Here is a 57,671-nt window from a genome sequence, read left to right as displayed (position 1 = left end):
GCTATTGAGCAACCTGTCATGGGGTTTATTGAATTTAATAAAGTGATCTATCATCACTTCTTTGAGGGTAACTTGCTCGTTGGTGTCTTGTCGTATGCCTTCATAGCTGATTATGCCATGAGCTTCACTGTGTGATGTTACCTTTAACGACCAGCCTTCATGGCTAGGAACAAGGTCACCTTGATTAAAGATAACACGAGTTAAAGGGGCATTCTCTTTAGCATATTGGCGAGACTCGCCCGTCGCAGTATAAATAATATTAACAAAGCGGTGTTCAACCCCGGTTACTGTACCTAATCCTTGATCTGATTCACTATCACTGATCCAACGCTGACCTACCTGAAATGGCATAAACTTATTTCTCCAACGGTGCTTAGTTATTACTTCATATTCGAATAAGAACGAGACTAAGCATTAAAAATTAGGGGGTAAAAAAGGGCGCTATAGTACTCCTAATCATAGACGGAATCATTAAAAAATTATGCTTGTTTGACGATAATTAAGATATTACGGTGGAGGAGCTATACTTTAGTAGGTATAGATTAAAGTATTGCTCTTTTATATTTGTTTTGTCAGTGAATCACGGAGATTGCCCATGACTAAAGAGAATATGAATAATGAGAATATATTAACTGAAGAATCAGGCAATTTATCTCAAAATCAAGAGACTAAAAACCAACCAATCGTCTATATTTTAGATACCAATATCCTTTTGCATGAACCGTTCGCTTTTTTATCGTTTAAAGAGCACGATGTGGTTGTCCCTATGACGGTACTAGAGGAACTCGATTCGATTAAAGACCGGCGTAAAGATGTCAGCCGAGATGCTAGAGTAGCAATTAGAGCACTAGAAGATACTTTGCGAGATGCTAGTCCCGAGCAAGTGCTTGCGGGGGTTAAGTTACCGCAAAACGATGAGCAACACCCCAGTGGCTGTCTGGCCATTATTAATGATTATGCTTTAGAGCAAACCGCGCATACCTTATCTTTTAATGAAAATGATAACCGTATCATTAATGCTGCTTTACATATCCAAAAGAAAATGCCAAACAAGAAAATCGTCTTAGTCACTAAAGATATCAATATGCGCTTGAAAGCCAAAGGAGCAGGATTAGCACATGTTGAAGATTACCGAACTGACCAACTTATTGATGATATTCAATTCCTCACTAAAGGTTACCATCAATTCGATGGCGATTTTTGGGAACAAATTCAGTCGGTTAATAGTGAAACTGAAGGGCGTAACACCACACATTATGTTGCTCGAGATACCGTCCCTTTAGCTTATATCAATGAATACTTATTAGATGATGGCGAGAGCTTTGCTGGCAAAGTTACCGGCTGGGATGACGATAAAATGTCCATATTAGATCTAGGTCGAGAGCGGTTGTTGGCCAAAAATGCTTGGGGTATTCATCCGAAAAACATTTATCAAGGCATGGCGATGGACGCTTTACTCGATCCTAATATTGATTTAGTCATTCTTACTGGCCCTGCAGGTTGTGGTAAAACCTTACTTGCCTTGGCCACTGCTTTAGAGCAAGTGATAGAGCGGGGTTTATATGACAAAATAATTGTCACGCGCAGTACTCCGGAAATAGCTGAGTCTATTGGTTTTTTACCTGGTACGGAGGAGGAGAAAATGGCGCCTTGGCTCGCCGCAATAACCGATTCACTTGAGGTATTGCATAAACAAGATGAAAGTATGCATGGCAGCTTGAATTACATTATGGAAAAAGCCAACATTCAATTTAAGTCGGTAAACTTTATGCGCGGGCGAAGTATTCAAAACGCGCTAGTACTACTTGATGAATGTCAAAATTTAACCGCGGCTCAGCTAAAAACCATTATCACCCGCTGTGGTGAAGGCACTAAATTAGTGTGTTCGGGTAATTTGGCGCAAATTGATAGTAACTATTTAACCGCGGTAACTTCAGGGCTAACTTATATTGTTGAACGTTTTAAGGACTTTCCTGGCTCTGCTACCATTAATCTAAATGGCGTGGTAAGAAGTCGACTAGCCTCTTTTGCCGAGGAGAACTTATAGTCTGCTACGTGTTTGGTAAGATAGCTTGATTGGATCGAGTGAAAAATTCAATTCCTAGTCATCACTGTAATGATTGAAGTTTAATCAAACACCGCTAAATGCTAATTTAGCGGTGTTTTTTTTATTACCATAATGATTAATTACCGGTGAAATTGGTGTTAGTCGGTAAGCTAAATGCTTTAGCAATACCGGCCCAAGAAACATATTTAAAGTTGGTACTTTCTCTTTGGCTGCCTGATACAGCACCTGATATATTAGCCCTTTTATTATCACCATCTGGCATTGTAAAAACCATCACTGAGCTTTATGACGGTAAAGTGCTGCTAACATCGTTATCACTAGGGGTAGCCATTTGCCTTGCGTTGCCTCAGACGTAACGAGTAATAAATAAAATAATATGCGGATTACACTGACTTTCTTTGCAAAAGTAGCACTGCCAAATCAGTTGTTTTTCCTTGTTTAGATCTTGTTTAACGCTTGTTTAGCTCTTGTTTAGCTCTTGTTTAGCTCTTGTTTAAATGACGTGACTGCTTTAACTTATGAGTTACTAGATTATCCAACCAAAAAGTTAAGGCATTTTAGTGTATTACCAAGCGGGCATAAATACAGTCTTTAGGCGTTATAATATCACGGTGGTGGTGGCCTTTATTGTTATTATTCTTGTTGCGCTTTCTGTCGCCTCAATACGATACTTCAATCAAATAGCTAAGCATAAACAGCAAAGTTCACTTGAGCTTAAACAAGAAGCTCAACAGTTAAATATTATGCTTGAGCGCAGTGTTCAAGCGGTAACTGGCATACAAGAGTTAGCTCAATATATTTTAAAACACCCAGATGAAATAAATATTCCGATGCCTTCGTTATCTCAGCAAGGCGAGATGTTTTACCTTAATAAACCTCTGCACGACGTTATTAAGCAAGGTAAGCGTTTGAGTAGTAACATTACCGGAATAGGAGAAGTTAATCAGTTTAGCGAGCTTAAAAAGCAAGAAATTGCGATGGCTAATGCGTTAACGCCGGCATTTATTGCCGCACAAAATATCATCGAAGAAGCGACATGGTTTTATTATATTTCTTTTGATAATTTTGTGAATATTTACCCTTGGGTTGATCGTGAAATATGGCAGTTCAATGAGAAAACGCTGGCTAGCCCACATAACAAGGTTATGAGTGGGTTAACCCAAAAAAACAATCGTGTTGTTTGGTCTTCTCCTTACATTGATGCCGCTGGCGGTGGCATGAATGCTTCAGTGGGAACGGGGGTTTTTCATTATGATAAATTGATCGGCTCAGTGGTAATGGATATTAATTTAACCCGCCTACATGCGAGCTTATCTGAGCTCAAATCAGACGATCAAGGGCTTATCTTATATAACTCAAACCATGAAATTTTACTGGCTAAAAGGTTGGGCAAGCAATCACTGAGCTATCGTGCTTCTTGGCAAGATTTATTGCCGGAATCATTACAAGGTTTAAATGCTGAATTGTTAGCTGGCATATCAACATCCACCCGCTTTGGTGACTGGTTTATTGAGCAGCAATCGTTGGATGTAAATGGTTGGACATTACTGAGGTATCAACACTATGAAAAATTTTCATCACCACAGTACAGTGATTTCATTTTTGTTTTCTCTATTCTTTTCGTCGGTTTGTTGGCTTTTCTGGTACTAGTAAATACCATGACTAAACGTACCTTCATTAAGCCCACTACTGAATTTATTCGTCATATCCAATACTGCGCTGAAGGTGATCCCGGTAAAATTACTCCTAGCCCTGATTGGCTGCATTGGTTTCAAGTGGTGGAGGATATTTTTGTACAAAACCGTAGTCTACTACTACAGCTTACCGAGCAAAATGATGTCTTAGATAGCCGAGTTATCGAGAAAACTAAAGCGCTACAAGAGACTAGTGCAAAACATCAACGCGACTATGCGCTGCTACGATCAGTGATGAATGCTATTCCCGAATTGATTGTTTTTAATGACCCAAATGGCTTACTTATGGGCTGTAACCAAGCGTTTGAACGTTTAACTAATCATTCAGTTAAGCAAATGCTAGGATTTAAGTCGGTGACTTTTATGCCTGAGCCTTTAGCACAAGAAGTTAATCGCTTAAATTTACTGAAGAATAATGTTTATCCTCAGCAAGCACTTATTAGGGCAGGGGACTTTATTTATCAAGGTTTTTGTAATGAGTTTACCGATGAACGAGGTCATATTCTTGGCTCAATTAGTATCTTCCATGACGTGACTTTACAGCAAGCCACCCAATCGGCACTGGAAAAGGCCAAAAACCAAGCGGAATACGCTAACCAAGTAAAAATCCAGTTTCTGGCCAATATGAGCCATGAAGTGAGAACGCCAATTAATGCAATGCAGGGCATGATGGATTTATTGGCGTATACCTCGTTAGATACCCGCCAACAGCATTATTTAGATAATGCGCAAAGTGCCTCGTCAACCCTGCTGCACCTTGTCGATGAGTTATTGGATCTATCCAAAATAGAAGCCGGTAAAATGATTGTCAGTAATAACGCCGTTAATTTGCCTGTCATTATTGATAAAGCGTTAAAGCTTAATATTGCCAATGTCGATCACCAACGAGTTAAGGTGATTGTTGAGATGAATTCAGCAGTACCGAGCAATGTTTTCAGCGATGAGATGCGTTTAGTGCAAGTGCTGGCTAATTTATTAAATAATGCGATCAAATTTACTGAGCAAGGACAAATAAAGTTAACTATCGACCTAGTAAAGGAAAGTGATAGCGAGGTTCAAGTACGCTTTGAGGTGAGCGATACTGGGATAGGCATTGCCAGTGAAAAGCAAAAACACTTGTTTAAGGCCTTTAGTCAAGCGGATGAGTCCATGACACGAAAGTATGGTGGTTCAGGTCTAGGGTTATCTATCTGTCAGCAAATCATTAAATTGATGGGGGGAGAAATCAGTTTGACTAGTCAATTAGGTCAAGGAAGTGAGCTTAGCTTTGTTTTACCATTGCAGCGTGTACCACGGGCAAGCATAAATAGACCAAGTGTTAACGTTGTTAATCACTCAGAGCAACACACTCAAGACGAGTTAATCATTGAATTGCCTGCAGAATTAAGCATTCCGTTAGTAAAGGGGGTAACAATGTATGTGTTGAATCAAAAATTATCAGCGAGCTTCATCGACACTATTACTCAAATGCATTGGTTATTGCAGCAAGTGAACTGTGTTGATGATTTATCTCAATACGAAGTACTCGACAATAGTGTCTTGCTGATAAATGAAATTGACTTCCTTACCCTAAACGATAGCCCCGCTTATATGGCCTTTATAGCAAAAATTGGTTTGTTATGTCTGTGTCAGCCAGCACTAAAACCGTTAAGTCGTCATACCGGATTGTATCTAGAACACTTGTTGGTGCCTTATTTATTAGTGGATATACCGCTGTTTCGTTATTCGCTTGATCAAATATCAAAGGCATTATTTAGTCAGGAAAATCATAGCCACTCGCCAAAGAGTGATAATGGCCCGTTAGTGAGTGAAAGTAGCGCTCGCTCTGACTGTTACTTTGATAGGGAAGTCATTACAGCAGTGCCATCAAAGGCTCATAAACCACGGATGACTAGTGCAGATAAAAACTTACAGGGCTTGTCAATATTATTGGTGGAAGATAACTTGGTGAACCAATTAGTGGCAAAAGAGTTGCTATTAACTATGAATGCTAAGGTAACTATTGCGGATAATGGTCAACGCGCTTTAGATGTTTTAGCTGAGCATAGTTTAAATGGCAGTAGTTTTGATGTGGTGTTGATGGATATTCAAATGCCTATTATGGATGGCCTTACTGCGGCTAAGTTTATTAGAGCACAGGCTAAATATAGAGATTTGCCCATCATCGCTATGACAGCTCACGCAAGAGAAGAAGATAAAGCGCAGAGTCTAGCAGCAGGGATGAATGTGCATATGTCAAAGCCAGTGACCGGGCCGGCGTTGTTTAATTGTATAAAGAAATTATGCAATGTTTCGTTAAGCTAGCGCTTATAAATAAAGGCTTAAGTTGTTCACTTAGATTTTGCTTTAAATGCTAACTTATATAATTAACCTCAACTCTAGATAAGCAAAGTTACTCAATAAGTTATTTTAGCGCCTATCTTCGTTAGTTCTGCTACCAATAGCCAGCTATTGGGTACACAGAACCGCCTTGATATACACCAAACTATCAATATTGAGTGATATAAACAGACCAATGTTTTTTATTGGCATTGCAACCAATTGATATTAATAGTTACTTTGCAAGTATCAAACATTCATTAACCAGAGTTGAGGTTAATTAACCTGAGTTCTGGATAAGCAAAGTTACTCAATAAGTTATTTTAGCGCCTATCTTCGTTAGTTCTGCTACCAATAGCCAGCTATTGGGTACGTAAAAATGCCTTGATAACGACTAAACTAACATCATTGTATATAAAGTGTAATTTACTATCTAAATTTCATAGTGTTATGAAATTCATTAACCGAAGTTCAGCTTAATTAGGCTATTTTCTAGGTTGGGTTTTTAGAGAATAGCTGTTCGAGTTTTTTGATGGTTTCTTCAATTTTACTGACATTTGTCGGAGCAATAAAAATAGTATCATCGCCAGCAATGGTGCCAAGTACGCCATCACTCTTACTTAAGCTATCAAGTAATCGTGCAATTAACTGAGCTGCGCCAGGGCTAGTTTGCAAGATAATCATCACCCCATTATGCTCAATTTCTAATACCAGTTGCTTCAGCGGACTTTGTGCTGTCGGCATGCCTAACTCTGCAGGTAAGCAGTAAACCATTTCTTGGCGAGCATTACGGGTTCGCACAGCACCATACTTACTAAGCATACGAGAAATTTTTGATTGGCTGATATTTTCGAAGCCATTAGCTTTTAATGCCTCAACAATCTCACCTTGAGAGCCAAATTGCTCCTGCTTTAATAAATCCTTGAATGCTTGAACTAATGCTTCTTGTTTTTGTAAACCGCTCATAATGCGTCATCAACCTTGTAGTAGACTAAAGTGGCGTTTTTTATCCGTTTAAACAACGCTAGTATATACCTAAACCATATGAAAATTCAGGTTTCAGCGGGCATTGGCAACATCTTTAGCCAAGGCAGTGATTGAGGAGGAAAGTTGCCTATTCTCGAAATCAATCACACAGGGTAAAGCGTTTCTAAACCGGTACTTGGGGGGAAACTTGGGCAATTTAGGCTCTTCGTTTCCTCCTGTTTTAAGGGAAAAACCCTTAATGTAATGAGGCGTATTGAGCCTTAATCGCTCTGGTATCCTGAAATACCCATCCTCAAACAGCTTGGGTATGCGTTATCGTATCATCATACTGGAAGTTAATGCTGAGTATAAGGTTATAACAATTGTTTTTTATCGGCTTATACTATATCTTCTGGTCAGCAAAAAATTAACGTATTTACTCGAATAATATTTCGATAACTTAATTTATTACAAAAAAACCCACTTAATTTCGGAGAAATCACATGAAAGTAGCTGTTTTAGGCGCCGCAGGCGGTATTGGTCAAGCATTATCATTGTTATTAAAAACTCAATTACCAGCAGGCTCTGAGTTATCTTTATATGATGTAGCGCCAGTTGTTCCGGGTGTTGCCGTAGATTTATCACACATCCCAACTGACGTTAAAGTTGCTGGTTTTGGTCGTGACGACCTTAGCGGTGCGTTAACGGGTGCTGATATTGTTTTAATCCCAGCAGGTATGCCACGTAAGCCAGGTATGGACCGTGCTGATTTATTCAACGTAAATGCTGGCATTATTAAAGTATTGGCTGAAGGCATTGCGGCAAACTGTCCAAAAGCGCTAGTTGGTGTAATTACTAACCCAGTTAACGGCACTGTGCCAATTGTTGCAGAAGTGTTCAAAAAAGCCGGTACTTATGATGCTGCTCGTCTTTTCGGGATAACTACGTTAGATGTTATTCGCTCTGAAGCTTTCGTTGCTGAACTTAAAGGCTTAGATGTAGCTACCGTTAAAGTACCAGTAATCGGTGGTCACTCAGGCACAACTATTTTACCATTACTTTCACAAGTTGAAGGTGCTACTTTCTCAGATGAAGAAGTTGCTACACTTACGTCTCGTATCCAAAATGCAGGTACTGAAGTAGTTGAAGCTAAAGCGGGTGGCGGTTCTGCTACACTTTCTATGGGCGCTGCAGCTGCACGTTTTTGTATGTCTTTAGTTAAAGGCTTACAAGGTGAAGAAGTTGTTGATTACGCTTATGTTGAAGGTAAGGGTGAAGATGCATTGTTTTTCGCACAACAAGTTCGTCTTGGCGTAAACGGTGTTAGCGAAATCTTATCTTACGGCAAGTTAAGCGCTTTTGAGCAAAAAGCAAAAGAAGAGATGCTTGCTACTTTGAAAAAAGACATCAAAGAAGGTGTTGATTTTATGGCTAGCTAAGCTGCCGTAAAATTTATACCCAAACCGCTAAAGCGTCTTGAAAAACGCGCCTTCAAGTGGTTTGGGTATATACCTTATAAAAAACGCTGTTATCGATTGGTTTTTAATTATTGGTAATAGTGTTTTTTTTATGCCTGAATTTTAGGTGTTATACCAAGTTGATTAAGTTCTTTCCCACTCAGCGAGAATTAAAAGGCTTAGAGGCAAGGCATTGATTGAAGAGAATGGTTATTCCCTTGTCAAAATCAATAACGCAGCATGTAAGCCTTTTAAACTCGCCCTCTGGGAGCTTGCTCGATGCCCACTAACATCGTTAAATTTATTTGATTTAGAATGACTAAACCGAAACAAATTTCCCTTGTTATTGAGCATTGAGCAGAGCTCTGAGTTGGGAAGAAATTTAATCAAATTGGTATTGGGTAGTCGCAAGAGGTAATCATGGAAGACGCTGATGAGCGATAATCACAGCAAAATTAACTACTGTGATCTATTTATGGGATTAGAGGGGGGGGCTAATGACTGCGATTAGCCGCGATATGGGCTAAGGCAATCAATGCCTGCTTGTATTCACTATTAGCGATGATGTCGAGTGCCTTAATGGCTTTATCCGCTTCAATTTCAGCTTGTCGCTGGGTATAACGTATTGATCCTGTCTCTTCCATTGCCGCCAGAATCAAAGCGAGATTATCCATGCCATTACCCAGTTCGATAGCTTCTTTAATCAGTTGCTGTTGTGCGCTGTTGCCATGTTCCATGGCATAAATTAGTGGCAGGGTAGGTTTGCCTTCAGCAAGGTCATCACCGACATTCTTGCCCATTTCCTTGGCGTCTGCAGTGTAATCCATAATGTCATCCACTAACTGAAATGCAGTACCTAGGTACTTGCCATAATCAGCCATGGCTTGCTCAATTTTTTCATCTTGTTTGGCAACGACGGCAGCAAGGCGTGTTGCCGCTTCAAATAATTTAGCCGTTTTACAGTAAATTACCTGCATATAACTTGCTTCGGTGGTGCTGGCATCATTACAATTCATCAGCTGTAAAACTTCGCCTTCGGCAACAATATTCGTAGCATCAGATAAAATATTCATAATGCGCATATCGCCCAATTGAGTCATCATCTGAAACGAGCGGGTATAAAGAAAGTCACCAACTAATACGCTGGCGCTATTACCAAACAAAGCATTGGCTGTCTCTCTACCTCGGCGCATATTTGACTCATCGACAACATCATCGTGTAGTAACGTCGCTGTATGGATAAATTCAATAATCGCGGCAATTTCTAAATGTTGCTCGCCTTGGTAAGCTAACGCTCTTGCGGCAAGGACGGTTAACATAGGGCGCATACGTTTACCGCCACCGTTAACAATATACATGCCGAGTTGATTAATAAGTACGACATCAGATTGTAATTGATCATAAATAAGATCGTTTACTGCCGTCATATCGTTTTGTGCTAATGCTTGTATTGCTTTAATATCTACTTTATTGCCCATGCTACTTTTCTTTGCTGTTTTGACTAAATTTCAATCAAAAGTATTCAATTGGTTATGGCGGCAAAGTTTACACTAAATTGTAAGCAAAAGTAGCTTTCTGGCGGCTTTGTTCTATTTCTTAGTGTAAAAGCAATTAAAAAGTATAAAATTGCAATAAAGTTAGTAAATGATCGTATTTATACTTGCCCTTATTATTTTCTTCGCGTAGAATTCGCGCCCTATATTTTTAAAATTAGCGTCACAATATGATGGCGCAGTACGGAGTAGCTATGTACGCGGTATTCCAAAGCGGTGGTAAACAGCATCGTGTAACCGAAGGACAAACAGTTCGTCTAGAAAAGCTTGAGCTTGAAGTAGGCGCAACAGTAGAATTTGATAACGTTTTAATGATCGCAGATGGCGATAACATCAATGTAGGCGCGCCTTACGTTGCTGGTGGTAAAGTTGTAGCTGAGGTTGTTACTCAAGCTCGCGCTGCTAAAGTTACCATTGTTAAATTTAAACGTCGTAAGCATTCACGTAAGCAAGCGGGCCATCGTCAATGGTTCACTGAAGTGAAAATTACTGGTATTAACGGCTAATTAGGAGCATTTAACATGGCACATAAGAAAGCTGCGGGTAGTACACGAAATGGTCGCGATTCAGAAGCAAAACGCCTAGGTGTTAAACGCTTTGGTGGCGAATCTGTTTTAGCTGGTAATATTATTGTTCGTCAACGTGGTACTCGTTTCCATGCTGGTAGCAACATGGGTATCGGCAAAGATCATACTTTATTTGCTTTATCTGACGGTAAAGTACAATTTGAAGTGAAAGGTCCAAAGAGTCGTAAGTTCGTTAGCATTATTGCTGACTAATAATAACTTACCATTCTAAAAACCTCGCTTCATAGCGAGGTTTTTTTTTAGTTTTTTTTTGACTAAATAGGGTATTAATTTTTAGTCAGTCAAAAATAGTTTATACTAGCGGTAATTGTAAAAGCATTATCATATTAGGGTTATTGAGATTCCATGAAATTTGTTGATGAAGTTGAGATCAGAGTTGAAGCGGGTGATGGCGGCAACGGCTGTGTCAGTTTCCGTAAAGAAAAGTTTATTGAGTTTGGCGGCCCTAATGGTGGTGATGGCGGCGATGGCGGCGATATCATATTAGTCGCTGATGAAAGCTTAAATACCTTAATAGATTACCGTTTTGAGCGTTTCCACCGTGCGAAACGTGGTAAAAATGGTCAGCCACAGAACTGTACCGGTAAAGGCTCTGACGATTTAGTGCTTAAAGTACCTGTTGGTACTCGTGTAGTTGATCAAGATACTGGTGAGTTGATTGGTGATTTAACACAAAAAGATCAAAAACTATTAGTCGCTAAAGGCGGTTGGCATGGTTTAGGTAATTTACGCTTTAAAAGTAGTACTAACCGTACCCCTCGCCAAAGAACTGATGGTACGCCGGGTGAAATCCGTAACTTGAAATTAGAGTTGTTATTGCTTGCTGATGTTGGCCTGCTTGGTTTACCTAATGCTGGTAAATCTACACTTATTCGTAGTGTTTCAGCAGCCACACCGAAAGTAGCTGATTATCCATTTACTACCTTAGTGCCTAATTTAGGTGTGGTACGTTTAGATACCCAGCGTAGTTTCGTTATTGCCGATATCCCAGGTATTATTGAAGGTGCTGCTGATGGCGCAGGTTTAGGAACACAGTTCTTAAAGCATCTTGAACGTTGTCGTATATTACTACACGTCATTGATATTATGCCTGTTGATGGCTCAGACCCATTAGAAAACGCTAAAGTGATTATCAGCGAGTTAGAGCAGCATAATGAAAAACTAGCCGGTAAACCGCGCTGGGTTGTTTTCAATAAACTTGATTTAGTGTTAGAAGAAGAAGCAAAAGAAATAACCGATGCTATTTTAGCCGGTCTTGATTGGAAAGGAGAAGTGCATAGTATTTCAGCCTATAATCGTACCGGTACAAAAGAGTTAACACAGAAAGTGATGACCTTTATTGAAGAGCTACCTCCTGAAGAGGAAGAAGTGATTGATGGTAAAACCATTGAGTTTAAATGGGATACCTATCATGAAGAAGCTATCGCTGCTCATAGTAAAGATGACGACTTAGATGATGAGGATTGGGATGAAGATGACTACGATGTTGAAGTAGAATATCGTCAGTAAGCTTTAAATTTCAGTCGTAATTAAGTTGTTAAGCACTGCTTTATTTAATAAAGTCAGTGCTTTTTTTTTGCTAATTATTGGCTAATGCTAAAAAATGTATATTACATATACAGGATAATAAGTAAGATTTTTTAAAATATTTTAGTATTTGTTTTTTTTCATTAAATCATTGATATTAAATTTCTTTGTTCTGCCTCTATTTTTCTAAGAGCCACTTTTTGCTTACTTCAAGTAAAGTGAATTATTGACGAGGTGACTTTTACTGACTAGAGTTTTAGTTACTAAGCTATCAAAGGAATTGATATGTCGTTATTTAGAAAGGAGGCTGTTTCCCATCAAAGTGAGCGCTTAACAGGTGCCATTACCTTAGCTCAACCAATCTCTATCAAATTAACCGTGCTGCTTATAGTCTCAGTTGCCGTTGCCATTGTTGTCTTTCTTTTCAGTGCTGAATATTCTCGTAAAGAAACCGTTCGAGGCTTTTTAATGCCAAATAAAGGCGTTATAAAAAGTTTCGCTAAGCAAGGTGGTACCATAGAAAAACTATGGGTAAAGGAAGGTGATAAGGTTATTAAAGGTCAATTACTTGCGACAGTTATAGTCCAACAGAATAATAGTAATGGAATTGATTTAAGCACTCAGCTTACTGCCTACTTGAATACTCAAACAAATTTATTGATTGATGAAATAACTCAACACCAAGCTTTAAGGGTGCAAGAACTTTCAAATTTACAAACTCAAAACATAGCCTTAGGAAATGAAAAAGTTGCACTGCAAAATCAACTAGCACTAGCCGAAGAAAAGTTAACTTTGTTGAGCGAACAGCAGTTGCATTTCAATCAACTAAATAAAAGTGGCTATTTATCTAATTTAGAAAAAGAACGCCAACAGCAAGCACTTCTTGAAGCAAAACAAGAAAAACAAAATATAGCTCGTCTGCTGCTTCAACATCAAAATCAATTGAATCAAGTTAGCTTCAATATTAAAAATATTCCTCAGCAATATACCCTACGTATTAATAACTTAAAACGCCAACAAGCAGATCTTCAACGTCAATTAGCTCACGTAGCGAGTAATTATAAGTACACCATCACCGCAAGCAATAATGGAGTAGTAACAGGAATTCAAGTCGTTGAAGGTGAAACCTTATCGCAGTCAACGGCACAAACAAAACCGCTATTACATATATTACCTGAGGGCTCAGAGCTTATTGCTGAGCTGTTACTGCCAACACGATCTGCTGGTTTTATTCAGGTTGGTAATAATACCCGTTTACGTTTCGATGCTTTTCCTTATCAGCGTTTTGGTTTTATCAACAGTGAAATTATCCGTATTGACCAAACACTGATCATGCCGAATGAAATACAACTACCCATTGCCTTAAAAGAACCTGTTTATCGTTTACGAGCAAAGTTAAATCAACAACAAATGAAGGCTTTTGGTAAAGCATTTGATTTAAAAAGCGGCATGTTATTTGAAGCGGATATTATGCTAGAACAACGCACATTAATTGAATGGTTACTTGAACCTATTTACAGCTTAAAGGGCCGAGTAAGTTAGTTGTAAGGTAAATAAATAGAAAGGTATTTTCCTGATGAGATTGTTTATTTAATAGCAAACATCTTGTTAGAAGATGGAGTGGCTGACTTTGGTCAAACTTTAGCGAGAACAACTAAAGTCAGCCTATTAACCGCTAATTCAAATAATTGAGTTAGCATTTAACAACCCGACAACTAAGTCGGATATTTGGAGTATAACATTATGCGTGAATTAAACGTAAATGAAATTGAGCAAGTTTTTGGTGGCACAGCCGCTGGTGATATCGCTATGGGGGTAGCTGGTGCATGGGCTTCAACAGTTTCAGGCGCAGCTTTTGGTGCTGTTGTTGGTGGGCCTGTAGGTGCTTTGGGTGGTGCGGCTATTGGTTTTGCATTGGGAGTTCTAACTGTTATCGGCTACTCTCTCAGTAGCAAATAAAATAGTTTAAATTGTAAGAATATAGGGAGTTCCTTATATTCTTAAGGAGTGTAAAATGAAAAACATTTTATATATAAAAACGTATATATTTTTATTTTCGTTAATAGTCCCTTTTTTAGTGACAATAATTTTTCCAATATTATTGATTATAAAATTTGAACTTAATATACCAATATATTACATCATATTTATAGTTCCTTTAACCATCATATTATTTAATTTTTCATATAATAAATTAAATGAGAAGGTAAGAAATAATAATTAAATTTGTTAATCATACTTATTTTGAGATTTTAAATGCTGAACTTTTCACTCCGCAACTCTATTCCATTACTTCTTCAATCTGAAATTGCAGAATGCGGCCTAGCTGCTATGGCTATGATTGCAAGCTATCACGGGCACAAACTTGATATGCCAGCGATGCGCAACCGTTTTTCAGCTAATTTAAAGGGCATGAGTCTTCAGCAACTTATTGAATTGGGTGATAGTTTAGGCTTGGCTAGTCGAGCGCTACAATGTCCTGTTGATGAAGTACATAAACTAGCAATACCTTGTATCTTACATTGGGATTTAAATCATTTTGTGGTTTTGACAAAGGTTTCAGGAAAAGGCGTAAGGTTTTCAATAAACGATCCAGCGGTTGGAAAAAGAACATTATCTAGGGAAGAATTTAGTAAGCACTTTACCGGTATATGTTTAGAGCTAACACCGACCAATAAATTTGAAGTAAAAAAAGAGCAAGCACAGATGAAATTCACCCAACTGTGGAGCTCAATGTCGGGCTTAAAGGCTGGGCTGGTAAAGCTAATATGCTTATCGCTTGTGCTGCAATTATTTGCCTTAATGAGCCCTTATTATATGCAATGGGTGGTTGATGAAGTATTGATTAGTTTTGATAAGCCGCTACTCACGGTCTTAGCATTAGGTTTTTCGTTAATTGTCCTTATTTCTGTAGTGACTAATGCAGTGCGAAGCTGGTTAATATTACGCTTATCGAGCATGCTCAATATGCAAATGGGAGTAAATCTCTTAAGGCACCTTCTTCGCTTGCCAATGAACTATTTTGAGTCACGCCATATTGGCGACATAGTTTCTCGTTTTGGCTCACTTGCGCAAATTCGCGAGCGCATTACTACGGGGTTTGTTGAAACATTAGTTGATGGGGTTATGTCCATTACTGTCTTAATAATGATGGCTCTGTATTCTTTAAAACTTACCGCTGTGGTACTTTGTGCAATAGCCTTGTATACCATTGTGCGGTTGGCCTTATATCGTCCTTTGCACCAAGCAACAGAAGAGATGATTCAAAGCTCTGCCAAAGAGCAGTCGAATTTTTTAGAAAACATTCGTGCTATGCAAACCATCAAGCTCTTTGGCAATGAATCACAACGCCAGGGACTTTGGCAAAATCGTTATGCTGAAGTCATTAATAGTGAAATCCGTTTAGGCCGGTTAAATATTAGTTTTGACTCGTTTAACAAACTGCTATTTGGTTTAGAGAATGTCTTAGTTATTTATTTCGCCGCTATAATGGTGATGGCGAATAGCTTGTCTGTCGGGATGGTTTTAGCCTTTATCGCCTATAAAGGCCAATTAACGAGTCGATTTGCCAACCTTATTGAACAAATAATTCAATTTAAAATGATGCGTTTACATCTTGACCGTATTGCCGATATTGCTTTAACAGAGCAAGAAGCTCACCGTGAAGGTGAAGCTACTTTTCATCATTGTGAGGATGGTGAACCAAAGGGGCAGCTAAGGTTAGAGAATATATGTTTTAGCTATAGTGACGATCAAGCACCGATATTAAATAATATTAACTTGTCGGTGGATGCTAGTGATTCAATTGCCATTACCGGCCCATCAGGCGCAGGTAAAACAACTTTAATGAAAATCATGTTAGGGTTATTGCAACCCACCTCAGGTAAAGTATACCTAGATGGTAAAGATATTAATCATCTAGGCTTAAAAAATTACCGTAAGAAGATAGCGGCAGTTATGCAAGACGATACGCTATTGGCCGGCTCTATTGCGGATAACATTAGTTTTTTTGATCCTCAGCCTAATTATCTAAAAATAGAAAAGTGTGCTCACTTAGCAGCAATTCATGATGATGTTAACAAAATGACCATGGGTTATAACGCATTAGTGGGTGATATGGGCTCTAATTTATCGGGTGGGCAAATTCAGCGTTTATTATTAGCGCGTGCGCTTTATCAGTCTCCTTGTGTTTTATTTATGGATGAAGCGACAAGTCACTTAGACAAAGATAATGAAGCGAAGATTAGTGAGCAGATACAACACTTACCAATGACGAGAATTATGATTGCCCATCGACAAGAAACGGTTAATATGGCCGAAAATGTTTATTTATTAAATGATGGCGTCTTGATCTGCTTAAGTGATAGTGATTCGAAGGCAGCAAGTTAAATTACTATTAAGTATCGTATTTCCGTGACTGTAAAGGTTTGACGGTGAAACAGGAAGACTAAGTTTTTTAAGTGAAATATCAGCCCTAAGCTTTAAGGTTCAGTACTAAGTTAAAATGTTAAGCACTGCTTTATTTAATAAAGTCAGTGCTTTTTTTTATTTTTTTAGCCTTTATAGCGAGAATAGCAATGATTTTAAGTTTGGGATCTTGTTGTGCATAGTCAAAATGAATCAGGGAAAGCTGTTCGATTGGAAAATCTTGGGCTATTGGCATCGAGAGCAACGCTGAGGTGAAATATTTTAACCCGCACAAGAGAGCAATAATTGAATGACATGGGTATAATACCAAGTACATTAATTAATTGACCACTTAGCGAGAATTAAAAGGCATAGAGGCAAGGCATTGATTGAAGAGAATGGTTATTCCCTTGTCGAAATCAATAACGACGCATGTAAGCCTTTTAAACTCGCCCTATGGGAGTTTATTAGCAAACCGATAACCGCACAAAATTAAAGAAATATAGAATAACTATGTTTAAGTAATTTTGCTTGTCCTAAGCTCGCTAATATAACTCTAAGTTGATCAATATATTAGTGTAATTGGTATAATACATAAAAATAATTTTGAGAGTTTTTAATGACCATTTTATCCATGATAGTTGCTACCGCTGATAATAATATTATTGGTAAAGATAATGACATGCCGTGGCACTTGCCGGCTGATTTAGCATATTTTAAAAAGGTCACCTTAGGTAAGCCAATTATTATGGGACGTAAGACTTATGAATCTATTGGTAGGCCATTACCCGGGCGTCGTAATATTGTTATCTCACGTGATGAAGGCTATACACCACAAGGAAAGGGTGCTGAAGGTGTAGATACGGTTACTTCAGTTGAGCAAGCGTTAGCCTTAGTTGATGGTAGCGATGGCAATGAGGCTGTTGCAGAAATTATGGTCATTGGTGGCGGTGCAATTTATGCCCATTGTCTCCCTAAAGCCGATCGTTTATATGTTACCCACATTAAAGCGGAGATTGAAGGCGATACTCAATTCCCCGATTATGATGATGGTAGTTGGCAAAAGGTTGCTAGCGAGCTTAGAGCCAGTGATGAAAAAAATGTCCATCAATTAGATTTCTGTGTCTATGAGCGTGTATAAATACTCTGCTAACGATTTTATCGAGCGAAAAAAAAGCTGCTAGTGATCACTAGCAGCTTTTATGTTTTTCATTAAGTTAACTTAACTTAACTTAACTTAACTCATGACTATTAGTTAGTCATGACAAAGTCTAAAATTCCCATGGCAGCTTTTCGGCCTTGATCGACCGCAGTAACGACTAAGTCAGAGCCTAAAACCATATCACCACCAGCGAAGATGTTTTTCTTAGTGGTTTGCAGGGCAAAGTCTGAATTATCAACGGCAATAACACGGCCACGAGAGTCAAGTTCAACACCTGCATCAACCATCCACTTAGGTGGGCTTGGTAAGAAACCAAAAGCAATAACCACTGCATCGGCTGCCATAACAAACTCACTGCCGGCAATAGGCTCAGGGTTACGTCTACCGTTAGCATCAGGCGCACCTAATTGTGTTTTAACAAACTTAACGCCGATAGTCTTGCCTTGCTCATCAACCGCAATATCAAGTGGCTGAATGTTAAACTCAAAGATCACACCTTCTTCTTTAGCATTTTTCACTTCACGTGGAGAACCCGGCATATTAGTTTCGTCACGGCGATAAGCACAAGTCACTTGAGTTGCACCTTGGCGAATGGAAGTGCGTACGCAATCCATGGCCGTATCACCACCGCCTAAAACAATCACTTTTTGATCGGTAAAACTAACATAAGGCTTAAGGTTCTTCTTATCATCAGCATTGGTTGAATCAGCAATACCCATTATTTTTTGGGTATTGCCAATAAGGAAATCTAATGCGTTGTAGACACCTGGGGCGCTTTCGTTGGCAAAACCACCGGTCATATCGGTATACGTACCTAAGCCTAAGAAAACCGCGTCATATTCATTGCTTAATTCTTCAAAGCTAATATCAACACCTATTTCGACATTTAAGCGAAATTCGATGCCCATACCTTCGAAGATTTCTCGGCGCGTTTGAATAACCTCTTTTTCCAATTTAAATGACGGAATGCCAAAGGTTAATAAACCACCAATTTGTGGGTTACGATCGAATACTACCGCATCAATACCGTTACGGGTTAAAACATCGGCACAGGATAAACCTGCCGGGCCAGCGCCGATAATAGCAACCCGTTTACCTACTTTAGTTACCCCTGATAGGTCTGGTTTCCAGCCTTGCGCAAATGCGGTATCGGTGATGAATGATTCAATATTACCTATGGTTACTGCGCCAAAATCAGCATCTAAGGTACATGAGCCTTCGCATAACTTGTCTTGTGGACAAATACGACCACACATTTCAGGCAAGCTGTTGGTTTCATGACATAAATCCGCGGCTTCAAAAATTCTCCCCTCGGTGACTAATTCTAACCATTGTGGAATATAGTTATGCACGGGGCATTTCCATTCACAATACGGGTTACCACAGTCCAGACAACGATCGGCTTGGCCAGCACTTTGATCTTGTCCAAGAGGTTGATATATTTCGACAAACTCTATTTTACGCTTCTCGATTGCCACTTTAGGGGGATCAATACGTCCAACGTCCATAAATTGATAAACATTCTTACTCATAACTACTTCCTAATTTATCAGAACACGAAGTTCGGCTGTTGAACGACTACGATGACCTAACAGGGTTTTAACATCGGTAGCACTGGGTTTAATTAATTTAAATAAGGGTGAGAATTTATCAAAGTTTTGCAAAATCTCTTGCGCGCGTAAGCTGCCTGTTTCGTTAAAATGTTTATCGATAATGCCACGTAAATGTTCTTGATGAATGGCTAAATCGCCCATCTCTAACATTTCAATAGATTCCTTATTCAGACGAATATCTAAATCTCCGCTTTCATCTAAGACATAAGCAAAACCACCGGTCATACCGGCGCCAAAGTTAACACCGACATCGCCAATAATGGTGACAATACCACCAGTCATGTATTCACAGGCGTGATCTCCGGTGCCTTCAATAACGGCATGACAACCTGAATTTCGCACGGCGAAACGTTCTCCTGCACGCCCTGCAGCGTATAATTTCCCGCCCGTTGCTCCGTATAAACAGGTATTGCCCATAATAGGAGTTTGATGGCTTAAATAATCAACACCGACAGGTGCCTTGATAGTTAATTGACCTCCAGCCATACCTTTACCGACATAATCGTTGGCATCACCGGTTAAGATCATGTTTAAGCCGCCAGCATTCCACACACCAAAGCTTTGTCCGGCAGTGCCAGATAAATGTAGGGTGATAGGCGCAGGCGCCATACCTTGATCGCCATGTTGCCGAGCAATTTCACCTGAAAGCATAGCACCGACCGAACGATCGGTATTTTGAATATTAAACCTATATTCGCCACCTTTGCTATGGGCTACCGAATCAGCTGCGGCGGCCAGAATTTTCTTATTTAACTTACCTTCATCAAAGGCCTTATTTTTTTCTGTTTGATGTAATGCGGTGTTCTCACCGGCAATTACCGGCGCAATAATGGGTGATAAATCAAGCTTTTGTTGCTTAGCACTCACGCCTGGAATTTGTGATAATAAGTCAACACGACCGATAAGAGCCGTTAGGCTTTCTACGCCTAAACGCGCTAATATTTCACGGACATCACGAGCAATAAATTTAAAATAATTCATTACTTGCTCAGGCATACCTTTAAAGAATTCGTCTCGTAGTACTTGGTCTTGGGTTGCAACACCGGTAGCACAGTTATTTAAGTGACAAATTCGCAAGAATTTACACCCTAAAGCCACCATAGGTGCGGTACCAAAACCAAAACTTTCAGCGCCTAAAATAGCAGCTTTAACAATGTCGGTACCGGTTTTTAAACCACCATCAACCTGTAAACGTACTTTATGACGTAAACCATTGGTCACTAGAGCTTGTTGCGCCTCAGCTAGACCTAGCTCCCATGGACAACCGGCATATTTAACTGAGGTCAATGGACTCGCAGCGGTGCCACCGTCATAACCCGAGATGGTAATAAAATCAGCGTAAGCCTTAGCAACACCGGCAGCAATAGTACCAACGCCTGGACCTGATACTAATTTAACCGAAATAACCGCTTTCGGATTGACCTGTTTTAAATCGAAAATGAGTTGAGCTAAATCTTCAATCGAATAAATATCATGATGTGGCGGCGGTGATATTAAAGTCACCCCTGGTACTGAATAGCGTAATTTAGCAATTAACGGTGATACTTTATCGCCAGGTAATTGGCCACCTTCACCGGGTTTTGCACCTTGCGCTACTTTAATTTGCAATACGTCAGCATTCACTAAGTAGTGAGGCGTAACACCAAAACGACCCGAGGCAATTTGTTTGATACGTGAATTCTTCACGGTACCAAAACGGCGCTCATCTTCACCCCCTTCGCCTGAATTTGAACTACCGCCTAAACGATTCATGGCGATGGCAAGCGCTTCATGTGCTTCTGGGCTCAAGGCACCAATTGACATAGCCGCGCTATCGAAGCGTTTAAACATTTCACTTTCGGGTTCGACTTGCTCAAGCGGTATGGGCGTACAATCATCTTTGAGTTTCAGTAAATCACGAAGCGTAGCAATAGGGCGTTGGTCTACTTCATCTGCAAATTTTCGGTAGTCGCTATAATTACCGGTATTTACTGCGCGTTGTAAATAGTTAACGACGTCAGGATTGTATGAATGATACTCACCACCGTGCACATATTTTAATAAACCACCATGTGACATTTTTTTATGAGCTAAAAATGCGTTACGCGCTAAATTAATGCCGTCTTGCTCGATATCGCTAAAGTCAGCACCTTTAAGACGACTCGGTAAGTCGCTAAAACACAATTGCATAATGTTATCGTTAAGGCCGATAATTTCGAATAAACCGGCACAGCGATAACTGGCAATAGTGGAAATACCCATTTTAGAGAGTATTTTCAATAGGCCTTTGTTAATACCTTCTCGGTAGCTAACAATAGCGTCACGGGCAGTCATTTCTATTTGCCCTTGTGTGACTAATTGTTCAATGGTTTCAAAGGCTAAATACGGGTAAATTGCCGTTGCGCCTAAACCTAATAATACCGCATATTGGTGAGAGTCTCGTACTGAACCTGTTTCAACAATAATGTTTGAGTCACAACGTAATTGCTCATCGACTAAACGTTTTTGTACCGCGCCAACAATCATGGCGGCGGGGATCACTAATAAATCAGGGGCAATATTTCTATCTGAGAACACTAAAATAACGGTGTTTTTATTACGTACCAAATCCACGGCGTGATCACAAAGACGAATAATTGCCGCTTCTAAACCTTCATCAGCATCATAATTAAGGTTTAAGGTCTCAGAGCGATAGTGCTCAGGGTCTAACTCTCGTAATTGTTTTAAACCGGTATACATAAGTACCGGCGTTGAGAACAACATACGATCGGCATGACTTGAGGTTTCGTTAAATACGTTATGCTCACGACCAATACAGGTACCTAACGACATAACGTAACGTTCACGTAATGGATCAATTGGCGGGTTAGTTACTTGGGCAAATTGTTGGCGAAAATAGTCATATAAAGTACGTGTTTGACTTGATAATACCGCCATTGGCGTATCATCTCCCATAGAGCCGGTAGCTTCTTGACCGTTCTCCGCTAATGTTCTGATTACTTGCTGAATTTCTTCATAACTGTAATTAAACATTTTGTGATATTGAGCCATTTCTTTATCAGTAAATGCGCGGGTACCAATTAAGTTCGCTTCAAGTTCATCAAATGGCACTAGACGGCGGATATTTTTATCCAACCACTCACGATATGGATGACGCTCTTTTAAGTCATTATCAATGTCTGTGCTGTTAAATATTTTTCCGGTATAAGTATCAATGGCGAGCATTTCACCTGGGCCGACACGACCCTTTTCTACTACTTCGTCTTCGCTGTAATCCCAAATACCGACTTCTGAGGCCAGGGTAATAAAACCATTGCGGGTAATAACATAGCGGGCCGGGCGCAAACCATTTCGGTCTAAGTTGCAGGCAACATGACGACCATTGGTCATCACCACACCTGCAGGGCCGTCCCACGGTTCCATGTGCATGGAATTAAATTCATAGAAAGCGCGTAAGTCATCGTCCATTAATGGACTGTTTTGCCATGCTGGTGGCATTAATAAACGCATAGCACGGTATAAATCCATACCACCGGCTAAGAACAGTTCAAGCATATTATCTAATGACGATGAATCTGAACCCGTCTGGCCAACAAAAGGAGCCGCATCTTGTAAATCTGGTAATAATGGCGATTTAAAACGATAAGTACGCGCACGTGCCCATTGGCGGTTACCGTTAATAGTATTGATTTCACCATTGTGCGCTAAGTAGCGGAACGGCTGCGCTAGGTGCCATTGTGGCGAAGTATTGGTAGAGAAGCGTTGATGGAAAACACAAATAGCACTTTGCATGCGAATATCAGCTAAGTCTAGATAAAAATTTGCCAAATCTTTTGGCATCATTAGACCTTTATAGATGGTTACCAAACAAGACAAACTAGCTACATAAAATATTTTATCAGTAATGCGTTTTTCTGCGCGACGACGGGCCATATATAAGCGACGTTCTAAGTCGCGATTACGCCATCCTGGAGGCGCATCAACAAACACTTGTTCAATGCTAGGCATGTTACCTTGGGCAATTTCACCTAACACCGAGGAATCAACAGGCACGGTCCGCCAACCGATAAGGGTCAAACTTTCATTGGCTAGTTCTTCTTCAAGTACTTTTTTTGATAGAGCAGCTTCAACAGGATCTGGGTTTAAGAAAATCATACCAACGGCATATTTTTTACCAAGCTTCCAACCGTTATCAATAGCTACAGCACGGAAAAAGCTATCAGGTTTTTGCAATAGCAAACCACAACCGTCACCTGTTTTACCATCGCTGGCGATACCACCACGATGTTGCATACGATCCAAAGCGGAAATAGCGGTCTTAATAAGTTTGTGACTGGTTTCACCATGTTGATGGGCAATTAAGCCAAAGCCACAGTTGTCTTTTTGGATGCTATGATCATAAAGCTGCATATTATTCTCCTAATATTAAGTCGACTTACTCACAGGACAGTGAATGAAGAATAAATGCACGGAAAAAATGCATAAATAATCTTTTTCTGAGAAAGTGGAGCTGCAAACATTACCCAGTTATCTGGCGAAGGTCAATGAAAATAGAGCTTTTGCTCGTAATTTATTTACATATTTTTACAGGTTTATTTATTTATTCGAAATGACTGTTTTTTATTATGTTGTTTTTGTTGATTTTATTTCTATGGATAGGCGATTTTTAATTCATATGATGAAATTTTATGAAATAAAATTACATAATGGGTAGTTTTATATGAATTGCTTATATTCATTATTTATTCAGTTTATGAGCTAAAGGTAGGGGCTTTTGGAAAATGAGTAGACATAAAAGCAAAAAAGCCAATAGTGAACACACTATTGGCTTTTATTTTTTAAGGCGATATTTGATGATTGTTAAGGCTGATATCCGCCAACAATACCTTTGGTTGTGATACTAACAGCATCGTGAGCATGTAGTGACTCTAGATGATTTATCCGTAACCAGAAATCATCAAAATGTGAAGCTTGATTCATTGTATGTTGTAATCGACGTGCGGCATCTTCACAAAACATCAGGTTTTGACCATTCAGGCGAGCAAATTCTTGTTCATCTTCACGCTTAACGGCTGCTTGTACGGGGGTTTTCAGTGAATTTTCAATAAGGTCAACTAATTCAGTAATCGGGAAGTCAGTAACATTAGCATTCAGTTTCACTTTCAACTCAGCAACAGAGCGTTGTGAATGAGGTGTAGCAACAATGCCATCAGTAGTGCCAAGCCAATCGTGAACGTCTGCTAATGCTAAGTCACTTTGCTGAGAAAACTTCTCATTTAAGGCTTGTTGTATTAATTGGCGAGCAAGAGCAGCAGAGCAAGGGCAAGTAGATGAATAACGAACATCAATAGCTAACTCAACAGTAAGTTCTCCCTTATTTAAATATCCGGTCAGAGTAACCGGGTAGGCTTTCCAACCTTCATTGCCACTTATTAATGACTTTCTACGCAGATGATATTCAAAGCTAAATTGTACCTTAGCTTGATCACTTAAGTCTTGGTGACTGCTGATAAAACCATCGAGTAAGGTGACTAAACTTTGATAATTAAGTACATTACTGGTTGATAACTCGTCGATAAGTAAATAAAGGCGTGACATATGAATGCCTTTCGCCTGTGCTTCTTTAAGGTTAACAAAAGCATCAACATGGGCCGAAACCATGCGTTCGCTTTCGCCTTTTGAGGCAACCATAATAGGCATTTCAATGTTACTCATGCCGACCCAGTCAAGCGTACCTTCGGTTTGAGCTGTTGTATGGTTGGCAATATCTGGCATTGACGTCGTCATTTCGACTCCACTTTAATCGATAGTTATTAACTAATCTCCGATAATTTTTTCAAAAGCACGAAGAGTAGATATAAGGGCGCACATTCTAGCTTATTTTTTATCGGTAATCATTACTGATATTGCCAATGAGATAAAAAAACGTGCTGTATGGCTTTTTTTTAGCCTGTTATGAATAATACCAATTCCAATAAGTCTATTCTGACTCAGCGAGAGTTAAAAGTCTTAGCGGCAAGGTAGTGATTACAGATAATGGTTATTCAGGAGAATAAGCTCTGGATAATATGCTCAGGATAATATGCTCAGGATAATATGCTCCTGCATTATCTAATAAGTGGCATCTATGCCACGTCTGAATTATCTAATAAGTGGCATCCATGCCACGTCAGCATTATCTAATAAGGTAGTTCGTGTACCGTCTGCATTCTCTAACATGGTACTTCCTCTACGGTATGAATTCTCTAAGGTATGAATTCTCTAAGAACACCATCCATGTAACCTCCTCATAAAAATCAATAACGCAGCATGTAAGCCTTTCCCTTTTATTAGGTACTCGCCCTTGCGGAGCTTTCCAACTATTCGATAACCGCACAAAATTTCTTTGATATAGAGTGACTATATGTAAAAAAAATCTATTTGTTCTCAAAAATCTGGCAAGCTCTGAGTGGCAACTAACTTAATGGGCTTGGTAAAAATTTGTCTAGGCTTTATTACTAAGATAATATGGTGCTATTCTTTTTTATTTATCATTAAGGATGTATCTGTGGCCATTGAACAATCGAGTCCTGAGCTAGATACAGAATTACTGCAAGGTTATTTAGATAGCTTAGGTAAAAATATTGTCGAGCAGATGTTTGCGCTGTATTGCCAACAAGTTGATATTTATCTTAAAGATATTGAAAACGCACAACAGCATAATTCAATAGTAGACTGGCAAGCGCATTGTCATAAAATGAAGGGGGCTGCGGCTAGTGTTGGTATGTGTCAATTATATGAGCAGCTGAAGGTATTAGAGCATACGGATGCTCAGCAACATGAAAAGGTTATTTTATTAACTGAGTTAAAAGTTGCTAACCAACAAGGGATATCAGCTTTTAAACGTTGGCTTGATAGTTGCTGCTAGTGGTATTACTCAATTACTGTGAGCAGTTTAACTCAAATAATGATGGGGCAAATATAGCAGCCCAGCAGGGCTGCAAAAAATTTAGTCAAGTGTACCGACGAAACGATAACCTTCACCATGAATGGTATTTATCATTTCTGGAGTGTTGGGACTAAGTTCAAAATGTTTACGTAGGCGCCTGATGGTAACGTCAACGGTTCTATCATTCGCGCGTAAATCTCTGCCGGTCATCTCTTTTATTAGCTCTTGACGTGAAATTATTTTTCCAGAATTTTTAATCAATAAGCTTAAAGCGCGGTATTCGCCACGAGGAATCGCGATAACTTCTCCTTCAGGGCTAGTCATCTGCCTAGCATTTCCATCTAAGGTCCATTGATTAAAGCTCACTATACTTTGCATTGGCTCGGTACTCGTTTGACCAATACGACTTAATATATTACGCGCTCTAATCGTTAACTCGCGTGGGTTAAAAGGTTTGGTCAAGTAATCATCAGCACCAATCTCTAGACCAAGTATTTTGTCGATATCACTGTCACGGCCGGTAAGGAAAATTAATCCCAAGTCTTTGTTGGCGGTTAATTCTCGCGCTAATAGTAAGCCATTTTTACCGGGTAAATTGATATCCATAATGACCAGGTTAATGGTATTTAGTTTGAGTTGTTCAGCCATACTCTCACCATCAACAGCTTCGAAAACAAGGTAACCTTCTGCTTCAAATAAATTGCGCAAATTAAAGCGAGTGACATCTTCATCTTCAACAACTAAGATTTGATAAGTTTGCATGTTGGACTTTACCTAATATTTTTAATGGCTATAGCTATTATTATCTAGTGAATATACGTTGTTTACATTTATATAACTATTTTAGTCACATGGAAATAAAAAAACAATTTTTAAAAGTAATTATTTCATTAGCTTGCTGCTAGTTCTACTGGAAAGGTGATATCAAAGCTGGCACCAGGCTTGTTTTCATTCTCAAGGGTAATGTAGCCATCTAACGCTTGAGTTACTAGGTTGAAAACCAAGTGCATACCTAGCCCACTACCACCACTACCACGTTTAGTTGTGGTAAAAGGGTCAAATATTTTTGATTTCATGGACTCATCAATGCCAGTACCATTGTCACTGTAATTTATATGTAGTTGATCACTTAAATTCATAATACTTATAGTAATAATCGCATTATCTACGCCATCAAAAGCATGATGAATAGAGTTTAGAATCAGGTTTATTAGTATTTGGTTAATAGGACCAGGCTTGCTATTTATGTATAAATCGTCGGGACATTCAACGCAGACCGTTACATTGTTAGACTTTAGTTTCGCTGATAACGTTAATAAGACTTCGTCTACCAAGCCTCGAACATTGAAGGTACGACTTTCTGCACTTGATTGGTCTACCGCAACTTTTTTAAAGCTGGATATTAATTTAGCTGCCCGCTCTAAATTACGTAATATTATCGCAATGTTTTCATCGCCATCCGTTAAGAATTTTTTTAATTGACTCGATTTTAAGGTCTTCTCCGTAAAGGCTATTTGTATTTCGCTTAGCTTGTCTGCTAATAAACTTGAGGCTGTGACACCTAAACCTATTGGTGTGTTTACTTCGTGCGCAATGCCAGCAACCATATCACCAAGTGATGCCATCTTTTCTGTTTCTACTAGCTGGCCTTGAAACTCATGTAGTTTTTCTAACGTCGATAATAGCTCTTGATTGGACTCTTTTAATGCATTAGTTCTAGCGCTAAGGCGGTTTTCTAATGCTTGGTTTTGGGATTGATCGTGTTGATGTTCTTCAATAAAGTTATTAATGTGCTTTTCAGTGCGAAGTAACAGTACGTTAATACTTTTGCTTAAATGCTCAAGCTCTTTGTAAGGTTGTTTAGCTAATGTTGTTTGGTAGTTTCTACTCTGAGATATTTTATTTATATCTTCAATTAAATTCAGCATAGGATTTGTTGTCGTTTTAAAAAGCCATTGACTAAAAACGAAGGCAATCAGTAATGATGAGATAAGTAGGATGATCATGATAAAGATAAGCTTTTGAATGAAATTTTGTTTGTCTATCAAGCTCGATTGAATGAGTAAATAACCCAGAACTTGTTCAGCTTTTTTAATTTCTACCACGAGCTCTAAATGATTTTCTTGATACTGAATATTATTTAATTGTGATGTTTCAGGGGGCTTATTGCTAGCGGGGGGGAAGTTATAATTTTTCTTATAGCTAGTGAAATACTCAATACTGCCAGTTTTATTTAAACTGTAAACATAAATGCGGTTAATAATCGGCGTAATGATTGCCTGCTTTAGCTCCATATTTAGCAATTTAGTTACTTTAATATGGCTGACATCATCATTTTCCTCTAAGAATGGAGTACTTATTTTCGCCAATATATTGGCCCAAACTCTTGTTTCATTGGCAATGGTTTGATTAGCCTGCTTATCAACCAGGTAAATTATACACAGTGAAGTGATAAATAATATTATAGCCGTTAACGCCATGATGCATTGTATGAAGCGGCTATGAAGTGATACAACTTTATTAGTTTTAGCCATGGTAGTAACTATATTAGCCTTGATTACTTTGATGATAGCTGAGCTTGATAAATAGTAAACCCTTTCGCTTTGGTTATCACATGAGTCTCACCGATATGTGCTTGCATAATTGGCTGATAACGTAAAAAATTGTTGGCAACAATGGTGATTTTCCCTTGTTTGGTTAATCGTTTATTGATACCGGCTAAAAATTCCTCACTCGCTTGATAGTGCGTTTTAACCCCCTGATGAAAAGGAGGGTTAGAGACTACAAATTGATACTTTTCCTTAACGTCAGATAAGCTATTAGACGCAAAGACATGACCGGTCAAGCCGTTTAAGGTGAGTGTTTCTTGTGCCGATGTTAAGGCTAAGGCGCTGACATCTAGTAGTGATAAACGGGTATCGGTAAATTTCTTACCAATAAAGCAGCTAATGATGCCTGCACCACAGCCAAAATCGAGCGTATTTCCCGACATTTTTTCGGGAAGGTTACTGAGTAATAATTCAGTACCCGTATCAAGTTTTTGTTGACTAAAAACACCCGGTAGTGAAGCAATAGTAAGTGTAATACCTTCGACAGTAAGTTGATACTTCTTAAACCAGTCTGCTAAATTGAAGGTTTTAGATAGCTTTTCTGGCTGAAAAAACCCAACGAAAAGTAGGCAGTGCCGCGCTGCATCGACTTTCTGGCAATTTGATAATATTTCTTTGGTTAACTTCGGAGCCGATTGAATGCCGCCTTTTTTCTCGCCTACTAATAATATTTTTGTCTCTGCGGTTACACAGTGGGCAATCATCGCTAAAGTGAAGTTCAGCTCAGCTTTGCTTTTAGGAAAAGCAATGATAACGAGATCATGATGAATATTACTTTGATAAAAACTGGCGAATGTAGTGTTTACTTTGCTGCCATGCTTGTTGAGGAGTGCTTGATAATCAATGAAATTGGTATTGAAACAATGGATGTTAGTTGGCTGGTGTAGCTCAACATAAGCATCAATAAAACCATCTTCGGGTAAGTTAATTAACAATGGCGCTTTAGCAATGAGTAGCTCGCTATTACGCAACAAAACTTGGCTTGGATTCGACAATGACATAGGGCAATAAACAGAATAGGAACAAAGATTATATTCTACGGCAAATCAGTATAAGGAAATAGGGCTATTTGTTGTAAGTTAATTGAACCTCAATAAAAATAATGCTTAAATAGCAGACGTCCCTAATTCCAATTTAGTGGTTAAATAACTAACCATTAAATTTTAATAGGGCCAGAAGAGGAGCGTTAACCAGGTAATTACCGTTGTTTTGTTTGTATGGTGTTTTTAATACAGCCAAAAGCAGAGATCAAACTCTGTTGATAGTAATGAGGGGGATTAACGCCGAGATAAACAGTTATTTGATGGGCTGTTTATCGGTTGTTTACTTTATAACTTTTGTAGCGATGTAAAGTAGTGGGCTGAATCCCAACAACTGTCACTTTGAACAATAACCTTGACGGTTATTTAAGTGGGGAGCTTCTGGCCTTTGCATATTAGCCAAAATTTCAGCCCCGCTGTTGTTATGCTCTTCTTTGTAATTGCCCAGTCCTCCGCACTATGTATTGAGTTTTATTGATCAAGTGTGCTTTCGTATGCCTGTAATAATGCCCTCAGTACTCATTATTTTCTATCAATCTTTTATAGCAGAGAAGCGGAGTAACAAATGAACTGGCAAGATGTAATAGCGCAGTTGGAATCAGGTGTTTTACGAGCGGCAAATCAAGATGATGCCGGTAACTGGCATGTCAACATTGAAGTAAAGCAAGGTATTTTAGCGGCTTTTAAAGCAGGCAAGAATGTTGCTTTCAGTGATAACTATCAAGGTTTTGTTGATAAACATAACCTACCTGCTCGACAGTTTACCCCACAAGATGGTGTGCGTTTAGTGCCTGGAGGTTCATCGGTACGTGCGGGTGCCTATGTTGCTGAAGGCGTGATTATCATGCCGCCAGCGTATATTAATGTTGGCGCCTATGTTGATACTGGTACTATGGTTGATAGCCATGCGTTAATTGGCTCATGTGCACAAATAGGTAAAAATGTTCATGTTTCAGCTGCCGTACAAATAGGCGGTGTCTTAGAGCCGATTGGTGCAAGTCCGGTGATTATTGAAGATAATGCTTTCTTAAGTGCCGGCGTTGTTGTTGTTGAAGGTATTGTCGTTAAAAAAGGCGCGGTACTGGCACCGGGTGTCTCACTTTCTAAATCAGTGCCGGTTTATGACTGTGTAAACCAAGTGATGCGAGAAAAGGGTGCAGAAATTCCAGAGAATGCGGTGGTGGTTCCAGGTACTCGCCCGGTTAAAGGTGAGTGGGCACAAGCGCAAGGGTTAAACATGGCCTGTGCACTGATCGTGAAATATCGTGATGAACAGTCTGATGCCTCCCTTGAACTAGAATCAATTTTAAGATAATAGTTAGGGACAAATAAACTCGTTGCCGTAAAGCTCAACTTATTCGTCAATAGTACTCATTGATAGTCATCAACTCCGTACTTATTCCTTTAATTTGAGCTCCACAGCTTAGCGTTTATTTACCCCTGATCTAAATATATCTCGTTTAAAAATTTAAAAGAAAATATCATGACTACACCGACTTGGTTTGACCCCCGTATTGAAAATGCCCTGATTGAGCATGTATCTCCTGAAGATGAACAGGGTTACTTTGTCTATCAGCTTGATGCACTTAAAGCATATTTAGCGACTTTGCAGCAGCAAGATGTTATTAAATTATGGTTTGCCGTTAAAGCGAACCCGCTATCGAAAGTCATTCAAACCCTAGACCATGCGGGCTTTGATTTTGACGTGGCAAGTGCGGGAGAATTAACGCAAGTGCTGGCACAAGGAGTTGACCCCGGCCGAGTATTAAATACTGGACCGGCTAAATCTAAGCCGCAGTTAGCGGCTTTTGTCAAAAAGGGCGTTAATACCTTTGTGGTTGAGAGCCTAAATCAGCTTAATTGGTTAAATGAAGTGGTGCTTGAGCAGGCAATATCGGTTGATAAAGTTGTTAAGCCAAAAGTCTTGCTCAGAGTACAATTACAATGGCCTGAAGGTGAGAAAAATCCACTGGGTGGTAACAGTTTAACGCCATTTGGCCTATCTGTGTCTGAGTGGCAGAATATCCATGTTGATAGTTATCCCGCTTTAAACCTTTGTGGGTTACATATTTTTCAATGGGGAAATATGCTCAGTAATGAAAAAATGTTCTCACTTTGGTCGCAAATGGTGCCGCCATTATCTGATTTAGCTGACCGTATTGGCATGACTTTAGAGGTACTCGATTTAGGCGGTGGTTTAGGCATTGATTATTTAGCGCAAGGGCAGATGTTGTCGTGGTCTCAAGTTATTGAGGATTTAGCCGTTATCAAAGAAAAAGCGGGTGTTAAAGAGCTATGGCTCGAATTAGGGCGTTTTGCTGTGGCCGAATGTGGCTATTATGTTGTACCCGTTGTCGATAGAAAAATGAATTATGGCCAAGAACAATTAGTATTGGCTGCGGGTATCAATCATTTACTTCGCCCGGCAATTACCGACCAGCCTTTTCCGGTAAAGCTATTGCGAGCAGGTCAAACAGATGATGTTACTTCTACCCAGGCTTTTGATCTTCATGGTCCCTTATGTACCAGTATGGATACATTAGGCCATTTTGACTTACCTAATGACATTGCTGTCGGAGAAAAACTGGTATTTGGTTATTGCGGTGCTTATGGTTTTACTGAAAGTATGCCTTTTTTCCTATGCCATGAATTGGCCGCTGAATATGTTTACCAAGATGACCAACTCACTCAAGTTAGAGCAGCTAAACCTGCTTCATCTTATTTGGCATAGTTAAGAAATAGTTAGGCATAGTGAAAGCGAGTTAAGGAAATAATGATGAATAAATTTACCAAAGAAGTTATGTCCGTTGGTGAAATGGCGAGTGGCGCCAAACTAACGGTACCGGTTTATAGTTTCAAATCTGAAAACAATTCAGCAGCAAGTGTTTATATTCAAGCCAATATGCATGGCGCTGAAGTACAAGGTAATGCAGTTATCTTTCAGTTGCTTGAACTGCTGCAGCATTGTGATTTACGAGGTAATATCACCTTGGTACCTTATGCTAACCCTGTTGCGTGTAACCATAAAAATGGCGAGTACACCTTAGGGCGTTTTGATCCCATTACCGGGGTAAATTGGAATCGGATGTATCACTTTAATCAAAGTATGATTCAGCCCTTTGCGGAACAATATCTTGATGCGAATGAAGCAGACATAAGAGATGATTTTAAACGATTTTTGGTTACCGAGCTAGATCAAAAACTCGCGCACAATATCTGGGGCATAACGACAGGACAACGAATTGCTTACCAATTACAACGCCTTGCCCATCAGGCCGATATCGTTTTAGACTTACATACCGGGCCTATTTCAAGTAAGCACTTATATTGCCCTGAATATGCGCAAGCCAGTGCAGAATATTTCGATATTGAACATACCATCTTGATTGATAATGACTTTGGTGGCGCTATGGACGAAGCGACTTTTTGCCCATGGTGGAGCTTACAGCAGGCTTTTGAAAAGCTAGGGCGGAATTTTACTATGGGCAAGGGAGCATTCAAAAGGGAAAGTTTCACTGTTGAATTAGGCTCACAAGAGCAAATAGACCTAGATGTGGCTAAAGAAGATGCCTCAAGTATTCTGGCTTATTTACATTCCCAAGGTGTCATTGATAATCAACAATATCAGCCTAAAGCAATGACCCGTTATGCTTGTTACCTGAAAGATTATAAAGCCATATATTCGCCTATGGGCGGCATGGTAGATTACCTTGCTGAATTCGGTAAACCTTTAGCCGCAGGTGAACCTTTAGCAAGAATACTCCGTATGGATAACTATGGTGATGGTGAAGCCTTACATAATGTTTCGGTTGATGAGGATGTTATTCCTATTTTACATTTTGCTTCTGCCAGTGTTAATCAAGGCACTGAGCTTTATAAGGTGTTTTGTAATTACTTTAAGCTTTAATTTAGTTTTAATATCAGCACAACAAGCTCTAAAAAGATAAAAGCCGCTTCTGAATATTACTCATTAGCGGCTTTTATTCGCACCGAAGGGAACTCCGGTTTATAGGCTAAAACAAGGTGGCAGTTTATGATGTCACCCCGGTTGGATTACCGTATTATACCAAACGGATTAATTAGTCGGATGGTATTATATTTTCAAACTCAGTTGCAGAGCAGCACCAACGGTATCGTTATCACCCGTAAAGGCGGCAATATCAACGGCGAACACATCCCAAGGTGAAATACCAATACCTGCAGTATAAATATCATCGTCAATATCATTTAAATCAGTGCGATAGCCTAAGCGAAACTGAATGTGCTCATAGAAACGAAACTCAGCCCCGACACTCGCATACTTTGATGGCTCTAAAGAGGCAAAATGCTCCCTATCGGTTAAGTCTACTTCAGCAGCAAGACTAAGCCAGTCAATTTGATAGCTTAAACCGACGCTAGTGCTGCTTTTTAAAGTAAAGGTAATATCCTGTTCAACATGATGGACAGTTTGTTTGATCAAATTATTGGTGACCAGCGCTGCATGCCATTGACGCTCATCACCCCAGGCGATATAAAAACCTAAATCGATATTGGCACCACTTTCATCGGTGATATTTTCGTCGTTAGTTATTTCAAAATCATCATCATCAAACTCACTGATTTTTACGCGATTATAAAAAAGGTCAACACGTTGGTATTTTAACTTAGCACCAACACTTAAATCATAGTTGGCATGTTTTACTGCGGGATAAGCAGCCATAATGCCAGCTTCAGCAATTGAATAACCAACCGCTGTTGTTACCGACTTAAGGTCATCCAAATCTAAGTTACCGGATAAAACGGCGTCATTAAGTATTTTTTCATCGCCTTCGTCGTAATCTACAATGCCGCCCACGCGGCCATATTGATTGGTGAAAAAACCAATGCTTACATACTGGTTAGGTATCAATACTTGGAAGTTCACGCCGTTACGGATTTTAACGACTTTTTCATCGATCTTTTCCAGATCAGCAATGATGACATCAACTTGCTGATTTAAATCATCATAATATGTTTGAACTTGGCCTATTGACTGAAAGTTTTGCAGTTGGGAGCCGTTGATATCGTCGGATAGTTTATCGAGGTTGTTACTAATATCTTCTGCTGTATCGATAACATGGTATTTATCAGAAGCCATGATGCCAAAATTCAAAGAAAAGAAAACATCATCTTCTTGATCAAACCTGGTCAGTAAAGCAGGGTTACTGAGTGAAGAAGTAAAATCTTGAGTTAAACCGGTAAAACCTTGACCAGTACGCTTAGCAGTAAAACTCTCACTATAACTAGGTAGCGCAATGACGACTATGGGTAGTAATAATAATATGGGGTTGATTGAGCGTTTATAGGCTTTACTCCATGGGGTTTTTGCGAAAAGTGTCATAAAGATATCCTTGTATTCATTAGATAACATAACTACTCAATCCGATTGCAGGACAATAGCACTGGACAAAGTATAGCCTAGCTAGACTGTTTAGCATGGGCTCTTAGATGATATTAGCTATTATTACTGGCAGGGTGAGCATTAAGTTATTCAATTGCAGAAGCAATTATTGAGCTTAGCTATAAAGTGTTATATTATAACAACTATGAAATCTGTTTATCTTAAACATCAGCGTCAATTTAATAAGCGACAAATTCGCCAGAGTATTCTGACGCTTTTACTCTTTTGTGCGGCTTTCTTTGCCCACAGTGAGCACTACTCCCAGGCTGAATTGGAAGTTGTATCAACTTTTGAACAACATGATTGTCATTTATGCCAACAGGGTATTGATTCCCCTCCAAGCCCTATTGGGCTGTACTTAGTTTCAACGAGTATCATTCACCTTAAAAAGATCCGCATTATCGATATAGCGATCGCTGCCACAGCCTATGTGTCACCGCTATTAAGAGCACCACCCATTTCTCTGTAAATTTTTAACCTGTGTTTAATCGTCAAGTATGCCTAGTCAAATAAGGCCATGCTTGCTTTAGCTATTTTTTTGCCAATAAAGTGTTGGTAAATAGCCTCTCCAGAAAAATTTTCGGAAACCAATTTATGTCTTTTTTTGTCACTCAAAAGAGTATCACTACTCAAATAAAACGCCCGGTAAAAGAAATTATCAATGCGAGTGTATTTTCAGCTTTAGGCGCTATGTTATGTTTTAGTCAAGTCAGCTTTGCTCAGCAAGTATCGGGCGTGGTGCTAAATAAACAAGGAAAACCTATTCAAAACGCTACCATTGAATTAGGTAGTGAATTACAGAAAACCCGTTCAAATGCTCAAGGCGTTTTCAGCTTCAGTGATGTTAAGCAAGGTGCTTTTGAGCTGCACATCAGTGCTAAAAACTATGGTCACAGTAATCACCAAATAACGGTAGCTGAAAATAATATTTCCAACATCAATATAACGCTATCTGCGTCAGTGATGGAAGTGATTGATGTACACGCAACGCCTTTACATACCTCCTCAATAGAGTCTGCTTTACCTATTAATGTGATCAGTGGCGATGAATTGAAAATGAAACAGTCGTCAACTTTGGGCGAAACTTTGAAAAATGAAGTTGGCGTTCACTCAAGCTATTATGGCCCTGTTGCCAGTAGTCCTATTATTAGAGGCTTGGACGGCCCAAGAGTACTGATTACCCAAAATGGCTTGGATGTTGGTGATGCCTCGCGGGTTGGCCCTGACCATGTGGTCGCCACGGAAACTAGCACGGCAACTCAAATAGAGGTATTACGTGGCCCGGCGACACTGTTCTATGGCAGTGGCGCTATTGGCGGTGTGGTTAATGTTGTTGATAACCGGGTGCCGACGAGCAATGAGAATGAAGTTGATTACTTGTTACAATATAACGATGTTTCCAATGAACAGCAGGCGTCAATAAATATCCAAACGGGAAAGGATGATTTCGCCTTTCATTTTGATGGTTTTCTACGTGATTCTAATGATTACAAACTAGCCGGACCGGCGGATATACATGATGATGGTCATGGAGACGAACATGGAGACGAACATGGCGATGACCATCATGAAGATCACTCCGATGTTCGTCTTGAAAATAGTGCCGCAACTGCCAGTGGCGCGACATTAGGAGCAAGCTATTTATTTGATAATGGTTTTATCGGCTTCTCTTATGGTTTTATCAATAGAGAATACGGTATTCCTGGGCATAGCCACGGTGAAGAACATGAAGGTGAACACTCTCAAAACTTAGCCATCAACGACAATGATGAAGGCGTTTACGCAAAAATGCAGCAAGATAGGTGGCAGGTGCTGGGTGAATATAATTTTGAGCAGCAATTCATCAACAAGGTTGCCACAAAGTTTGCTTATAGTGACTATCAGCACGAAGAAATAGAGTCAGGTTTAGTGGGAACAACCTTCAGTAATAAAAGTACTGAAGCACGTATTGACCTATTCCATCAGAATTTCTTTGGCTGGCAAGGCGCATGGACATTACATTATAAGTCATCGGACTTTAAAGCGTTGGGAGAGGAAGCTTTCGCTCCACCATCAAGATCGGACATGTTCGCAGCAGCTTGGTTAGAGGAAAAGCATTTTGGCCCAGTATTATTGCAATTAGGCGCTAGAATAGAGCAAGTAAATATCGATGCTGATGATAGTCTTATTGGTTTTGAAGGTGAACACGGCTCGCATACTGAGCCTTCAGCGCATGATCATCATGAAACCTTAATTACTTTCGAGCAACAATCATTTACGCCTATTAGTGCTTCAGCGGGTTTAGTCTGGGATTATCAATCAGGTTATAACCTAGGGCTATCATTAGCATTATCACAACGTGCAGCCTCTTCTGGGGAGCTATTCTCTTTCGGTCCACACATTGGTACTAATACCTTTGAAGTGGGTGCTATGTTTGATGTTCATCAAGAGGGTGATGATATTCATGTCGAGTTAGCAGAGCAAGCACCGAGCGTTGAAACGTCACTTAATTTAGACGTCACCTTACGAAAGTTTAACGGTGATTTTGGTTATGTGGTTAGCGCCTTCTATAACCGCATTGATGACTATTATTATCAGCAAGATACCGGTTTGTTTTTTGTTGAAGATCATGGACATGCCAGTGAGAATGAAGCTGAACAAGGGCTACCTATTTTAGTTTATCAACAAGATGATGTGGAAATGTACGGCGCTGAAGCAGAGTTTATCTACCAAGTAACCTCTTCATTGAAAACAAGTTTAATCGCGGACTATATTCGTGCTCGGTTGGTGAATGCAGATGAAAATGATAACTTGCCTCGTATTCCACCTATGCGTATTGGCGCTATTTTTAATTACCAAGCAGATAGCTTTGATAGTGAACTCAGTGTCAGTCATTACTTTGAGCAAGATGATATTGCTGAGTTAGAAACAGCAACGGATAGTTATACTATGGTTGATGCCAACATCAACTATTATATCGCTGGCGTAGGTGATGATTTAACGGTGTACTTGAAGGGACAAAACCTTACTAATGAGCATGCAAGGGTACATTCGTCATTCTTAAAAGAGATCGCACCATTACCGGGACGAAACTTAAGTATTGGGGTTAGAGGTAGCTTTTAACGTTGTTTTGTTCATTATCGCATGGCTAAATTAGCAGACACAAAAAAGGGTGGTAACTTAGTTACCACCCTTTTTTGTTATCTCAATATCGCTTAAACTAACTTGATACCGTCTTTGATGATAGCAATTTTACCATTTTTCAGTAGGTTACCAACGGTTGCTTTAAAGGTTTTTTTGCTCACCCCTAACGTTCTTTGAATCAGTTCTGGCGAACTTTTATCGTGTAGTGAGGTTACGCCGCCTCTATCAGCAATATGCGCGAGTAATTTTTCAGAGAAATCATTGACTTTATTTTTACTGCCACGGGTTAGAAGCAAATCTAAACGGCCATCTTCTCGCACTTGTTTAATATAGCCGGTGATCTGTTTGCCGACTCTAAGGTGCTGGAAAATTTCATTGTCGTAAAGTAATCCCCAATGTAGATCATTGACAATGGCCTTAAAACCTAAGTCTGTTTTACCGCCAATAATAAGGTTAACTTTGTCACCTTGTTGGTATTCTGCTGGCCAAATATCAATAAATTTATCTAACTTACTCGAAGCGGCAATACGGTCCGTTGTTTGGTCGAGGAAGACCCTAACTAAATAGTATTTACCGACTTCCATCGCGGTATGCTGTTGGTTATACGGCACTAATAAATCTTTTGGTAAGCCCCAATCAAGAAAAGCGCCCATTTTATTCACTTGAATAACTTTCAGAGAAACAAACTCACCCACTTGCGCTAATGGCGTGGTAGTCGTAGCAACAAGTCTGTCTGCAGAATCGGCATAAATAAAGACCTTAATACTCAAACCAACTTGGCAATTTTCTGGTAAGTAACGTTTAGGCAGTAATATTTCACCCAAGTCACCCGCATCTACATAAGCGCCTTGGTCCGTCATGGCGACAATATTAAGCTGATTGAATTTACCAATACTTGCTTGGGTTGTTACTTGAGAGTCTGTCATAGGAAGCGCCGTGGGATAAATTAATCCTATTGTAACGCATTCACCAGGGGATACCCAAGGATTTCAATAATCTTGATGACATATTGCTAAGTAGTGAAATAGACAAAGAAATTACAAATGGCAATGAAAGCGGTAAAACCTAAATGATAATTATCTGACTATGAAAATTATAAAAACATTGAGAGCAGCTTTACATGCAGAGGTTTTATATCATGTTGATAATAAAGTGATTTCATAGTATTTATTATGCTTTTTATAGTCAGGTCCTTATTTTGCTACGAAGCTTGTAATACTGAGTTACATCTTTGTTGTTATTTGTAATTGAAAATTGGTTATTCTAGCGGGATAAAATAAACATAAATTTGCCAGCAATAACGCACCAGAGCAAATAAAAAATATAAAAAATATAAAACTTTTAAAAAATAAAGGATTAAAAGTGGCCACTAAAAAACAAATTATTATACCTATTGTCATCTTAGCTACCGGCATCGCCGCTATGGTGGGTTTTTCTAGTATGAAAAAACCGCCAGAAGAAAAGCCGGAAGTAGATAACACGCCAATTGTTGCCGTTAGCGAAATATCTGTGGCGCCAATGACCTTAGAAGTCAGTTCATACGGTATCGTTAAGCCTAAATATGAAACGCAATTAATTGCCCAAGTTAACGGTGAAATCGTTGAGTTAAGTGATACCTTCGTTCGTGGTGGTTTTATAAAAAAAGGTCAATTACTGGCTCGTATTGACCCAAGTGATTACCAGGCCGCACTGATTGATGCCCAAGCTGATATGGCTACCGCCAGAGCCGCTTTAGAAAAGGAGCTTGCCCAGGGTAAAGTGGCAGAGCGTGAATGGAAGCAGATTACCGATACTTCACCCACTGAATTAAGTTTACGAAAGCCGCAACTAGCACAAGAGCTTGCACGAGTGAAATCGGCACAAGCTTCTATTTTACGCGCTGAACGTAACCTTGAGCGTACCGAAATTCGCGCACCTTATAACGCAATGATTGAGAGTAGGGATATAGGCTTAGGATCTTTTGTTAGCATGGGCACTAAAATTGGTCACGTATTAGGTACCTCGATTGCTGAAGTACGTTTACCTGTTGCAGATAATCAACTGCAGTTTTTGATCGACCAAGGGGTGGCCGCAGATGTTAATTTAAATGGCGTTTTTGCTGGGCAATCTACCCAATGGCAAGCAAAAATTAGCCGCAGTGAAGGCGTTATTGATAATACCAGTCGCATGAGTTATTTGGTTGCAGAAATACATGACCCGTACCGATTAAAATCAGCAAATGATTTGATTTCACCTTTACGTTTTGGCAGTTATATCAATGCTGAAATTATTGGTATTAAAATAGCGCAAGCCAGTGTTGTACCAAGGTATTTAGTCGTTAATGGCAAAATTGCTCTTTTAGACAGTGAGTCAAAACTACATTACGTAGTCATTGATATTGTTCGTCAACAAGGCAGCAAAGTGATTATTTCTAATGGTTTAGTTGAGGGAGACCGTATGATCTCTTCTGCATTAAATTACCCTGTTGAGGGCATGAAGTTGGCGTTAGCTACCGATGAAACTACCTTAGAAGAAACAGACCTTGAAGTAGAAGGTGAGACTCAAATGGCAAGTAACCTAGAGTCAGGGGAATAGTAATGAGCTCTCATGACACTTTAACCAACGAAAAAAATGATAATGAGAACTTAAACAGGCCTCATGATGATATTGATACCAATAAAGGTTTAATTGCTTGGTTTGCCCGTAATAGCGTTGCTGCTAACTTACTGATGTTTTTTATCTTAATTGGTGGCAGCCTAACGGCGCTAACCATTAATAAACAAATGTTTCCTCAGCTAGAGATCAACTGGATCTCTTATTCGGCACCTTATCCTGGCGCGGCACCACAAGAAGTTGAAGAAGGCATTACCATTAAAGTTGAGGAGGCACTTAAATCGGTGCAAGGCCTCAAGCGAGTGATCACTTACTCTAACCGAAACTATTCTAATGGTTGGTTTGAGGTTGAGCTTGATTATGATCCGCAAGTTGTACTGGAGGAAGTGAAATCAGCCATTGATGCTATTCCGAGTTTTCCAGATGGCATGGAAAGAATCAAAGTTGAACGAGAGAAGTTCCGTCAAGAAGTCATGTATATTTCACTTTATGGTGATTTAACTAATAGCGAGTTGAAAGAGCTAGGTCGTACAATTCATAATGAAATACAACAACTTCCCGGGATCAGTATTTCTGAGTTATACAGTGGCTTAGGCTATGAAATCTCTATTGAAGTCAGTAAAGACAAATTACGTGAATATAACTTATCTTTTAAAGATGTAGCCAATGCTGTTCGTGGCCATTCTCGTAATATGTCGGCAGGTCAAATTCGCGCAGAAAATGGTTATATTAATTTAAGGGTGGAAAACCAAGCCTATCGTGGCCATGAGTTTGAAGAAATTCCGGTTATCACCCTAGAAGATGGCACGAAAGTACTGTTAGGTGATATTGCCACCATCAATGATGGCTTTGAAGAAGGTTTACAGTATTCTAAGTTTAATGGTCAAAACTCAATCACTATTTTTATTGGTGCTTCAGATAATCAAAGCATCACTAAGATTGCCGATATAATGAATCGTTATGTTGATGATAAATCAGCAGAGTTACCAGAGAGTGTTAAATTAGAAACCTGGGTTGATATGACTTACTACCTCAATGGTCGTTTGAACATGATGCTCGACAACATGCAAAGTGGTGCGGTATTAGTCTTTTTAATGTTGGCGTTATTTTTACGTGTCCGTTTAGCTTTCTGGGTAATGATGGGCCTACCGGTCTGTTTCTTGGGTACCTTATTATTCATGCCGATGGAATTTATCGGTGTCACTATCAATGTTATTAGCTTATTTGCCTTTATTTTGGTGCTGGGTATTGTCGTTGATGATGCCATTGTTATGGGGGAAAGTGCCCATGATGAGATTGAAGAACACGGACATACCACAGACAATGTCATTCGTGGGGTAAAACGTGTCGCTATGCCAGCTACCTTTGGCGTGCTTACCACTATCGCTGTGTTTATGCCTTTCCTGTTTGGTGAAGGACCTTCTGCTGCGTTTGGCAAAGCCATTGGTGGCGTGGTGGTTTTATGTCTTATATTTTCATTGATTGAATCAAAACTCATTTTACCGGCGCATTTGGTTAAAATGAAACCTAAAGTTAAGAATTTAAAACTTAAGAAATTGAAAGAGTATGGTTTCTTTTGGTTCTTTCAATATCCTTTGGATAGAATCACTCAAGCAGTAGACAAGCTTCGAGCAGTCATTGATAAAAACCTGAAGGCCTTTATCTACAATGTTTATCGTCCTGCTTTAATCGTGTTTATTGAATATCGGTATGCAGTGCTGATGTTTTTTATTAGTTTGATGCTACTTAGTGCCGGCTTATTTGGTGGTGGTTTAGTTCGTTATGTTGGTCAACCTAAAATTCCTCATGATTTTCCACGTATTACTGTTGAAATGAATATAGATGCCTCGGAAACCGCGACTTTAAATACCCTACTAAGTATTGAAAGTATTGTTCATAAAATTGATCAAGATATTGAAAAGCAATATGGCAATTCAATGATCGCCGATATGCAAGTCGATTTACGTAGCAGAACTAACGGTCAATTGATGGTCAAGCTTGTTATTCCAAAAGAAAGAGCAATCAACACTTTTGAACTCGCTGAACTATGGCGTAATGCTATACCCGATTACCCTGGTCTTAAATCCTTAACCATTAGCGATAATTTATTTGGCGGTGGCAGAGATGATGGTGATATTGCCTTTAGACTAGAAAGTAAAGATGATGCTCAGCTACTGGCGGCGGCACAAGAATTGAAACTGAAACTTAATTCGCTTAAAGGTGTCGGTGATGTCAATGATTCGCGTCAAACCAGCGCCCAAGAAGTTCAATTTGAATTAAAACCATTAGCTTATTCATTGGGTTTAACACTCGCTGATATTGCCTCGCAAGTGAGTTATAGCTTTTATGGCTTAGAAGCGCAGCGTATTTTGCGTGATAGTGAAGAGGTTAAAGTCATGGTGCGTTATCCTCTTGAGCAACGCAGCAGTGTTGGTCATGTTGATGATGTGATGATCCAAGCGCCTAATGGTGCAGAACTGCCTTTGTCTGAGTTAGCTGAAATTCTTTTGACTGATGGTGTTACGCGTATTCGTCGTGAAAATGGCAATCGTACTATTAATGTTTGGGCCAGTGTTGATGCTGAGCAAGTAGAGCCTTTTGAACTCGCTAAAGATATCCGTGATAATTTTGTCCCTCAGTTATTACGAAAATATCCACTAGTAAAAAGTCAAGTATCTGGACGTATCCAAGAAGAGATGGATGGTGCAGCGGAACAATTCCGTGACTTAATGATCTCATTGATCGTCATATTTTCATTGTTGGCAATACCATTAAAGTCTTACTCACAAGCTGTCATGATCATGGTAGTTATTCCTTTTGGCATTATCGGCTCAGTATTCGGACATTTAATCTTAGGCATGGATTTAAGTGTATTATCCATGTTTGGTATTGCGGCTGCAGCAGGGGTGGCCGTTAATGACTCTTTAGTGATGGTCGATTTTGTTAATAAGGCAAGGCAACGCGGTGAGCGCTTAAAAGATGCGGTTATCCATGCGGGTACTAAGCGTTTTCGTGCCATCATGTTAACGTCGGCCACTACCTTTATTGGCTTAGTACCTATTATTTTCTTTGAAACAAGTGCCCAGGCACAAATAGTGATTCCAATGGCTGTTTCATTATCCTTTGGTGTACTGTTTGCCACAATCGTTACTTTAGTCTTGATACCAAGTTTATATTTGATTATTGAAGACATAAAACAGCTATTTTCTCGTAAGAAAAATAAGCAAATTGCAGCTGATTTAACTGCTGAAAAAGAGCTAGCCTCTAGTTAATAGCTAACTTAGTAGGTTGGTTTCGTTAGCGCTTACAGCTAAATATAAGGCCATGTTAATCATACAAGTTGATTAACATGGCCTTTTTTATAGGTGATATTTTTGTCATTAAATTTAATACCATTTTGATTAAATTTCTTCCCTATTCAGAGCTACATTGGTGAGCTTAGAGCAAACAAAATTTGTTAAACATAGTTATTCTATATTTCATTAATTGTGTGATGTTATCAGTTTATCAATGAGCTCCCAAGGGCGAGTTTAAAAGGCGTAAATGCGGCGTTATTAATTTTGACAAGGGAATAACCATTCTCATCAATCAATGCCTTGCCTCTAAGCCTTTTAATTCTCGCTGAGTGGGAAAGAACTTAATCAAATTGGTATAATATGTTAAAGCAGATTTATAGATATGATGTTTTTGATAACAATTAATGCTATAAATGACCTTTCTTTATTGCTGTTATTAATATCACAGTAATCAAATATTTATGGAATATTGAGTCCCAATTAGCCTTATGATGGAACGATTAAAGCAATCACTACTTGTTATCTCTATTGTCGGATCTATCGGTGTAGGTATATTTCAGCAAGCTTTTGCACAGGACACTAAAGTCGATCAGCTATTAGCCGAAATTAAGCAGCTAGCGAACAAAGAAAGCTCCCTGACAAAGTTATCCTTACTCTTAGCTACGGCTGATTTGAGTGCCTCCGCTAAGGTAGATATTTTATTACAGCAGGCAAAAACTTTTTTCACTTTAGATCAATACTATGATGCTTTGAAATCGGCTAAACAAGCACAGAAAATTGCCCAGCAAGCAATGTTACCAGAAGCCGAAGCTCGGGCTAATAAACTGCAAGGCATTATTTATTATTACCAAGGTGAGTTAAAACCAGCGTTAAAGGCCTATAGACTATCATTAGTTTATTATGAAGCTAACCAAGCTGTCGATACAGCTTTACTCTCAATTAAACGCGCTAACTTACTGAATAACATGGCTTTGGTGTATATTGATCTTGGGCAGCCAAACCTAGCCTTATTAAGTTATCAAGAGGCTGAGCCTTTATATGCTCGTTATGGCGATGAAGAAGATAAAATTGATGTTCGATTTAATATTGCTATTTTGCATATTAGTTTAGGTCACTTTGATAGTGCTATTGATATGTTGACGGTAACGATAGCAAAGCGACTAAAACTTAAAGATGGCCATGGTGTAGCGGCGGCAAGGGCGACGTTGGGCACTGCATATAAACACTCAGGGCAAATTGAGTTAGCTAAAGAAAAATTTTTAGCAGCGCTCAGCTACTTTCAAAAACACGACTATCAGCATGATATTGCTTCTCAGATGCATAATTTAGCTGAAATATATAATGATAGCTTTAATGTCAAACAAGCGGTGTATTATGCTCAAAAAGCACTTTTGTTAAGTGAAAAAGTTGGTCATCAAAAAGCCTACGCGGGCAGTTTACATAGCTTAGCTAAAGCCTCTTTTTACTCGGGTGAACTAGCGCAAGCTAAGCAATATATCGAGCAATCGACCATCGTTGCTACCAAGAAAAACTATCAAAATATACTGGATGATAATTTAGCCATGTCGGCACTGATAAATGCAGGGCAACAAAAATTTGTTGCCGCCCTGACTGAGCAACAAAATTATATAAAAATCACCCGCATTAAATCTAATACTAAGCTTAATGAGCAGTTAGCAAAATTTGAATCAGCACAACTTAACCAGAAAATTGTTCAACTTGAGCAGCAACGAAAGCTACAAGACCTAGAGTCCGTTAAAGTCGAGCAGCAACGCAACCTTATTATTTTAACGTTAGTGTTGGTGTTGGTCGTGGTGTTTTTTATCTATCGTCGTTATCTAGGCAAACGTTTAACCAAAGAGTTAGAGTTGCGCGTTAAACAGCGTACCCGTGAACTTGAAGAGTTAACACAAGAATTAGAAAAAGCTAACGAAGTTAAAAGTCAGTTCCTTGCCAATATGAGCCACGAAATTCGTACGCCACTCACCGCTATCGTTGGTCATGCAGAAGCCATTATTCATGACGATATTGATAAAGACAAAGTACAACAAGATATTGAAGTAATCCATGGCAATAGCCTGCATTTACTCGATCTTATTAATGATATTTTGGATTTAAGCCGTATTGAAGCCAATAAGTTTACTCTAGAAATACAGTCCCTGGATCTAGCCGAGTTAATTCAGGATTTATCGAATACCTTTACCAGCCAAGCGCAGCTGAAAGGTTTAGACTTTATTGTTGAGCACCAGTTATCACTGCCTTTTATTATTCAGGTGGATAGCTTACGTTTAAAACAAATCTTAATTAACCTATGCGCCAATGCGATTAAGTTTACCGAAAAGGGCCAAGTGACACTGACTATTGCTTGGCAAGAGCAGCAGCTAAGCTTTACCGTCGTTGATACCGGTATTGGCTTGAGCAAAGAGAACTTAGCGCAGGTATTTGAAATTTTCACTCAGGCAGATAACAGTATTAGTAGACGATTTGGTGGCTCTGGCCTTGGTCTTACTTTATCTAATCAGCTAGCAAAGCTAATGTTAGGTCGTATCACGGCAACCAGTAAGTTAGGTCAGGGCAGTAGTTTTTGTTTAGCTTTACCTTGTCAGCATTATAGCAATCAGCCGATAAACGCTTCAAACCATGCCGGCGATAAAGCTTTAGCCAATTCGGCTTTAGATGATAATTACGATCACCTCTTCAAGGGAAAAATCCTCTTAGCTGAAGATCATGATGATAACCGCCGGTTAATTACCCGCTTGCTGACCAGTCTTGGTCTTGAAGTTATCGTCGCTAAAAATGGTAAAGAAGCGGTAAAGCTTTGCGTGCAACACCAGCCCCATTTGGTTTTTTTAGATATTCAAATGCCAGAAATGGATGGTGTTGAAGCATTTAAAGCACTGCGTGCTTTAGGCTGTAATCAAGCCATTTATGCTTTAACCGCCAATGCAATGTCACACGAAGTGAGCAATTATCTAGCGCTTGGCTTCACTGGCCATCTAAAAAAACCCATTGAAAGAAAACACTTTATTGCCATTATCGCAAAATATTTTACCGATACCAATAAGAGCGATGCAGCTGATAACCAGCATGGACAATACGCATTGAGCGAAAGTGAGCTTAGCGACAGAGCCGCACAGACTTTAGCGCAAGTTGATTTGAGCGATTTAGTGACTGAGTTTAAGGCTAATTTAAGCCAGGTTAAACGAGAACTGATACTTTATAATGAACAGGTTAATTTAGATAAACTTACTCAAGTTGCTCACAGTTTAGCGGGAGCTGCACAGATGTTTGGTTTTATTGAGCTTAACCAAGCAGCACAAGAATTAGAGCGTATAATTAAGCAAGAGCTTATCGCGGATAATGCCAATCATGTATTAATTAGTGACTTGAATCATTGTTTAGTAGATGAAATTAACTTGATTGAACAGCAGTAAGAAACTTATGATAAAACAATTTTCGTATTCACAGGCTTTATTGGCGGCAGCCATAGCCTTTTTAGCTTGGTCATTATTCAAGTTTACCCTGCAGGTGCCCGCCATTCTCAGTGTCATTGAGAAAACCAGCCAAACAGTCGACTCAGTAAGTCCTAAGATTGATGATATAGTTGCTGAAGTTGCGTTGGTGAGAATAGAGGTTGGTGAAGTAAGGTTACTGCTTTCACAACAAACACCGGCTATTTTATCGCAAGTAGAGGCCTCCCTTCCTGTGATACAGCAAGTGGTCGCTGAAAGTGAATATTATTCAAGACAATTACCAGCACTTTTAGAACAGATTGCTAGCATTGAACAGCAAGTAACAATATTGCAAGAATCGATGCCAGCAATACTTCTACGTGTTGATTCTGTGGTCAAAACTACAAACAATACCACAGCTGAAGCCGCGAATTGGCGACCTCACTCTACTCTATACCTAAACGAAATCGAACTATCTCGAGAATATATTCCGCAGTATCTTACCCGCATAGAAAGAACTATTGTTGATGCTAAAACAATTGGTTCAGAAGCCAGTAGCGGCATTGTTTCAGGATTTTTTAAAGGTGTAATTTCTCTACCATTTGAGATGGTTGCTGGTTTAACAGGTATTGTTGATAAGGATTCTCGTTCGGCTAAGTACTTAACGGCTGAAGATGTTGCTTTGATGCAAGAAAAAGTTATCGCTTTACTGAATGATAACTATCAAAAGAAAACTATTTGGCAAAATGTTAAAAGCGGTAACCGTGGCACCATAATTAAAGGTAAAACCATGACCCGTAATAAACAGCAGTGCCTCAATGTTACTTTTAATAACCATTTCGGTAGCGATAAAGAAACACTGACAGAGATAATGTGTATTGATGAGAAGGGCTTATGGAAAGTGATTTAGGCTTTTACTGCCTTCATCATGGTAAGACATTATTTATTGTGTACAATGCTATACCCAAGCTACATCTTGAAGTTGTTTGGGTATAAAATAATAATTTTGTAACAAAATACGTTAACAGGGAAGGGAAATGGCTAGAGAACAATTTGGTATTTGCGCTGAACCAAACTTGCATGGTAATTATCTATTATTCAATGTACTTGATGATAAAAATGCTTTTATTCGTGCAGCAATCTCTCGTTTACCTAAGTTATTTGACAACTATTCTGAGCAGTTTTCTGAAGCAAACTTAATTGGCGTTGTCGCTATTGGTGAGGCTTATTGGGATGAATTTTACCCTCGAGCACGTCCCGCTTTATTAGCACCATTCCCGGCAATGCATCGTGATGACAGAGTTGCACCAACCAGTAGTTATGATATTTATGTTGAGATACGTAGTGATCGCGCCGATGTTAATCATATTGTTAGCACGAAAGTATTCCAATTATTGGGTGATAGTGTTGAGTTAATTGAACAAGTGCAAGCGTTTAGGTTTTTAGATGGCAGGGATTTAACCGGTTTTGTTGATGGTACCGAAAACCCCCAAGGCCTACACCGCCGAGAAGTAGCGTTAGTTAAAGAACAAGAGGATGCTGATTTTGCTGGCGGCAGTTATTTGCATACTCAGCGATATCAACATAACTTGGCGCTTTGGGAGTCATTGGCTGAACACGAACAAGAAGATGTTTATGGTCGCACTAAAGTCGATAATGTTGAGTATGACAGTGCAGACAAAGCCTTAACCGCACATACTAAGCGTACTAGCCTTAAAGATGAGCAAGGTAATAGTCTTGAAATTGTCAGGCAAAGCATGCCTTATGGTGACATGAAACGTAAGGGACTATTTTTTGTGTCGTATTGCCATTCACCTAAACCATTTGAGATCATGCTTAGCAGTATGATTCATGGCGATGCTCATGGTAATTCTGATCATTTACTTAAATATACCCAAGCTGAAACGGGCAGTGCCTTTTTTGCGCCGAGTTTAACCTTTCTTGCCCACGTCGCTGAAATTGACTCAAGCTTTTAGTGTCTTAACTTAGGAAGGCAAGCTTAGGTAGGCAAGCTTAGGTAGGCAAGCTTAGCCGCAACGTTAGCGGTAAAAAAAACTGCTTTATAAGCTGACCTTTACTTATCTACTCGTCACTCGACTTGCTCTCCTGAGTGCACTCATCATTGCTCCGATATAACTTCGTGGTAATTCTCGGCGATATAATGGCCTTGATTAATTGCTAGCTCAGACTCAGGGGCTAGTTTTCCTAAAGGTAATAATGCTGGGCCGGTCGGCTCAGCTAATAAATAGTTAACCCCTTGATGTTCAATGGTTACTTCTCCAACCTCCCCAGAAATATTAATACCAATAAAAGCATGGCCATCAATATAAACAAATACCATCTTTATACGTGGCATTAACGCCCTCAGTAAGGTGGCAGTTAAGGTCATTTTACTATCACAATCTCCTTGGTTCTCCCACAGTAACTGCAGCGGCGGATTAAAACCCGCACCAGAAGATGTTAGCCTAGATTCTAAGGTGCTGTATGGAATGCTCTGTACAAAACCCAAGACATAATCGCTCGCTTTACGGATATTCTCAATAGAGACTTTATCTAAAATGATAGGTTTTAATGATTTTAAATCAGCGACTGAGTGATTAGCAATGCTGACGTGGTCAACTTTAATACCACTGATTTGTTCATGATTAGTAAAAGCTTGATAGTAATTATCTTTAAGGTATTTACTCGTTACCTGATCTTGAACTTGAGCTAAGGTTTGATAAGCTTTTGCTACTTTTACTTTATCTACACCTCGAACTTCAATAAAAAAATCATCTCGCTTTTGGCGATAAAAAATCTGTACACCTTGAATCGGATTTTTTTTCAGCTGCTTTTTAATGCCGCGAAGAATGGTTTTTTTCGCATATATGCCTTGATAGGTTTTGAAACTTCTAAAACGATCAAAGAGTCCTGCTTGCCCTAAGGTAAAGCTAATCGCTTGTTCAACGTTACTGTGATCAAGCCATTGATAATTAAATTGATAGCCTTGCTTTAGTTGCGTTTTATTAAAGCTCAACTGTTGTGCTGGAGTTTTAATGGGTATCAAGAGCATTAGCACTGCTAGGCTGAATAAGCATAGACGCTTGGTCAGATATGAGCGTGTAAAGGGAGAGATCACGTTATTTTCTACTCTTTAGTGGGGGTCAGTGGCGGTTAGTTAAAGGTTCAGCTGAACCTACAGTCTTTTGCTTGTTAACACAGTCATTAAGTTGTCCGATAAGCTGTGTGCGCTAAGTGGGTTTATTAAGCCTGCTTGTTAAGCGCTTATCCATGAAGTCAGTTTAATTAAAATCTATAACAGTAATAAGAGTATAACCCTTAATAATACCTTAACTTAGTTTTGTCGTTATTAGTACTTTTAGCAAAATACAGACTATAAATTACTCATGTTAGCTTCAGAGGTAAAATAATAAAGTCTGATTGATGAATAGCACTTTACTTTGTCTTGAGTTATATTGTATTCAAACAAGTGTTTTAATTGTGTGTTTGCCACACTATAACCCCAATTCTAGAGAGGAGTCACCATGGCTGAATATAGAGCGCCATTAACGGATATGAACTTTTTATTATATCAAGTCTTTAATGCCGATAAAATGTGGCAACAATCACCGCAACTTAATGAACAGGTAGATAAAGAAACAGCAATAGCAATACTTCAAGAGTGCTCAAAGATTGCGGAAAAAGAAATTGATCCCATTGCTCGCCAAGGTGATGAAATAGGTGTCAGCTTTACCCTGAATGAAGATGGGCCGGGTGGTCAAGTGACCACTGCACCGGGCTATAAAGAGGCTTTTAACACGTTCGCAGAGGGTGGATGGTGTGGACTTGGTGGTGATGTTAATTATGGCGGCATGGGCATGCCAAAAATAATCACTGCCTTTATGGAAGAAATGTTATGCAGTACCGATATTTCTTTCGCTCTGTATCCAATATTAACTGCAGGTGCTGCCTTATCATTGGCCAAACATGGTAGTGAAGAGTTGAAACAACGCTATTTAACTAAGTTATATAGCGGTCAGTGGTCGGCTTCAATGTGTCTCACCGAAGCTCACGCAGGTACGGATTTAGGTATTATCCAAACTAAAGCAGTGCCACAAGAAGATGGTAGCTATAAAGTTAGTGGCAGTAAAATATTTATCACCGGTGGCGATCATGATCTCACCGAGAACATTATCCACTTAGTACTGGCCAAATTACCTGATGCACCAGATGGTCCTCGTGGCATATCTCTGTTTCTAGTCCCTAAGTTTAATATCGATGAAAACGAAAACCTAGGCCAGAGAAATACCGTTAGCTGTGGTTCTATTGAAGAGAAGATGGGTATTCACGCATCGGCCACTTGTGTGATGAATTTTGATGGCGCGCAAGGCTTTTTAATTGGTGAGTTAAATAAGGGCTTAGCCTGCATGTTTACCATGATGAACTTTGAACGTATTGGCGTTGGCATTCAAGGTCTGTCGGCAGGTGAACGTTCTTATCAAAATGCATTGGAATATGCGAAAGACCGTCGACAAGGTAAAGCTTTAGATGCATCAACAAAAGCAATAAAAAAACCTGATTCAATTATGGTGCATGGTGATGTACGCCGCATGTTATTAAATATGAAGGCATTTAATGAAGGCTCTCGTGCGCTTAGTTGTTACATTGCTCAACAACTTGATTATGCAACTTTTGGCTCTGGAGAGGAGCAACAAAAAGGTGAAAAGTTGTCTGCCTTGATGACACCATTAGCGAAAGCGTTTTTTACTGACTTAGGCTTTGAAAGTGCCGTTGCGGGTCAGCAAGTACTTGGTGGTCATGGCTACATTCGTGAATGGGGACAAGAGCAATTAGTCAGAGATGCCCGGATCTCGCAAATTTATGAGGGTACCAATGGCATTCAAGCCATGGACTTACTTATGCGTAAAGTCATTGCCACTAAAGGGGCTTTAATTCAGGTATTTATTAAAGAAGTAACTGATTACATCGCTTTGCAACAAGACAACGAGGCAATGACTGAGTTTCTTATGCCGCTTGAAAGTGCCTTAACAGATCTGAATGGAATATCTGAACTATTATTAACAAAATCCGCTGATGATTTAAATGAAATTGGCGCAGCCGCGAATGATTACCTACATGTTTTTGGTTATACCGCGATGGCCTTTGTTTGGGCTAAAATGGCGCAAGTATCCTTGTTAAAACTCAATAACCTTGAAAGTGATAATGATGGCCAAGGTGAATACGGCGTTGATTTTTACCAAAGTAAATTACATACCGCACGTTATTACTTTGCCCGTTTACTACCGCGACGTTTGTCGTTATTAGCGACAATTAAGTCGGGCTGTCATACTTTGTTTGCGATTAATGATGACTTATTTTAATCCGTTAAAATAGTTCTTTCGGGTGGTTTTTACTTTTGTTAAAAACTAACCCGAATTACTTTTGCCTGCTATACGTTGTTGAAATATTAATGCAGTCTTGCTGTGCAAACTTTCTTAACGATAAGTCACTTTGACTAGGTTTATTTAATATACCTTCTTTAAATTGGCTTGAGTACCTTTGGTAAGCCACTCACTTTAACTTACCGCTGCCTGTTTTTTATAAAAGTAAATGAGGCGACAACAATCCTGACAAAGGGGAAGTGAAGTGATGAAATGGAACAAAGCCGCTTAACTGGAATGTCTAAATCTAGTTTACCACCTCAACACTGACCGATTTATCTTGTTATTCAAAAGATCTTAAAAGACTTTAAGGCGTTATCTATCATTTAGCTGAATCTTCAAATTTAGAAAAATAATCGCCTAAATAACTCATCACCACTATTCGAGCTTCATCTTTATAAGAGGCTGTAATTTCACCATGAAGACTTAAGCTCCTGATATATATAGTTTTGGTAATATCGAGACTTAAAGCCAATTTTTCTGGTAACTCCTCTAAATCAGCCTTTCTATAAAGCAGAGCAAAATAACCCTGACACCAATAACCGAGTCGGGTAAATCGTGAAGCGGTGTATTCACGAACACCAGAAGAGTGATAAACGCTTAAAAATAACATTTCACTGATTTTATTATGCGTATAAAAATCATAAGAACAATCAATTATTACCGAAGCAAGATCTTGCCAAGTACGTACCTCTATCTTATCAATCGCTTCAGGTACCGTATGAAAAATACGTATTAAGTGCTTCTCTGCCATGACAGAAAATAACGCTCCCATACTTGGAAAATATTGATAAACAGATGCAGAAGATATGTTCGCTTTTTCGGCTATTTTATGAGAGCTAATTGAATCTATTCCGATCTCTAAGACAAGTTCTTCTGCGGCTTCTATTATTGCATTGAACTTTACTTTGCCACGTTCCTGAATGGGTATCTTGGCAATATGCGAAGCTTCCATTTCATGAATATAGCTATTTTGTGCAATTGCGGTAGCCGCTTCAACTGCGGTGATTGTTTTTGCAAGTTTACTCAAAATAAATGGCCTCTTATTGCTAGCTAATAGATAAATAATACGGGTGAAAGACGAGGACTAATTATATAACTTGCCTAAAACTATTTACACCAATATATGATATTTACCACATAATACACCCTTTTATGTGACAATAGTTATATAAATTGACTCGTTATGTGACAGGTGTTATGTTTTATCGCAGTATTAATCTATAGATATAAAAAATGATTAAAAATAAACACTGTCTTTTAAAAGGTAAGAAACAATGAAGTCATTTATAAAAACTAAAATAGCCGTAATGATTACCACTGCTTTACAACTATCAAATGCCATGGCTGAAGAAGCGCCAACGTTGGCTCCTGAAAACGTAACAGCAGGTCTTGAAATTATTCAGGTTACCGCACAAAAACGTGCCCAAAGTATCCAAGATGTTTCTTCTGCTGTGACTGCTTTAAGTCCTGAAAGTATTGATAATGCTCAAATATTTCAATCTCAAGACTTAACTAAACTTGTGCCTTCGTTAACCTATACACAGGGCAACAGTTCTCGTTCTTCATCTTTTAATATTCGTGGTATTGGCACGCGTTCATATAGTTCAGCGGTTGAACCAAGTGTTTCAACCATGGTTGATGGTGTTGTTTATGGTCGTTCAGGCATGTCAGCGATGAATTTACTCGACGTTGAGCGCGTTGAGGTTTTACGCGGTCCACAAGGCACTTTATTTGGTAAAAACGCTTCCGCTGGTGTTGTTCATATAATGACTAAAGCACCCACCGAGCATTTTGAAGTCGACTTTATGGCTGGCTTTGATGACAGCCAAGAATATCGATATGGTATGAGTGTTTCCGGGGCATTAACGGATTCAGTTAAAGCCAGACTAACGGCGCAAGCATTAAATCGCGACGGCTATATAGAAAATATCCACCCTGATTATACGGGTGAGGATATGAACAGTGAAGATAGCTGGAGTGCTCGCGGCAAAGTATTGTGGAATATCAATGACGATATTGATGCTACCTGGGCATTTGATGCATCAGAAAGTCGTGGTGACTGCTGTGTTGGTACCGCTCGTGCTGATAACACTGTGCCACAATGGGGCTTTACTGGCGGATTAATTCCAGCTTACGTGAGTGGCTTACTCGGTATCGAACCCTCTGAAACGAATTTAAAAACCAATGACGAGACCGAATACTACTCAAACTTTAAAAGTACGGGTAATGCCCTAACGGTTAATTGGAATGTTGGCGACTATACGTTTACTTCGATTACGGCTGCTCGTGCATGGGATGTTGAAGAAAGCCAAGGTGATGGGGTTCCTGAATTAAACTTAGCATTAGCCGGTTTATGGGATGGTATGCCTTACTTAGATACAAACCGTGGTACATCATCTCAAGAGCAATTTTCACAAGAATTAAGAATTGCTTCACCTGTCGATCAATTTATCAGTTATGTCGCCGGTGTTTATTATTGGGATCAAACCCTTGAGCGTAATTTTGAACGTAAAGAAATAAACCAAGGCATTTTCGGGGGCGTGCCACCAGTATATAACCACGGTGATTTCGCTGCAGAAGTTGATAGTACCAGCTTGTCAGTATTTGGTCAGGCAACCATTAACTTTAGTGATTCATTACGCGGTATTGTCGGCGCACGTTTTGTTGATGAAGAGTTAAGTTATACCTTTAATCGTGATGATTTATCAATGCCAGCCAATGGTTTAGCTGACTCAGGCTCAGATAAAGCAACGGATAGCAATTTCACTGGCAAAATTGGCCTTGAATACAACGTATCAGAAGATATGATGACCTATGCTAGTTTCTCTCAAGGTTATAAAGGCAAGGCTTTCAATGTACTTTACGATATGAAATCAGCAACCACTTTTGAGGTTCAACCCGAAACCAGTGATGCCATTGAGTTAGGCGTAAAAGCCATTTGGTTAGACAATACTTTAGTCACTAATATTGCCCTGTTCAGTACAAAATATAAGAATTACCAAGCACAAGCAGGGATAGTTCCTGAAGGGTCTACCATTGCAGAATCGCATTTAGTCAATGCCGGCGCAGTCAGTACCGAAGGCCTTGAACTTGATTTTCAATGGCTAGCAACCGATAACCTATCCTTTGCTGGTGGTGCTGCGTACACAGATGCTGTGTTAGATGACTTTAAAAATGCGCCATGTGGCAGTGCACAAGACTGTTCGGCAACGGGTGGCTTTCAAGATGTTTCCGGCGGTCAAATGCCTAATGCACCTAAGATCAAATTTAATATCGGTTTAACTTACGATATATATACTGACAGCTTACCGTTTGATATGGCAATTCATGCTAACTATCAATGGCAAGACGATGTGTTATTTTCGATAGACCAAGACGCTAATAAGATTCAGGAAGCGTATGGTACCAGCGATATTTCATTCAACTTACGTGATAAAGACGATGTATGGAGCGCTAAAATCTATGTCAACAATGTAACTGACGAGCAATATGCTAGTTATATTGGTGATACATTAGGTTATGCAACATCGTATTCTCAATTTATTTCTCGCAACGCACAACGCATAATTGGCGTAGAAATAAAACTACATTTCGAATAACTAAAAACGCCTTAACAGGATTAAGCAGCTGAGCTAATGGCTACAAGCAATTGGCTCAGATTATACCAAGTCCATTAAGTTAGCTCTCGCTGAGTAGGAAGAAACTTATTGGCATTGGTATTATTGCTTAATTTTTTAATCTTAGAAAATTAAGCAATAATATTAAACAGATTCACTATTAACATTAAATTTTTGGAAAAACTTATCATGAAAAAATGGCAAATGTTTTTTGGATCATTGGTGTTGTTATTGTCAGTGCTTTTATTCAATACCTTAACTTTTGGTCAGGTTGAAAAAGCGAATGTCGCACAAGTAACCATTAACCTTGATGAACAGGTAGCCGTGGCTCATATGGCCAAGGCGATTACCTTTAAAACTATCTCTTATCGAGATAGAGTGGTCGGTCAGCCATTTATCGACTTTATTGCCTTTCTTGAAGTAAGCTTTCCAAAAACCTTCGACCAACTAGAAGTCACTAAAATCAATGATTATGCCTTAGTATTGAAATGGCAAGGCAGTGATGACAGTTTACTGCCAGCCTTAATGCTGGCGCATAGTGACGTTGTTCCAGTAGAGCCTAGTTCATTAGAACAATGGCGCTTCGAGCCTTTTAGTGGCGAAATAAAAGATGGCTTTATTTGGGGGCGCGGCGCCTTAGACGACAAAGCAAGCCTGATTAGTTCGCTTGAAGCGGTAGAGTTTTTACTCTCTCAAGGCCATCAACCTCTGCGTAGTTTCTATTTTGCTTTCGGCCATGATGAAGAAGTGGGTGGCGAACTTGGCGCGAAAAAAATAGCTAAGCATTTTGATTCACTCGATTTGAAATTTGCCTATATTGTTGATGAAGGAGGCCTTATT

General features: G+C 39.3%; 39 protein-coding genes and 1 riboswitch (2 of these 40 running past the window's edge). Of the genes, 24 read left to right on the top strand and 15 right to left on the bottom strand.

The features are described 5' to 3' along the window. On the bottom strand, positions 1-351 hold the beginning of the coding sequence (rapA, locus tag F580_RS0108315) for an RNA polymerase-associated protein RapA (RefSeq protein WP_019027253.1). The gene continues 2,577 nt to the left of window position 1, outside the view; the window shows 351 of its 2,928 coding nt (coding positions 1-351); its start codon is at positions 349-351; its stop codon lies off the left edge, out of view. A gap of 244 nt (positions 352-595) precedes the next feature. Between rapA and F580_RS0108310 the strand changes: the two genes are divergently transcribed. Then, positions 596-2,047 carry a PhoH family protein gene (locus F580_RS0108310; protein ID WP_019027252.1) on the top strand — a complete coding sequence of 484 codons (1,452 nt, stop codon included), beginning with the start codon at positions 596-598 and terminating at the stop codon, positions 2,045-2,047. A 136-nt stretch (positions 2,048-2,183) separates the two neighbouring features. On the opposite strand, the gene F580_RS26320 is transcribed toward F580_RS0108310, so the two are convergent. Continuing rightward, the gene (locus F580_RS26320) at positions 2,184-2,330 is read right to left on the bottom strand and encodes a hypothetical protein (RefSeq protein WP_019027251.1); all 147 of its coding nucleotides are present in this window, start codon (positions 2,328-2,330) and stop codon (positions 2,184-2,186) included. Positions 2,331-2,628: 298 nt separating this feature from the next. Between F580_RS26320 and F580_RS0108300 the strand changes: the two genes are divergently transcribed. Further along, complete coding sequence (locus F580_RS0108300) at positions 2,629-6,066, top strand: ATP-binding protein (RefSeq protein ID WP_019027250.1); 3,438 nt, start codon at positions 2,629-2,631, stop codon at positions 6,064-6,066. Positions 6,067-6,573: 507 nt separating this feature from the next. Here F580_RS0108300 and argR read toward each other — a convergent pair. Beyond that, the gene (gene argR, locus F580_RS0108295) at positions 6,574-7,047 is read right to left on the bottom strand and encodes a transcriptional regulator ArgR (RefSeq protein ID WP_019027249.1); all 474 of its coding nucleotides are present in this window, start codon (positions 7,045-7,047) and stop codon (positions 6,574-6,576) included. Positions 7,048-7,550: 503 nt separating this feature from the next. Between argR and mdh the strand changes: the two genes are divergently transcribed. Continuing rightward, complete coding sequence (gene mdh, locus F580_RS0108290) at positions 7,551-8,486, top strand: malate dehydrogenase (protein WP_019027248.1); 936 nt, start codon at positions 7,551-7,553, stop codon at positions 8,484-8,486. A 512-nt stretch (positions 8,487-8,998) separates the two neighbouring features. Here the strand turns inward: mdh and ispB are convergent. Beyond that, on the bottom strand, positions 8,999-9,982 hold the full coding sequence (gene ispB, locus F580_RS0108285) for an octaprenyl diphosphate synthase (RefSeq protein WP_019027247.1): 984 nt from the start codon (positions 9,980-9,982) through the stop codon (positions 8,999-9,001). Positions 9,983-10,251: 269 nt separating this feature from the next. Between ispB and rplU the strand changes: the two genes are divergently transcribed. The 6 genes from rplU to F580_RS0108250 all read left to right on the top strand — a co-directional run bounded on the left by rplU (position 10,252) and on the right by F580_RS0108250 (position 16,560). After that, on the top strand, positions 10,252-10,563 hold the full coding sequence (rplU, locus tag F580_RS0108280) for a 50S ribosomal protein L21 (RefSeq protein WP_019027246.1): 312 nt from the start codon (positions 10,252-10,254) through the stop codon (positions 10,561-10,563). Between the two features lie 15 nt (positions 10,564-10,578). Beyond that, positions 10,579-10,836: a 50S ribosomal protein L27 gene (rpmA, locus tag F580_RS0108275; protein ID WP_011045240.1), complete on the top strand. Its 258-nt coding sequence runs from the start codon at positions 10,579-10,581 to the stop codon at positions 10,834-10,836. Positions 10,837-10,989: 153 nt separating this feature from the next. After that, on the top strand, positions 10,990-12,153 hold the full coding sequence (gene cgtA, locus F580_RS0108270; RefSeq protein WP_019027245.1) for an Obg family GTPase CgtA: 1,164 nt from the start codon (positions 10,990-10,992) through the stop codon (positions 12,151-12,153). Between the two features lie 303 nt (positions 12,154-12,456). Further along, complete coding sequence (locus tag F580_RS0108265) at positions 12,457-13,713, top strand: beta-barrel domain-containing protein (RefSeq protein ID WP_019027244.1); 1,257 nt, start codon at positions 12,457-12,459, stop codon at positions 13,711-13,713. A 201-nt stretch (positions 13,714-13,914) separates the two neighbouring features. Then, a complete protein-coding gene (locus F580_RS24195) occupies positions 13,915-14,130 on the top strand; it encodes a hypothetical protein (RefSeq protein WP_019027243.1) in 216 nt (71 codons plus the stop codon). 297 nt (positions 14,131-14,427) lie between these two features. After that, positions 14,428-16,560, top strand: coding sequence for a peptidase domain-containing ABC transporter (locus F580_RS0108250; protein ID WP_083926962.1), 2,133 nt, complete (start codon positions 14,428-14,430; stop codon positions 16,558-16,560). A 130-nt stretch (positions 16,561-16,690) separates the two neighbouring features. Here the strand turns inward: F580_RS0108250 and F580_RS26710 are convergent, their stop codons facing one another. Beyond that, positions 16,691-16,834, bottom strand: coding sequence for a hypothetical protein (locus F580_RS26710; RefSeq protein WP_019027241.1), 144 nt, complete (start codon positions 16,832-16,834; stop codon positions 16,691-16,693). 363 nt (positions 16,835-17,197) lie between these two features. Here F580_RS26710 and folA point away from each other — a divergent pair, with 363 nt between their 5' ends. Next, on the top strand, positions 17,198-17,719 hold the full coding sequence (gene folA / locus F580_RS0108240) for a type 3 dihydrofolate reductase (RefSeq protein ID WP_019027240.1): 522 nt from the start codon (positions 17,198-17,200) through the stop codon (positions 17,717-17,719). A gap of 110 nt (positions 17,720-17,829) precedes the next feature. Here folA and F580_RS0108235 read toward each other — a convergent pair whose 3' ends face one another. The 3 genes from F580_RS0108235 to folE2 all read right to left on the bottom strand — a co-directional run bounded on the left by F580_RS0108235 (position 17,830) and on the right by folE2 (position 25,119). After that, positions 17,830-19,272: an FAD-dependent oxidoreductase gene (locus tag F580_RS0108235; RefSeq protein WP_019027239.1), complete on the bottom strand. Its 1,443-nt coding sequence runs from the start codon at positions 19,270-19,272 to the stop codon at positions 17,830-17,832. Between the two features lie 9 nt (positions 19,273-19,281). Beyond that, positions 19,282-23,742 carry a glutamate synthase large subunit gene (gene gltB, locus F580_RS0108230; protein ID WP_019027238.1) on the bottom strand — a complete coding sequence of 1,487 codons (4,461 nt, stop codon included), beginning with the start codon at positions 23,740-23,742 and terminating at the stop codon, positions 19,282-19,284. 450 nt (positions 23,743-24,192) lie between these two features. Further along, positions 24,193-25,119: a GTP cyclohydrolase FolE2 gene (gene folE2 / locus F580_RS0108225; protein ID WP_019027237.1), complete on the bottom strand. Its 927-nt coding sequence runs from the start codon at positions 25,117-25,119 to the stop codon at positions 24,193-24,195. A gap of 760 nt (positions 25,120-25,879) precedes the next feature. Between folE2 and F580_RS0108220 the strand changes: the two genes are divergently transcribed. Further along, positions 25,880-26,239, top strand: a complete 360-nt coding sequence (locus F580_RS0108220) for an Hpt domain-containing protein (protein ID WP_245560599.1) — start codon at positions 25,880-25,882, stop codon at positions 26,237-26,239. A gap of 81 nt (positions 26,240-26,320) precedes the next feature. Here F580_RS0108220 and arcA read toward each other — a convergent pair whose 3' ends face one another. The 3 genes from arcA to F580_RS0108205 form a co-directional block, all read right to left on the bottom strand. Further along, the gene (gene arcA / locus F580_RS0108215) at positions 26,321-27,022 is read right to left on the bottom strand and encodes a two-component system response regulator ArcA (protein ID WP_019027235.1); all 702 of its coding nucleotides are present in this window, start codon (positions 27,020-27,022) and stop codon (positions 26,321-26,323) included. Positions 27,023-27,150: 128 nt separating this feature from the next. Next, positions 27,151-28,794 carry a sensor histidine kinase gene (locus F580_RS0108210; protein ID WP_019027234.1) on the bottom strand — a complete coding sequence of 548 codons (1,644 nt, stop codon included), beginning with the start codon at positions 28,792-28,794 and terminating at the stop codon, positions 27,151-27,153. A 23-nt stretch (positions 28,795-28,817) separates the two neighbouring features. Continuing rightward, positions 28,818-29,870 (bottom strand): methyltransferase, encoded by a 1,053-nt coding sequence (locus tag F580_RS0108205; protein WP_026301334.1) that lies wholly within the window; start codon positions 29,868-29,870, stop codon positions 28,818-28,820. Between the two features lie 167 nt (positions 29,871-30,037). Continuing rightward, positions 30,038-30,298, top strand: a riboswitch (Lysine riboswitch). 176 nt (positions 30,299-30,474) lie between these two features. Between F580_RS0108205 and F580_RS0108200 the strand changes: the two genes are divergently transcribed. From F580_RS0108200 to F580_RS0108190, 3 genes are all read left to right on the top strand, one after another. Continuing rightward, complete coding sequence (locus tag F580_RS0108200; protein ID WP_019027232.1) at positions 30,475-31,224, top strand: 2,3,4,5-tetrahydropyridine-2,6-dicarboxylate N-succinyltransferase; 750 nt, start codon at positions 30,475-30,477, stop codon at positions 31,222-31,224. A 168-nt stretch (positions 31,225-31,392) separates the two neighbouring features. Beyond that, positions 31,393-32,640 carry a PLP-dependent decarboxylase gene (locus tag F580_RS0108195; RefSeq protein WP_019027231.1) on the top strand — a complete coding sequence of 416 codons (1,248 nt, stop codon included), beginning with the start codon at positions 31,393-31,395 and terminating at the stop codon, positions 32,638-32,640. Positions 32,641-32,685: 45 nt separating this feature from the next. Continuing rightward, positions 32,686-33,816, top strand: a complete 1,131-nt coding sequence (locus F580_RS0108190) for a succinylglutamate desuccinylase/aspartoacylase family protein (RefSeq protein WP_019027230.1) — start codon at positions 32,686-32,688, stop codon at positions 33,814-33,816. A gap of 186 nt (positions 33,817-34,002) precedes the next feature. Here the strand turns inward: F580_RS0108190 and traF are convergent, their stop codons facing one another. Then, positions 34,003-35,268 (bottom strand): conjugal transfer protein TraF, encoded by a 1,266-nt coding sequence (traF, locus tag F580_RS0108185; protein ID WP_019027229.1) that lies wholly within the window; start codon positions 35,266-35,268, stop codon positions 34,003-34,005. 205 nt (positions 35,269-35,473) lie between these two features. Between traF and F580_RS0108180 the strand changes: the two genes are divergently transcribed. After that, on the top strand, positions 35,474-35,797 hold the full coding sequence (locus tag F580_RS0108180; RefSeq protein WP_019027228.1) for a hypothetical protein: 324 nt from the start codon (positions 35,474-35,476) through the stop codon (positions 35,795-35,797). A 125-nt stretch (positions 35,798-35,922) separates the two neighbouring features. Continuing rightward, positions 35,923-38,430, top strand: a complete 2,508-nt coding sequence (locus tag F580_RS0108175) for a TonB-dependent receptor (RefSeq protein ID WP_019027227.1) — start codon at positions 35,923-35,925, stop codon at positions 38,428-38,430. 92 nt (positions 38,431-38,522) lie between these two features. Here F580_RS0108175 and F580_RS0108170 read toward each other — a convergent pair whose 3' ends face one another. Further along, positions 38,523-39,377 carry a CvfB family protein gene (locus F580_RS0108170; protein WP_019027226.1) on the bottom strand — a complete coding sequence of 285 codons (855 nt, stop codon included), beginning with the start codon at positions 39,375-39,377 and terminating at the stop codon, positions 38,523-38,525. A gap of 436 nt (positions 39,378-39,813) precedes the next feature. Here F580_RS0108170 and F580_RS0108165 point away from each other — a divergent pair, with 436 nt between their 5' ends. The 5 genes from F580_RS0108165 (at position 39,814) to F580_RS0108145 (ending at position 49,767) form a co-directional block, all read left to right on the top strand. Continuing rightward, a complete protein-coding gene (locus F580_RS0108165) occupies positions 39,814-41,025 on the top strand; it encodes an efflux RND transporter periplasmic adaptor subunit (protein WP_019027225.1) in 1,212 nt (403 codons plus the stop codon). A gap of 2 nt (positions 41,026-41,027) precedes the next feature. After that, positions 41,028-44,315 carry an efflux RND transporter permease subunit gene (locus F580_RS0108160; RefSeq protein WP_019027224.1) on the top strand — a complete coding sequence of 1,096 codons (3,288 nt, stop codon included), beginning with the start codon at positions 41,028-41,030 and terminating at the stop codon, positions 44,313-44,315. 512 nt (positions 44,316-44,827) lie between these two features. Beyond that, a complete protein-coding gene (locus tag F580_RS0108155) occupies positions 44,828-47,773 on the top strand; it encodes an ATP-binding protein (RefSeq protein ID WP_157443040.1) in 2,946 nt (981 codons plus the stop codon). Positions 47,774-47,780: 7 nt separating this feature from the next. After that, positions 47,781-48,701 carry a hypothetical protein gene (locus F580_RS0108150; RefSeq protein ID WP_019027222.1) on the top strand — a complete coding sequence of 307 codons (921 nt, stop codon included), beginning with the start codon at positions 47,781-47,783 and terminating at the stop codon, positions 48,699-48,701. A gap of 127 nt (positions 48,702-48,828) precedes the next feature. After that, positions 48,829-49,767, top strand: coding sequence for a Dyp-type peroxidase (locus tag F580_RS0108145; protein WP_019027221.1), 939 nt, complete (start codon positions 48,829-48,831; stop codon positions 49,765-49,767). 143 nt (positions 49,768-49,910) lie between these two features. Here F580_RS0108145 and F580_RS0108140 read toward each other — a convergent pair whose 3' ends face one another. Then, positions 49,911-50,843, bottom strand: coding sequence for a hypothetical protein (locus F580_RS0108140; protein WP_019027220.1), 933 nt, complete (start codon positions 50,841-50,843; stop codon positions 49,911-49,913). A gap of 472 nt (positions 50,844-51,315) precedes the next feature. Between F580_RS0108140 and F580_RS0108135 the strand changes: the two genes are divergently transcribed. Next, positions 51,316-53,151, top strand: a complete 1,836-nt coding sequence (locus F580_RS0108135; protein WP_019027219.1) for an acyl-CoA dehydrogenase C-terminal domain-containing protein — start codon at positions 51,316-51,318, stop codon at positions 53,149-53,151. A 382-nt stretch (positions 53,152-53,533) separates the two neighbouring features. On the opposite strand, the gene F580_RS0108130 is transcribed toward F580_RS0108135, so the two are convergent. Further along, positions 53,534-54,241, bottom strand: coding sequence for a TetR/AcrR family transcriptional regulator (locus F580_RS0108130; protein WP_019027218.1), 708 nt, complete (start codon positions 54,239-54,241; stop codon positions 53,534-53,536). 247 nt (positions 54,242-54,488) lie between these two features. Here F580_RS0108130 and F580_RS0108125 point away from each other — a divergent pair, with 247 nt between their 5' ends. Further along, positions 54,489-56,813 (top strand): TonB-dependent receptor, encoded by a 2,325-nt coding sequence (locus F580_RS0108125; protein ID WP_019027217.1) that lies wholly within the window; start codon positions 54,489-54,491, stop codon positions 56,811-56,813. Positions 56,814-57,020: 207 nt separating this feature from the next. Further along, a protein-coding gene (locus F580_RS0108120) for a M20/M25/M40 family metallo-hydrolase (protein ID WP_019027216.1) crosses the window boundary here: on the top strand, positions 57,021-57,671 show its start. The gene runs 807 nt beyond the window's last position; the window shows 651 of its 1,458 coding nt (coding positions 1-651); it begins with the start codon at positions 57,021-57,023; the stop codon falls past the right edge of the window.

Origin of the sequence: Colwellia piezophila ATCC BAA-637, assembly GCF_000378625.1 — a bacterium.
Lineage (GTDB): Bacteria > Pseudomonadota > Gammaproteobacteria > Enterobacterales > Alteromonadaceae > Colwellia > Colwellia piezophila.
The sequence above is the reverse complement of the archived record's forward strand: the minus strand, read 5'-3'. Positions and strand labels throughout refer to the sequence as shown.

Bases quoted from the DNA above. Each gene is read 5' to 3' on its own strand.
- F580_RS0108310 (WP_019027252.1), top strand. From the start codon at position 596: ATGACTAAAGAGAATATGAATAATGAGAATATATTAACTGAAGAATCA.
- F580_RS26320 (WP_019027251.1), bottom strand. From the start codon at position 2,330: ATGCCAGATGGTGATAATAAAAGGGCTAATATATCAGGTGCTGTATCA.
- argR (WP_019027249.1), bottom strand. From the start codon at position 7,047: ATGAGCGGTTTACAAAAACAAGAAGCATTAGTTCAAGCATTCAAGGAT.
- mdh (WP_019027248.1), top strand. From the start codon at position 7,551: ATGAAAGTAGCTGTTTTAGGCGCCGCAGGCGGTATTGGTCAAGCATTA.
- ispB (WP_019027247.1), bottom strand. From the start codon at position 9,982: ATGGGCAATAAAGTAGATATTAAAGCAATACAAGCATTAGCACAAAAC.
- rplU (WP_019027246.1), top strand. From the start codon at position 10,252: ATGTACGCGGTATTCCAAAGCGGTGGTAAACAGCATCGTGTAACCGAA.
- rpmA (WP_011045240.1), top strand. From the start codon at position 10,579: ATGGCACATAAGAAAGCTGCGGGTAGTACACGAAATGGTCGCGATTCA.
- cgtA (WP_019027245.1), top strand. From the start codon at position 10,990: ATGAAATTTGTTGATGAAGTTGAGATCAGAGTTGAAGCGGGTGATGGC.
- F580_RS0108265 (WP_019027244.1), top strand. From the start codon at position 12,457: ATGTCGTTATTTAGAAAGGAGGCTGTTTCCCATCAAAGTGAGCGCTTA.
- F580_RS24195 (WP_019027243.1), top strand. From the start codon at position 13,915: ATGCGTGAATTAAACGTAAATGAAATTGAGCAAGTTTTTGGTGGCACA.
- F580_RS0108250 (WP_083926962.1), top strand. From the start codon at position 14,428: ATGCTGAACTTTTCACTCCGCAACTCTATTCCATTACTTCTTCAATCT.
- F580_RS26710 (WP_019027241.1), bottom strand. From the start codon at position 16,834: ATGCCAATAGCCCAAGATTTTCCAATCGAACAGCTTTCCCTGATTCAT.
- folA (WP_019027240.1), top strand. From the start codon at position 17,198: ATGACCATTTTATCCATGATAGTTGCTACCGCTGATAATAATATTATT.
- F580_RS0108235 (WP_019027239.1), bottom strand. From the start codon at position 19,272: ATGAGTAAGAATGTTTATCAATTTATGGACGTTGGACGTATTGATCCC.
- gltB (WP_019027238.1), bottom strand. From the start codon at position 23,742: ATGCAGCTTTATGATCATAGCATCCAAAAAGACAACTGTGGCTTTGGC.
- folE2 (WP_019027237.1), bottom strand. From the start codon at position 25,119: ATGACGACGTCAATGCCAGATATTGCCAACCATACAACAGCTCAAACC.
- arcA (WP_019027235.1), bottom strand. From the start codon at position 27,022: ATGCAAACTTATCAAATCTTAGTTGTTGAAGATGAAGATGTCACTCGC.
- F580_RS0108210 (WP_019027234.1), bottom strand. From the start codon at position 28,794: ATGGCTAAAACTAATAAAGTTGTATCACTTCATAGCCGCTTCATACAA.
- F580_RS0108205 (WP_026301334.1), bottom strand. From the start codon at position 29,870: ATGTCATTGTCGAATCCAAGCCAAGTTTTGTTGCGTAATAGCGAGCTA.
- F580_RS0108200 (WP_019027232.1), top strand. From the start codon at position 30,475: ATGAACTGGCAAGATGTAATAGCGCAGTTGGAATCAGGTGTTTTACGA.
- F580_RS0108195 (WP_019027231.1), top strand. From the start codon at position 31,393: ATGACTACACCGACTTGGTTTGACCCCCGTATTGAAAATGCCCTGATT.
- F580_RS0108190 (WP_019027230.1), top strand. From the start codon at position 32,686: ATGAATAAATTTACCAAAGAAGTTATGTCCGTTGGTGAAATGGCGAGT.
- traF (WP_019027229.1), bottom strand. From the start codon at position 35,268: ATGACACTTTTCGCAAAAACCCCATGGAGTAAAGCCTATAAACGCTCA.
- F580_RS0108180 (WP_019027228.1), top strand. From the start codon at position 35,474: ATGAAATCTGTTTATCTTAAACATCAGCGTCAATTTAATAAGCGACAA.
- F580_RS0108175 (WP_019027227.1), top strand. From the start codon at position 35,923: ATGTCTTTTTTTGTCACTCAAAAGAGTATCACTACTCAAATAAAACGC.
- F580_RS0108170 (WP_019027226.1), bottom strand. From the start codon at position 39,377: ATGACAGACTCTCAAGTAACAACCCAAGCAAGTATTGGTAAATTCAAT.
- F580_RS0108160 (WP_019027224.1), top strand. From the start codon at position 41,028: ATGAGCTCTCATGACACTTTAACCAACGAAAAAAATGATAATGAGAAC.
- F580_RS0108155 (WP_157443040.1), top strand. From the start codon at position 44,828: ATGATGGAACGATTAAAGCAATCACTACTTGTTATCTCTATTGTCGGA.
- F580_RS0108150 (WP_019027222.1), top strand. From the start codon at position 47,781: ATGATAAAACAATTTTCGTATTCACAGGCTTTATTGGCGGCAGCCATA.
- F580_RS0108145 (WP_019027221.1), top strand. From the start codon at position 48,829: ATGGCTAGAGAACAATTTGGTATTTGCGCTGAACCAAACTTGCATGGT.
- F580_RS0108140 (WP_019027220.1), bottom strand. From the start codon at position 50,843: ATGCTCTTGATACCCATTAAAACTCCAGCACAACAGTTGAGCTTTAAT.
- F580_RS0108135 (WP_019027219.1), top strand. From the start codon at position 51,316: ATGGCTGAATATAGAGCGCCATTAACGGATATGAACTTTTTATTATAT.
- F580_RS0108125 (WP_019027217.1), top strand. From the start codon at position 54,489: ATGAAGTCATTTATAAAAACTAAAATAGCCGTAATGATTACCACTGCT.